This is a genomic window from Streptomyces sp. PKA51 (assembly GCF_057552455.1).
In genome coordinates this window covers 56001-112944 of record NZ_BAAJPZ010000006.1, presented here as the reverse complement: position 1 = coordinate 112944, position 56944 = coordinate 56001, and the positions used below count along the sequence as shown (strand labels likewise).

The following is a 56944-nucleotide window of genomic DNA, read 5'->3' as shown; positions in this document are numbered from 1 at the left end:
CGGGTCAGGTCGCGCAGCAGTTCCGGCAGCGCGGCGTGCACGCCCCGCAGTTCGCCGGCGTGGACGAGCAGGTCCAGGGATGCGGTGCCGCGGTGCAGGGGCCAGGCCCCGCCCGGGTGGCTGCCGGTGTCGATCTGCCGGGCGTAACCGGCCAGGGAGGCACCGACGGTGGCCAGCCACTGCTCGGCGACCTCCGTGTACGCGCTCGCCGTGACATTGCCCCCGGGACCGTCGGCGCCGAGCAGGGCCACCCCGTGCAGCCAGCCGGCCAGCGCGGCCCACGTCAGCGCCGGCAGGGCGCAGTCGTAGACGGAGGGCAGGGCGGGGTCCTCGCCGACGTGGCGGGGGCGGCCGACGGCGGACAGCGCCGCCTCGTGGGCGTCGAAGGCCTCCCGGGGCCCGGCGCACACCAGCAGGCCGGGGCCGGTGCCCGCCGGGTCCGGCAGGAGGACGCCGTCGAGGTAGCGGGCCCCGCACCCGTGCGCCCACCGGGCTGTCGCCGGCGCCTGCCGGGGCGATCCGGGGGTGAGGTTGAGCAGGGTACGGCCGGCGAGGTCGCCGGCCACCGGTTCGAGGACGGCGTGCACGGCCTCGTACCCGGACAGGCACACCACCGCCAGGTCGCCCGCCGTGACGGCCTCGCCGGCCGTCGCCGCCTGCGTCGCGCCGTCGCGGACGAGGGCGGCGGCCTTGGCGGGTGTGCGGTTCCAGACGCTCACGGGGTGGCCCGCGGCCAGCAGGCCGCGGGCCACGGCCGCACCGGTGCGGCCCAGGCCCAGAACGCTCGTGCGGGTGGTCATGGTCTCTCCCCCGTGCGGACGGCGGTCGGTCACCAGGTGGCGAGCAGGCGGGTCGGGGCGACGACGTTGATGCTCGGTTCGTACTCCCAGCTCTGGGCGGGGACCAGCCGCAGGCCCGGGCGGTGCCGCATCAGGGCCGCGAGGGCCTCGCGCGCCACCGTGCGCGCCAGGTTGGCGCCCAGGCAGCGGTGCAGGCCCTGGGAGAAGTGCAGACTGCTCGTCAGGTGGGCGCGGCCGGGGTCGTGGACGTCCGGATCGGCGAAGCGGCGCTCGTCGCGGTTGGCGGAGGCCGTCATCAGCCACAGGGACGCGCCGGCGGGGATGCGGACACCGCCCAGCTCGGTGTCCTCGGCCGTCGTGCGGAAGACGCCGAGGGCGGGTCCGGAGTGCCGCAGGATCTCGTGGAAGACGGCGTCGAAGGAGGCGAAGTCCTGCCGCAGCCCGTCCCAGCGCTCGGGCTCGGTCAGCAGCGCGTGCAGCAGTGCCACGAGGGCGAAGCTGGTCGGCCTGAAGCCGGCGGTGACCACGTCGAAGCTCAGGAGGCTGATCAGCTCCGCGTCGGAGTAGCGCGCGTGGCCCTCGGCGGTCTTGCGGGTGAGCAGGCTGATCAGGTCGTCCTCGGGGCGGGCGCGGCGCCGGGCGACGATGCCGGCGAGGTATTCCTCCCACGCCAGCACGTCGTGCGCGTAGGTCAGCTGGAGCTCGGCGGGCGGGCGGCCGAAGAAGAAGGCGTCGACCGCCCGGTGGTGGCGGACGACGAGGTCGTGGTCCTCGGCGGGCAGGCCGGCGAGCTCGGCGACGACGTGATCGGCGACGGGCCGGGCGAAGTCGCGGGCCAGGTCGGTGGGCGGCCGGTCCGGCAGGCCGGCGACGACGCGGCGCACGGTGCGCCGTATGCGCGGCTCGAGCCGCTGCGCCCCGCGGACGGAGAAGTACTGGGCGACGGGCCTGCGCAGCCGGTCGTGGTCCGGTGGCCCGTCGAAGCCCATGTTGGCCGCCGTGAACGTGGCGGTCCGCCGCAGCACGTCGCGCACGGCGGGCGGGTAACTGGCCATGATGACGGACCGTGTGGACGCCGGGAAGCGCCGGGCGTCCTTCAAGGCGGTGGACACGTCCGCGTACCGCGTGATGATCCACAGTCCCAGGTCCTCGCTGAAGAACACCGGCGCGCTGTCGCGCATGTCCTTCAGCACGGGATACAGCTGCGGCGACCCGTGTGCGAGGAAGGTCGCGGCGATGGATGCGGACGACAGCAGGGGGCACCCCTGCCCGTCCGTGCGTGGTTCGGTGGTGGCACCGGTCGGCTCGGACACCGTACGACTCGCTTTCCCCCGTCGGCGCCTTTGCGTGCCCCATGTCACCCATGACACCCACATCAGTGCAAAGGCGCCCGATTTCCCCACCGAGACTCTCATCGGGGCCTGCGCGGAAGAAAGCCGTCAGGCCGACAATCACACCACCGCACGACCCGCGGCCGCCGGGAACGACCGCGGGGCGTACGTCACGTGTGGGCAAAGCCCCACGCCGGACGGCCTACTCGGGGCGGCGGACCGGCGCGTCCTGCGCGGGGGCCGCGGGCTCCTCACCGGGGCCGAAGACGCCGTCGAGCATCGCCAGATCGGCGTCCGTCGTGGAGCGCGAGCGGGTCAGCAGGCGGGCGAGCCAGAGGGCGGCGGCCAGGACGAGGACGGCCCACACGCCCGCCGAGGCCGTCTCCGCCACCGTCGTGGGGCAGCTGCCGCCCGGAAAAGTGCGCGTGCCGCGGTAGTTGGGGTCCGCGCACTGCGCCGAGGCGGACGCCGGCGCGCCGAGGACGAGCAGGGCGGTGGCGACGGCCAGCGCGGACGGTCGTGCCCATCGGGAAGGTGTCATGACAGCGCCTCCTGCGCCGTGGGGAGGGCGGGGCCGGCGGGGGCCGCCGGGAGGTGCTTCAGCGCCAGCACGCGCTCGCGCAGGGGCCCCTCGTCGGGGATGCAGGAGTCCGCACCGGGGCCGGTGCGGTGCCAGCGCTGGGTGGCCAGGTCGAGTTGCGCCTGGTGCAGGCGCAGGAGGTGGCGCAGCCCGGCGGTGCCGTCGCGGCGCCAGACCCGCAGCTCCAGCAGGAGGCGGCGGCGTGGGGCGAGCAGCAACTCCGCCTCCGGCGCGGTGACCGCGCCGGCGCCCGATGCGGCTTCCGCCCGCAGGGCCTCGGCCAGACCGGCGGCCTGGGCCTTCAGGCCGCGCCGCAGGACGACCACGTACAGGGCGACGAACGGCCCGGAGGTGACGGCGGTGATGAGCGGCATGCCCAGGAGCAGGCCGAGCGTCTGGTCGTGGCCGAACAGCTCTTCCCGCACCTTGCCGAGCTGCGGCATCACCGAGTCCGTGGCGAAGTGCCCGCCGGCGGCGGCCAGCACGCCGCCGCCCACGACCAGCAGCCGGTCGCGCAGCCCGGGCAGCCGGCGCGCGGCGCCGAACCCGGCGCCGGCGACCGCGGAGAACGCCACGTGGGCCGCCATCAGCCCGACCACCTGCCGTATCCAGAACTGCGCGGACTGCTGGCCGTGCTCGATCGTGCTCATGAAGCCGACGGTCTCGGTGAGGTTGAAGCCGAGTCCCACGGCGGCGCCGAGGACGACACCGGAGACCACTCCGTCGATGTGCCGCCGGAAGAGGAGGAAGAGCACGGCGATGCCGGCGGCCTTGCCGAGTTCCGCGACGATCCCCGCGTTGAGGGCGAACAGGGTGTAGAGCGTGCGGATCGCGTCCCGCGGGTGCTGCCAGTCGAGCAGGTAGCCCGGCGCGTACCGGGTGAACCAGGTGATCATGACGGTGCCGAAGCCGGCGCCGACGACCATGCCCCAGGCGAAGCCGGCCAGCAGCAGCCGGACCGGCATCCGGCGGAAGAGCTGCATCCGGTGCACGCACAGCAGCGCGGCGCCCGTGGTGGGCAGGCACAGCAGCAGCGTGAGCGGGGCACGGCGCAGGACGTCCAGCGACATGACGGCGAACGGCAGCAGCAGGGCCGCCAGGATGCCGGCCTGCAGGGCACGGACGAGGCGGGCGGATGCCGTGCGGCGACCGGCCGTCAGCAGGACGCCGAGGAGGGCGGCGAGGAGGGCGGCGAGGGCCCAGCCGGCGTACAGGACCGCGCGCGTCAGCTTGAAGGCGTCCGGTTCCGGCAGCAGGAACACCCGCATCCACGGCAGCGGCGAGGTGATCTCGGGCGCTGTCCAAAAGAGGATCTGCCCGACGACGAAGGCCGCCGACAGCACGAGGGCCACACCGATCGCGGCGGGCAACGCCCGCCGCGGGGTTCGCGGCAGCGGGGGCGGTCCCGGGGGGAGGGGCGGGAGGGGACCGAACGGTTCGTGGGCGGTCGTCACAGCGTGCCTCCGGGCCGGGGCACCGGCGGCAGGGGTGGAAGCGACGGCAGCGGCCGGGGCGGGGGAAGCGTGGGCCAGGCCGTGGGGAAGCGCGTCGGGAAGCCGGTGGGGAAGCTCGTGGGGAGGTTCGTGGGCCAGCTGGTCGGGAGGTCCGTCGGAAAGGCGGTCGGGAGCTCGGTGGGCACGTCGGTGGGCATGTCCGTCGGCAGGCCCGTGGGATGGCCGCTGGGCATGCCCGGCAGCGACGGCATGGTCGGCATCGTCTTCGGCAGCGGGAAGGCCGGATCGGTAGTGAGGCCGACGACCGCGGCAATCAGCGCGGCGACCACGCCGAGCCCGCCGGTCGCGGTCATCAGCCGCACGTAGGGCCGGGGCCGCGGCGGGGCCGCCCCCGGTTCCGGGGGAAGCGGCGGGAACGGCGCGCCGCTGCCGGGCGGCTGTGCGGGGGAGGTCATGACGGGCTCCGGAAGTCGTGTCGGTTCTGGTGGTCCTGGTGGTGCTGGTGGTGGTGCTGCTTCTGGCGGTGCGGTGCGGCCGCGCGGCGCAAGGGGCTGGCGGTGGCCGAGGTGCTCAGGCGACGGCGGCGCCACCACAGCAGGGCGACGATCGGCACCAGCAGGGCGGGCAGCAGGCGCAGCGCCGTCCACCGGGCCGACGGTCCGCCGTCGGGCACGCCCCCGGACGCCTGCAGCGGGGTGGGCGCGCCGAGCCAGACGGCTTTGTCCCCCTCCCCGGTGGCGGGTGACGTCAGGGACTTGTCGATGTTCTGGGACAGGGCGGCGTGCTCCTTGCGGAAGCGGTCGCCCGAGACCTTCGTGAACGGGATCCGCGTGAGGTCGACGCCGCCGTAGGTGTAGGTGTGGACGTAGGTGGTGTCACCGCTGGTGGTGTTGTGGGTGACCTTGAACTCGCCCTTGGTGTACGACTCGACGAACTTGTCGAACGTGTCGGTGGGTTTCCAGTCCGCTTTGGTCCGCCAGTTGTCGATGTCCCCCTTGTCGATGAGGTCGCCGTAGGTGGTGTGCCGGGTGCGGCTGATATCCCGGTACCACTCGGCGGCGACCCGCGCGAGATACACGCGCCGCACGTCGGCGTACTCGGGCCCGGTGTTGATCGCCTCTTTCAGCTTGGGCAGGATCAGGCTGCGGAACAGCTCCTCGTTGTGCTTCTCGGCGGCCTTGTCCTGCTGCGCGCAGGATGCCGCGGCCGCCTGGCCCTTCTGGGCGAGGTACTGGGTCTCCATGCGGACGTCGAGGGGCGCGTCGATGATGTACAGCTTGTCCCCGTCCTGCCGCACGGTGGCGGGAGCGGGCAGGATCCACACGCGCTGGGACATGCAGCTGCCGGAGATGCGGTCCCAGAAGGTGCGGCCGAGTTCGGTGTCGGGGTGCAGGAGCTTCCCGACGCTCTTCTTCATCTGCAGATCGGCTTCGAGCATGATGCGGCCGGCATCGGTGCGTCCGAGCTTGGCGTCGACGATGCGGTGGGGCTCGTTGGGGTTGAGGTTCACCCAGAACGCGGACGGGTTGAGGGCGAGCCAGACGAAGAAGGCGTCGGAGGTCTGCAGCGCGGCGGTCTCGCCGGTACGGGGACTCTGGTCGCCGCCCGTGGTGTCCGGGGCCCGGAAGGAGTACTGCAGTCCGCTGCCGTCCCCGGGGTCGGAGAGGTACCTCAGCTGGAGCGAGGAGAAGTCGATGCCGCCGGGGTCCTCGGTCAGGGCCTGCGCCAGGCCGCCCGGGCGGGCGCCGTCGCCCTCCTGCTCACCGCAGGGCGCGGCCAGCAGCGCGGTCCGCCGCGCGGGGGCGGCACCGGCGATCGCCACGGGGCCTGCGGCGAGGGCCTGGTTCTTGCAGACCTCCGGCCCTCGACTCGCCGCTTTCTCCTTCTGCGTCTTCTTCGGGCTCTGGAACAGATTCATGCTCCGTTCCTTCTCCCGGGCCCTTTTCTCGGCCGCCTTCTTGCGGGCGGCCTCGGCCCTCTCCTGGCTGCGCTTGATGTCCTCGGGAGACCTCTTCGCGTCGCTTTCGGCGGCTGCGGCGGAGGTGAGAAGCTTCTCCAGCGCTCCCTTCGCCCGGCTGTTGTACTTCACCGCGTACAACACGTCGGTGCTGCGGGGAATCGTGAAGGCGCAGTAATTCGGCCCGTCCTCGCAGGGCGAGCGGTCCGAGTACATGACGAAGACCCTCGACTCGTCCGTGACCCCCATGTACGTCAACTCACTGGTCAGCACGACGATTTCGGAGTGGGCTCCGGTGGTCGTGCTCGACTGGCGGTTGGCGGCGGTGGCGACGACGAACTTCTTGATGTGCGGACGGTCCTTGAGGCCCAGCTCGTCGTAGAGCGCGGGGTTGCTCTTCTTGAGCTCGTCCGGCACGAGCACGGCTTGGTGCGGTTCGAGTTTCAGACCCGACAGCCCGGTGATGTCCACGAACCCCATGGCGAGGTTCCGGTTGGCGTCGCGCTCGACACCGAGTCGTTTCCGCTCCTGGTACGAGAGCCGGCCGACGGCGCTGTGGAGCCAGTCCTCGATCTTGTCCCCTCGCGGATCCCCGGCCCGCGCCGCCGGCCGGGACGCTCCGAGGCCGGCGGCCGTGCCGGGCTGTGCCGCGCCGAGCAGCACCCCCAGCACCAGGACGAGCGCCCCCAGGGCCCTTGCCCGGGCGCGCCCATGGGTCGACACCATCTCGCTCCTCCCCTGCCTGCGGCACCGGCGTGATCACCGGTGGTCGTGCGGCACAGATGGTGTCGGAGCCACTGCCCTGGCGTCGTTGGCGTCCAGCGCACACTTGTTGGCGTGGAGTGCACGGTTGCCCCCGGCCGGGCGGCCGGGGGCAACCGGGGGCGGGCCTCAGCCCAGGGGCGTGCGGCGGGCGCGGAACCACGTCACCACGGTCATGCCCGCGGTGAAGTACACCGTGCCCGCCAGGAAGGTCACTTGCTCGACGTACTGCTCGTAGCCCTGCGCCCGCAGCTTGAACGCCAGGAGGACCAGCGCGGTTCCGAGAACGGCGAGCGCGGTGGTCATGGCGACGAAGAAGAGCTTCTTCATGCGGTTTTCCTCCCGAGGGTGGGACGACATGGTCCTCACCGACCTTACGTGCACCCGCCAACCACCCGGCACGAGCCGGGCCGTGGGGACGCGTCCGCTTCGGCCGGGGGCGCGGCGCGCACCCCCGGCCGGCGCGGCGTCAGGAGGGCAGGACCGCCTCGATGGCGGCGGTGACCTCCGGGGCGTCGGGCTCGGTGCGGGGGCCGAAGCGGGCGGTGACCGTGCCGTCGGGGGCGATGAGGAACTTCTCGAAGTTCCAGCGGATGTCGCCGGTGTGGCCCTCGGCATCGGCGGTGCCGACGAGCCCGGCGTACAGGGGGTGCCGGTGCTCGCCGTTGACGTCGGTCTTCTCCGTCAGGGGGAAGGTGACGCCGTACGTCGCCGAGCAGAAGGCGGCGATCTCCTCGGCGGTGCCGGGTTCCTGGCCCATGAACTGGTTGCACGGCACGCCGAGGACGGTGAAGCCGCGCGGGGCGTAGTGCGCATGGAGTTTCTCCAGCGCCGCGTACTGGGGGGTCAGCCCGCAGCGGGAGGCCACGTTGACGACCAGGACGGCCTTGCCCCGGTACTGGGCCAGGTCGGCGGGGCCGCCGGTCAGGGCGCCGATCTCGACGTCGTGGAAGGACATCTTCGCTCCTTGTTGCTCCGAGGGTGCACGCAAATCATCTGCGCCCCAGTGTGCCCTCGGGCCCCCCGGCACAGGCCGCCGGGTCAGCCGGCGTCCGGCTTCGGGCGGTCCTCCTCCGGCCGGTCCTCGCCGACCGGGCCGGCGGCCAGCCGGGCGGTGATGCGCGCGAGGGTGCGCAGGTCCTCCGGGGGGAGGCCGAGCAGGGCGGGGGGCGGCGTGCCGAGGATCCGTTCGGCGCGCAGGGCCGCGTCGCGGCCGGCCGGGGTGACGGAGACGATCTTGGAGCGGCGGTCGGCGGGGTTCGGGGAGCGTTCGACGAGGCCGCGCCCGGCGAGGTCGTCGACGACGAGCGTGGTGTAGGGCCGGTCGGTCAGCAGTTCCTCGGCCAGCCGGCGCAGTGTGAGGGGGCCCTTGGCGATCCGGCGCAGCGCCTTGATGCGGAAGAAGCTCATGCCGAGCGCGTCGACGACCTCCTTGCGGCGTTCGTTGCCGCCCAGGACGATCGCGCGCAGGTTGCTCCATGCCTGCTGGGCCTCGGCCTCGTGCGCGTCGTGCGCCTCGTGGGCTGTGGCGGCCTCGTGGGCGTCGTGCGCCCCGTGCGCGTGGACGGTCGTCATGACGTGTTCACCGGGATCCTGTTCCGTTCGGACGTTGCGAGGCGGGCCGCGGAGCGCTCGGCCGTCCCGGCGGCCCAGCGGCCGGTGGTGATCGTACCGACGACGAGGACGGCGAGCCCGCACCCGGCGATGATCCACCAGCCGGTGCGCTGCGCACCCGTGGCGGCGGCCGCGCCGATGACGGCGACGCCGAGGGAGGCGCCGACCTGCCGGCTGGTCGAGGCGACGGCGGCGGCGACCCCGGCCCGGGCGCGCGGCATGCCGGAGACGGCGGTGTTGGTGATGGGCGCGTTGACGAGCCCGAAGCCGATGCCGAAGACGACGAAGGCGGGCAGCAGCAGGGCGTCGGTGGAGCCCGCGTCGAGGGCCGCGAACATCACGCCGCTCGCGGTCATCGCGATGCCGGCGAGGACCAGCGGAAGGCGCGGGCCGCGGGCTCCCACCAGGCGGCCGGACAGCGGGGCGAAGACCAGGCACATCACGGCCATGGGCAGCATGTACAGGCCGGCCTGGAAGGCGGGCAGGCCGCGCTGGTTCTGCAGGTAGAGGGTGTTGAGGAAGAGGAAGCCGCTGAGGGCGGCGAAGGCGCACACCGCGATGGCGACGGCGCCGCTGAAGGGCGCGCTGCGGAAGAGCTGCGGCTCGATCAGGGCGTCGGCGCGCCGGCGCTCGTACGGGACGAGCGCGGCGAGCGCGCCGGCCGCGACGGCGAAGCAGCCGAGGATGGGGGCGGAGGTCCAGCCGTCGGCGGGGCCTTCGATGATGCCGTAGGTGAGGCTGCCGAGCAGGGCGATGACCAGCAGCTGGCCGACGGGGTCGGGGCGGCGCGGCCGCGGGGCGCGGGACTCGGGCACGTAGCGGGCGGTCAGGGCGAGGGCCGCGAGGCCGACGGGGAGGTTGATCCAGAAGATGGCGCGCCAGCCGGTGGTCTCGACGAGCGTGCCGCCGATGACGGGTCCGGCGGCCATGCTGATGCCGACGACGCCGCCCCACACGCCTATGGCGCGGGCGCGCTCGCGGGGGTCGGTGAAGGTGTTGGTGATGATGGACATGGCGACCGGGTTGAGCATGGAGCCGCCGACGGCCTGCACCATGCGGAAGGCGACCAGCCAGGGCAGGCCGGGCGCGAGGCTGCACAGCACGGAGCCGGCGGTGAACAGGACGAGGCCGGTCTGGAAGACGCGCCGCCGGCCGAACCGGTCGGCTGTGGAGCCGGCGAGCATCAGCAGCGAGGCCAGCACGAGGGTGTAGGCGTCGATGGTCCACTGCAGGCCGGAGACGGAGGCGTGCAGTTCCCGCTGCATGGACGGCAGCGCGACGTTGAGGATGGTGTTGTCGAGGCTGACCATCAGCAGGCTGATGCAGCAGATGGCCAGCACCAGCAACCGGCGGCGGCGCGAAAGCTCGGGCACGAGGACCCCTCCGGGGGGAGCGGGGAGCGGGCGAGGTGTACGCCCCTGAGTAGTTGTACTTCTGTAACGATTTCAATCGTACAACCAAACGTTCGTCCCTGCAGGTGGTCTTGACCGCCGCACCGGGGCGTGTCGCCGCGGCGGGGGTATCGGTGCACCGGGCCCGGACGGTGGAGAGGTGGCGGACGCTGACAGCAGGAAGCGGTGGCGCGGGCGGTGAACCACGAGGCGGCGGGGCGTACGGCGACGCCGGGCCCGGGGGCGGGCCACGGGTGCCGCACGCGGAGCCCGGCATCCGCGTACGCCCCACCGCCTCGTGGTTCACCGCCGGCTTCGGCGTCGGTCTGGGCCTGACCCTCGCCTCCACCGCGCTGCAGACGGTCCTGCACATCAGCGATCTGCTCACCCTTCTCCTGCTCGCCCTGTTCGTGGCCATCAGCCTGGAGCCGGTGGTGGCGTGGCTGGCCGGCCGCCGGCTCGGCCGGGGCCGGGCGGTGGCCGTGGTCGTCCTCGGCCTGCTGATCGTGGTCGCGGGCTTCCTCGCCCTGGTCATCCCCCCGGTCTCCCGTGAGATCGCCGCCCTCGTCGACGCCGTGCCCAAGTGGCTGCAGGAGCTCCACGACCACCACTCCACCCTCGGCCGCCTGGAGGACCGCTACCACCTGATCGCCAGGGCACGCGAGCAGATCGGCGCCGGCGGCGGCGCGGCGGTCCTCGGCGGGCTGCTCGGCGCCGGCCACGTCGTGCTGAGCACGGTGACGGGGACGGTGCTGGTCGTCGTCCTGACCGTCTACTTCATGGCGGGCATGGCGCAGTTGAAGCGCTTCGCCTACCGCTTCGTGCCCCTGACCCGGCGCGCCACCGTGGTCGGCCTGACGGAGGAAATCCTGTGGCGGGTGGGGCGCTACATGCTCGGGAACGTCGTCACCTCCGCCATCGCGGGCCTGGCCACCTTCCTGTGGTGCATCGTGCTGGACGTGCCGTACGCGGCGGCACTGGGCGTCCTGGTCGCGCTGCTGGACATGGTGCCGGTGGTCGGCTCCACCGTCGGGGGCGTGGTGGTCAGCCTGGTGGCACTGTCGGTGTCCTTCCCCGTCGCGCTCGGCACGGCCGGCTTCTACATCGGTTTCCGGCTGGCCGAGGACTACCTGATCATGCCGAAGGCGATGAGCTACGCCCTGGCCCTGCCCCCGCTCGTCACGGTCGTCGCCGTCGTGATCGGCGGCGCCCTGCTGGGCGTGGTGGGCGCGCTCATCGCCCTGCCCGTGGCGGCCGGCATCGCCATCGTGCTGGAGGAGGCCGCGTTCCCCCGCATCGACGCACTGTGAGAAGGCCGTCGCGCGGACACCGGGCCTGCGTCATGCTGGGGCCGGGGTGCGGCCGGCGGGGCGCAGCACGGGGCGGGGGGCTCGATGGTTCCGGGAACGGTGGAGCAACTGGCCATCCTGCTGGTCCTGGTGCTGCCCGGCGTCGTCCACCAGGCCGTACGGGAACGGCTGCGCGGCGCCTCGGCCGCGGAGCAGGAGCCGCAGAACCGGCTGCTGCGCGCCCTCGCCGCCGGCGCCCTGCTCGACGCCCTGTACGCGGTGGCCGCGGGTCCGTGGCTGGTGGAGCTGCTGGCGGGCAGCGGCGAGGGGCCGCTGGCCGGGGCGCTGCGCCACCCGCGCCGGGCGGGGCTGGCCGCGTTGGTGCTGGTCGTCGTCGTGCCGTCCGCCGCCGCCTGGGCCTCGGCCGCCTGGCGGCGGCGCCGGGCGCGGGCGCGCTACGAGCCGACGCCGACCGCCTGGGACGCCCTCTTCCGCGACCGCGGCTCGTGCTTCGTGCGCGTGCGGCTCAAGAGCGGGCTGTGGGTGGGCGGCTGGCTCGGCTCGCGGTCGGCGGTCTCGGCCTACCCGCAGCAGGGCGACCTGTACCTGCAGGCGCAGTACCGGATGGGGCCGGACGGCCGGTTCCTGGAACGGGTGCCGGGGACGGCGGGAGTGTACGTACGGGCGGCCGACGTGGACGTGCTGGAACTGCTGCTGCCGCCGGACGAGCAAGCGACGGAAGGTGAGCGTGATGACACAGCGACATGACCGCGACGAGGACAGCGCCCTGGAGGACCTCCTCGCGGAGTTCTCCGACACCAGGACCTACCGGCCCACGGACGACGTGGCGGAACCCGGTGCCGTGCCGCAGGCGCCCTCGGGCACGGCCACGGCGCAGACCACGGCCTCCGGCGCGGGTGCCGGTCAGGACGGGGGCGACGGGGAGACGGACCGGCGCTGAGGGACGCGCGCCGGTGTCAGGCGCCGGTGTGGATGTGCGCGGCCCACAGGTGCGGCGCCTGCGGGTAGCGGTCCCGCAGGCGCCGCACGGGGTGGTGCAGGGCGAGGGCTGCGTCGATGGCGCGGCCCGCGGCGGCATCCTCGGCGAGGGCGGCGTAGAACTCGCCGGTCAGACGGGTCGACAGGGCGTCGGAGACGGGCCACAGGGTGCCGATCACATGCTGGTAGCCGGCCAGTTGGAAGGCGGAGGCCAGCTGCACCGCTTCGTCGGCCAGGTCGATGCCGCCCCGGGAGGTGGAGCACGCCGACAGCACGGCCAGCTCGGGGCTTTGCGGCCGCTGGGCGGCCGCGGCGGCCACGGTGAGCCGGCCGTCGTGCAGGATCAGGCCGCTCTCCGACGGGCTCAGCAGCTCGCTGACGCCGTGACAGCAGAAGTGGACCCACGGGTGGGCGGGCAGGGCCCGGCCCACCGCCTGCACCGTGGCGGCCGGGCCTTCCAGCAGGCGGGCCCCGGGGAACAGTGTGCGTACGCGCTGCGCCTCGCGGGAGGCACCCGGCAGCGGCGCCGCGCCGGGGGTCTCGGCGAGGGCGACGACCAGCGGCTCCGGGCGCGCCCCGGCCCCGCCGCCGGCGCGGCCGTGCGCCCGGGCCAGGGCGCGCAGTGTGGGCGTGTACGAGGAGACGGCGCGGTCCAGGACCCAGGTGCCGGAGCCGGGCGCGCCGTGCCCGGCCGCGTGCAGCGGCAGGAAGGACAGCCAGCCCGTGGGACACCACCACAGCCGGGGCCAGGGTTCGCCGTCGGCCGGTACGGTGCGCAGCCCGAGCCGGTGGAGCACCGGCGCGGCCACCGTGTCCCACAGCCGGCGCAGGATCCCCCTCATCATCTGCGTCGCGGCGACGGCGCGCTGCGGCCCCTCCTTGCCGTAGGCGTCCTCGACGGCACCGATGAACGCGCCGGCGAGCATCATGGCCGTCTGCGGGGTGAGCTCCGGCAGCGGGAGCACCTCGATGCCCGATCCGGCGGTGAGGAGAACGGCGTGCGAGCCGTACTGGCTGACGTTGACGACGACGACCGGGCCGCCGGTGGCGGCGGCGAGCAGCTGCGGCAGCGCCGGCGGGCGCAGGAAGTCCTCGAAGCCGGGCAGCTGCCGGATGCGGTCGAGGAGTTCGTCCCAGCGCCGGGCCAGGGCGTGTCGGGCCTCCGCGGCCAGGCCCGCGGCGTGCTGTGCGGCGTCCGGCAGCTCCGGGGCGCCGGCCGGGGTGATCAGCGCCGGGGGGCGCTCGGCCGGCGTGCTCAGCTGTTCGCGCAGGCGCTCGAACTCCGCCGCGAGGCCGGGGGCCGCGTCGCGCAGCCGTGAGGTGTCGGCGCGGTTGTCCAGGCCCTGGGCGAGCAGCACGCCCCTGCCCTGCTCCAGCAGGGCCAGGGCGCGGCCGGGATCGCCGGCCCGCAGGGCGAGCGCCGCGGCGTCGCCGGCCAGGCCGGTGCTGGCGCGCAGCCGCTCCTCCTGGTCGGCGCGGGTCAGGCTGCGCGGCGCGAGGCGGGGCAGCAGGCCGACGGCGTAGGCGTAGCCGTCGAGCGCGTCGGCGCTGCGCCCGGCGTTGGCGGCGGCCTCGCCCCAGGTGCGGGCGGCCTGCAGGCGGGTCAGCAGGGGCGAGGCCGCGTTGTGCGCGGACTGCCGTGCCAGGCGGGCCGCCTCGGCCAGGTCCACCCGTTCGCCGGCGGCGGCCCGGCGCACCTGGGCCGCGGCGAGGAGCCACTGGCAACGGGCCTGGTCGGGGTGGCCGTCGGGGACGAGGGCCAGGCACTCGCGGGCTGCGGTGACCGCGCGGTGCAGCATCTGCCGGGTGGCGGGGTCCCGGTGATCCTCGGCGAGCTGCCCGGAGATCAGGCACACGCCCGCGAAGTTGGCCAGTGCGAAGGAGCGCAGGGGGTGGTCCTCGCCCAGCGAGGCCACTGCGTCCTCCAGGACCCGCCGTGCCTCGCCGGTCGCGCGGACGGCGAGGGCGCCACCGCCGAGGGCCCGGCTGTGCAGCAGCACGCCGAGGTTGATCATGGCCAGGTCGCGGGCGCGCCGGTCGCCGCCACGGTGGTCCGCCGCCTCGCGCAGCAGCGCCTCGGCCTCCTCGGCGGCGGCCTCGTCGCCGGTGAACTCGTACCAACCGCGCAGCGCCTCGGCGAGGTTGCTCAGGAGCCCGGCCCGGTCGAATGCCTGGGGGGCGCTCTCCTGCAGGGCACGGCGCAGCACGGCGACCGCCTCCGCCTGCCAGGTGCGCTCACCGCTGGTCCCGGCGCGTTGCATCAGGGCGACGCCCAGGTTCGTCAGGACGTTGCCGCGGCCCAGGTGTCCCTGCGGCACCGTGGCGGTGGCCTCGCGGAGCTTGTCGACGGCCGCGTCCATGAGCGTCTCGTCGCCGGTGTCGGCGGCGCGGTCCCACTCGGCGTGCCCCCAGCCGGTGAGGACGACGAACCGCTCGCCGGACGAGGCGGAGGTGGCGGCCAGGGCGGCGCGGTAGTGCTCCAGGGCTTCGTCGCGCACCCGGGCGTCCCGCACCTCGCGGTAGTGGTCCATCAGTGCGTTGGCCAGGCCGAGCAGCGCGCTCGGCGGGGGCGGCCCGGGGTGCGCGGCGATCTCCTCGCGATGCCGCCGGAGGGCCTGTCGCAGGGGCTCGGGGTCGCCGGTGAAGCGGGTGAGGGAGCGCAGGGCCTTGCCGAGGCGGCCGAGGGCGGCGGCCCGGGCGGGCGTGCCCGGGCCGGCCGTGTTCGCCGCCTCGTGCAGCACGTCGACGGCCTCCTGGAGCAGGGCGGCATCCGAGCGGTTCTCGGCGAGGCTCTGCAGGGCGTCGCCCAGATTGCCCAGCCGGTGGACGCGGAAGCGGTCGTCCGGCGGGGTCAGGGCGACGGCCCTGCGGTGTTCGCCCACGGCCTCGGCCAGCAGGCCGGCGTCCCCGGCGTACCGGCCGGACGTGGCGAGGGCGGCGCCGAGGTTGGAGTGGCGTGCGGCCCGCTCGGAGGGGCTGGTGCGCGGCGCGGCGGCCAGTGCCTCGCGCATGCGCCGGACCGCCTCCCCGTACAGTTCGTGCCGGCCCGTGAGACCACCGCGCCGCACGTGGGCGCCGCCGAGGTCCGACAGGTACTCGGAGCGGCGGACGTCGTTCTCCGGGAGCAGGGACAGTGCCCGGCGCATCTGTTCCTCCCCCTCCCGCCAGGCGGCCTCGTCGCCCGGGCCGGCGCTCTCGGCGAGGGCCTGGCCGAGGGCGAACCGTGCCCGGGCCTCGAAGGCGCGGCCGGGGGACGGCAGGGCGAGGCACGCGCGGAAGCAGGCGATCGCCTCGTCGACGTCGGCACCGGCCGGGACGATCTCGCCGGCTGCCGCGACGGCGCCGGTGCTGCGACCGGAGGCCAGCAGGCAGCGGGCCAGCTGGAGCAGGACCTCGGCCCGCTGCTCGGAGCGCTCGGGCACCTCCCGGGCGAGGTCGCGCAGCAGGGCGATGGGCTCGGCGAGGTCGGCGGGGGCCTCGGTCATGTGCGCGCGCAGCCGGGCCAGGTCGGCGAACTGCGTGCCGCGCAGGACGCGCAGGCGCAGGTCGTCCGCCGGTGTGTCCGCCAGGGCTTGGCGGGCGAGGGCGACGGCCTCGTCCATGTCGGCGATGTCGCCGCCCGCCACGTTCCGGGAGCGCAGGACGCCGGCGAGGACGAAGCGCGCCTGGGCGAGCACCGGGTGTCCCGGGGGCGCGCCCTCGACGGCGTCGCGGCCGGCGGCGAGTGCGTCGTCCAGGAAGCGGGTGGCGTCGGCGCGCACGGCCCGGCCCTTGAGGGCGAGGGCGAGCTGGGTGAGGTAGCCGGTGCGCTCGACCGCGTTGGGTGCGCTCTCGGCGGCCCGGCGGCAGGTCGCGATGCCCTCGTCGTAGAGCTCCGCGCGGTCGCCGTCCTGCATGGCCTGCATGATCAGCGCGATGCCCAGGTCGGCCAGATGGGCCGCGCGCTGCGGCAGGGCCGGGTCCGCTTCGGCGACCGCTCGGCGCAGCAGGGCGACGGCTTCGGTCAGCAGTTCCGGGTCGTCGGACGCGGCGGCGGTGCGCCACAGCACCGCGCCGAGCGAGGCGAGGTGCACCGGACGGTGGGGGTCCTGCGGGGTGCTCAGCCGCACGGCCTGCCGCAGTTCGCCGGCGCTCTCGTGCAGGGCGCCGGCCTCGCCGGTCGCCTCGGCGGCGAGTTTGAGGGCGAAGCCGAGGTTGCCGTGTCTGCGGGCCTGTTCGTCGCGGTCGCCGGGGGCGGCCGCCAGGGCGGCGCGGGCGAGCTGCGTCCCTTCGGCGAGCGCCTGGGGCCCGGCACCGGCCGCGTGGCCGTAGAGGAACACCAGGGCGAGGTCGGACAGGCAGGTTCCGGCTTCCACGCTGCCGGGCGGGAAGCCGGCGCGTGCGTGCCGCAGCAGCCGCTCGGCGGCGGCCAGGGCGGCGGGGTGGCGGGCCTGCTGGTACAGCGCCAGGGCGCCGACGCCCGCCTCGTAGGCGTGGGCGGGCTCGGTGCCGGCCCCTTCGGGAAGGGCGGCGACCGTCGCGCAGAGCGTCTGCAGGACGGGGGGCAGGACGAGGCCGTGGCCCGTCAGGTCGGTGAAGGCGAGCACGGCCGCGCCGAGGGCCGCCCGGTCGGTGCCGCCACTGGCGAGGTAGCGGAACCACTCGGCGAAGGCGAGCGCGTGAAAGCCCTTCGCGTCGAAGCCGCCGTCGGGCAGCAGGACTTCGGCGCGGACGGCGGCGGCAGCGGCGGCGGCCTCCGGTCCGAGGAACCAGGGCAGGGCGCCGGGGTCGGCGTCGGCCCGCTGTGCCTGCTGCAGGATGAGCTCGGCCGCCTCGTCCGCGGTCACCGGATCGTCCCTTCGCCGTAGGACGTTCCGGTGGCGTCGGGGATGTCCTTGGCGAGCAGCAGGACGAGCTCCTCGCGGGTGGGCGTGGTCCGGCCGGCGAGGCGGGCGGCCTGGCGCTCGACCATGGCCTCCAGGAGGGTGCGCGCGTCCCGGGCGTTGGCGGCGTCGCCGCGCAGGCGCCGGCGCTCGAAGCGCTCGGTGAGCAGGGGGCCGACGTCGGGTGCCAGGCGGAAGGCGTGTTTGCCGGCCTGCCGACTGACGATCTCGGTCAGTTCGGCGGGCTCGTAGGCACCGAACTCCAGCACGCGCGAGAAGCGCGAGCGCAGGCCCGGGTTCGACTCCAGGAAGGTGTGCATCTCCTCGGTGTAGCCCGCCGCGATCACCACGACGTCGTCGCGGTGGTCCTCCATCAGCTTGGTCAGGACGTCGATGGCCTCCTGCCCCAGGTCCGTGCCGGCGCCGAACCGGCGGGCCAGGCTGTAGGCCTCGTCGATGAACAGCACGCCGCCGCGGGCCCGGGCGAAGACCCTCTGGGTCTTCTGCGCCGTGTGCCCGAGGTACTCCCCCACCAAATCGCCCCGCGCGACTTCGACGAGGTGCCCCTTCTTCAGCGCTCCCAGCGCGGCGAGGATCTGCCCGTAGAGCCGGGCGACGGTGGTCTTGCCGGTGCCGGGCGGGCCGGAGAAGACCAGGTGGTGGGACATGGGCGGGTCCGGCAGCCCTGCGTCGGCGCGCCAGCGGGCGAGCCGGATCAGATCGGTCTGCACGGCGACCTGCCGCTTGGCCGCCGCCAGGCCGATCATGCCCTGCAGTTCGGCGAGCGGACCGGCCTCCGGCTGCCGGGCGTCCTCGGCCGTGGCCCCGGTGCGCACGTCGTCCATCACCACCCGGTCGTTGCCCGCGACGGCCTCGCCCGCGCACCCGGTCACCTCGCAGTCCGCGAACCGCCCGAACACCGAGGGGTCCAGGCGGATGCCGTCGCCGGCGCCGTCGCGCAGCCGGGCGCGCGTGATCTCCAGTCGGCTGTTGTCGCGGGCCAGGACACTGCAGTCCCGCGAGCGGGTGACCGTCAGCAGGTCGGCGACGACGGTGGCGGACCCGACGGTCAGCACGCCGGCCTCACCGGCCTCGTCGACCGTGCACTCCCGGGCCGTCAGGTGGCTGTCGCCGCGGCAGTTGAAGCCGAACAGGGCCGTGCGCAGCAGTACGGCCCGCTCCACGGTCGCCCGCGCGCTGTCCTGCAGGGCGACGCCGGAGCTGGCCATGTCCGTGACGGTCGCGTCGGCGAGCTCGACGGTGACGCCCTCGCCCCGGGCGAACAGACCGCTCTCGCACGACTCCAGGCGCACGTCGCGCAGCCGCACGGACGCTTCGTCCCGCACGAGCACGGCATTGGCGGTCTGGTCGCGGACCTGCAGACCGGTGAAGGTGCCGCGGGCCTCGCGCACCACCACTCCATTGCGGCCGCCTGTGACCCGGCAGCCGTGGACCTGGGGAGCGCCACCGCTCAGGACGGCGATGCCGGTCTCCCCCGCGGTGCGCACGGTGCAGTCCTCAAGGCGTCCGAGCCCCTGTTCCTCCACGCTGATCCCGGTGCGCCGGCAGTCCTCGATGCGGCATCCCTGGACGACGGGGTCGGCTCCCCGGGCGATGAACACGCCGTCCTGGGCCCCGTGGACGGTGGTGTCGCGCAGGGTGCCGCGCGCGTGGTCGTAGTAGGAGACGCCCGTACGGTGCGCCGCGTGTACCCGGCAGCCGACGATGTCGGCCCGGGCGTGGTCGCCCACGGCAAGGGACGCCCGGCCGGTGCCGCGCAGCTCGCAGTCCTCGATGCGGGCCGTCGCACCGGAGATCTGGATGCCGTGGCCGCGGGCGTCCTCGACGGTGCAGCCGGTGATGCGGGCGTCGGCGCCGCCGGTGACGAGGACCGCTTCGCTCCTGGCGGCGAGGAAGCGGCTGCCGCGCAGGGTGCCTTGTGCCCCGGCCAGCTCCGTGCGGCCCGTCCGCACCTCGCACTCCTGCAGCGTCACTTCCGCGCCGCGCAGCGCCTGGACGGCGTACTCGCCCGTCCCCTCGATCGTGCAGTGCCGCGCCTCCAGGCGGCCCTGTCCCGCGATGCGTACGGCGGCCGGGCCGCGGCCGGTGATCCGCAGCGCGTCGAGCGTGACGTGGCCGGTGCAGTCGGCGACCGCGTCCGCCGCCGCCTCGACGACGACCGTGCCCTGCCCCCGGGCCGCGCGCAGTTCGACCGTCCCGGACAGCTCCAGGGCCTCCTCGTAGTGGCCGGGCTCGATGAGCACCTGTAACGGCCGTCCGGCCGGCGCCGCCCGCAGGGCCGAGGCGATGGTGGGGTGGGCGGAGCCGGGTCCGGCGGCCACGCGCAGCGTCACCGGCTCCCCCGCCGCGGGCGGCCCGGCCGGCACCGGCTGCGCGGGCGGCTCGGCGTATCCGAGGTCGGCCAGCGCGCGGGAGAGCTGCCCGGGGAAGGCGGCCAGACCATGCCGGTGCCCGTGGCGCCTCGAGAGCAGCGGAAACAGCTCGGCCGTCCGCCGGGCCTCGTGGTGGGGGAAGCGGTGGCGGGGCAGCGCGGCGGGCGGCCGGGCACCGGGCGCGAGGCGGACGACGACGGTGCTGCCGGCCGGTGCCGTGGTGACCTCGGCGGTGTGCACGGCGGCGCGCGGCAGGAGCCGTTCGGCGCCGGCGACGCTCGCACGCAGGCCCTGGGCGTCGATGTGCAGGCGGCATTCGCGGGCCAGCCGCCCGGCGAGCCGGGAGCCGCTGCGCCAGCAGACCACCGCCCAGGCCGCCATGGTGGCGGCCACCGGCCAGAAGCCGAGCCCGTGGCCGGGCGAGGCGGCCCCCAGGGCCAGGACGCCGGCCGCGGCGAACGGCGCCCGCAGGAGCAGCACGGCGCGGGCGTGCACCGGCAGCAGCTCCCCCGGCACGTCCACCGCGCCCGTACGGTCGCTGGGCAGCGCGGCGGCGCCGTGCCAGCGCTCCTGCAGGCGGGGGGCGAGGACCTGGTCCAGGCGGGTGCGCTGTGCGTCCAGGGGCCGCAGGTCGAACACGACGCCCTGCCAGGCCGCCGACCACCGCAGCCGGCCCCGGTCCGTGACCCCCGGCGGGCAGCCGTCGCGCGGACGGACCACGAGCAGCCCTTGGAAGGCCGCTGCCGCCGCGTTCGGCACGATACGCGGCAGGGGCGCCAGGAACACGCTGTCGATGGCCTCCCAGGGCAGGTGCACGCGCCGCAGGCCGCCCCGCAGCGCGAGGCCGTCGGCGGCCGCCGTCAGGTCCGCGGGGGCGCACACCTCCCACAGCAGCCACGCGAGGACCACCGCCCACACGGCCACGGCCGCCGTGGCGTACGCCCGCCACAGGGCGGGGCCGTGGTCGACGGTGACGGCGAGGAGCCGGCAACTCGCCGCCAGGGCAACGGCCGACGGCACCGCGAACAGCGCCGGCCCGGCGCGATGCGCCCGCGCGCGCCCGATCCGTATCTCGCCGCCCGTGGCCCCCACCGTCCGCGCCATGACACTCCACCCCCGTGCCATGTTCCCGCACCGCGCCGCGTCGCGCTGCTCGATTGTGCGGTTGCCTGCGGGGAAACGCCAGGGGCTCAAGTGGGCTCAGGGCGAGGGCGCGCCGGCCGCGCCGCCGGTCACGATGCGGCCTGCGCCTGCTGGTAGAGCGACTGGGCGTAGATGCCGAAGTAGGGGGAGAGGACGGCGGCTTCGTTCTCGTGCTGGGGTACCGGGCCGCTGATGACGCCGTTGACGGTGCCCTGTTGCGTGCTGGCGTTGTAGTCGGCGTACCAGGGTCCGCCGCTGGTGGTGGGCTCGAACTTACAGTTGATCTTCACCCGGCTGTCGAAGGGGAAGAGGTACGCCTCCGTCTGCCCGAAGCACTCGGCAGTCCTGTCGTTGAGCAGGTAGGCCCATACCGTCCGGGAGGCGATGACGGGCTGCCCGAAGGCGATGGGGTTCTCGCCGGCCAGTTCCCCGGCCTGCTTCCCCTCCTTGTCGGCCTTCAGGACGAGGAACCCGTAGTCGTGCTCGCCGTCCCCGCCCTCCTTGGCCGCGTAGGCATTGTTGACCAGGGGTCTCTCACCGTCGAACACCCCGAGCGGGGCCGGCTTGCCCTTCTGGTACCCGGGGATGAACTGGAAGCCCGTGTAGTACGCACCGCCGCGTCCCGAGTGCAGGCAGTGGGCCGCCGTGACGACCACGTTGTGCCGCGGACTTGCCACCAGGGTGGCCGTACAGGCCTCCAGGCCCCTGGGCGTGTGCATGTAGAGCCGTCCCATGCGCAGGCTGGGGCCGGCGGTGACCGCCGTGGCGTCGGCCGCGGCAGCGGCAGCGGGAGCCGCCTGCAGCGCCCCGGCCAGGAGGGCTGCTGCGGCGCACACTCTCACGAGTCTTCTCATGCCCGGATTCTGGCGCCGGGGGTGCGGGCCTGAGAACGCCGAGGTCCTGGTTGGCCGGAAATCCCGGCTCCCCGGGGCGGGCGCTGCGGCCGGCCCCGGTGGTCAGGGAAGCGGCTCGCCGGGGGTGGCGGGGGTCAGGGCGGACAGGTCCACGGGCTCGCCGGCCCGCAGTCCGGCCAGGGCGATGTCCTTGTCGACCGCTGCGGCGGCAACCTCGAACTCGGGGGCGCCGAGCTCGAAGGTGGGGCTCGCGAAGATGCCGAGCCGCGCCAGGGCCGGGTCGGGGTGGGGGTTGTGGTGGAGCTGTCCGGCCCGGTCGCGCAGCTCCAGCATGAGGGGCACGGCCAGGGCCATGGCGCGGGGTCTGCCGTTGAACGCCCGGTCCAGGCAGGTGAGCAGGGCGGCGTACCGGCAGTTGAACTCCACGGCCCGCGCGTGGACCTCGCTGGTCGCGGCGAAGCGCTCGTAGCCGGCGATCGTCGAGTCGCCGTGGATGGGGTGGGCGTCCTGCCAGCCGACGTCGACGAGCGGTCCGCTGGGCGGGTCCTTGGGCCGGTCGTGCGGGCCGTAGCTGCGGCCGGAGAAGATCTCGTGGAAGCGGAAGTAGTGGGCGAGCGTCCGCTCCTCCCGGAAGATCAGGTCGTTGCTGTCCCAGATGGTGTCGCCCACGCCCTCGCCCTGCTCGCTGACGACGCGCAGGGCCAGCAGGGCGGAGGCGGTGTCGTGGACGGCGAAGACCTCGCCGCCGGAGTTGTAGAAGTCCTCCGGGCCGACCTGGAGGTGCTCGCGGCCGCGGGGGAAGACCGCGGCTTCGCCTTCCCGCTCCACGATCCGCAGCAGGCCCCGGCGCAGCGCGTCGTAGAACTGGCCGATGGACGTCCAGCCGGCGCCCTCCTGCGGCGGGGGCGTCAGCGAGCGGGGCTGTTCGATGCGCAGGAACGTTCGCAGTGCCCCGGGCGAGAAGTGCTGCAAGGACACCGGGGGCACGTCGTCGTCGCTGAAGGGGAGCCGGGCCGGGTACCGGCCGACGAACTCCGGCCGGCCCACCCGGGGCCGGCCGCCGACCGCGTTGAGGAGGTTGGCGGCCAGCGTCATGTGCAGCATCTCCTCCACCAGGACGCTGCGGATGGCAAAGTACGCGGTGCGGTTGGTGCCGGGGCGGATGGTGTACAGCCCGGTCATGTAGACCGGGATGGTCAGATGTTCGACTTCCATGGCGGCCTGGAGGAAGGTGCGCAGTTCGCCGAGGTCCCGCGGGATGTGGAAGCCCTCGTCGTGCAGTGCCGTCGCGGTGATCACGTCGTCGCCTCCCCCGCCGTGCCGGTGGAGCGCACGACGACCGGGCGCCGGCCGGCGGCCAGGCGGTCGTGGATCCGCTCGGCACTGCGCAGCGCCAGGGCCATCATGGTGAGCGTGGGGTTGCTGGTGCCGATGGAGGGCATGCTGCCGCAGCCGACGGCGTAGAGGTTGTCGAGCTCGTGGGTCTTCTGGTCGGCGTCGACCACGGAGGTCGCGGGGTCGTCGCCCATGATGTGGGTGCCGGCGCCGTGGCCGGCCCCGCTGTAGGCCAGGTGCACGCCTTCGTGGACGAAGTGGCCGAGCGGCGGGACGCCGTTGCGCGGCGCGTGGTCGGTGTGGTCGTCGGCTCCCATGCGGCGGAAGATCTCCCGGGCCACCGCCCGGGCGGCCAGTGCGCCGTCACGTACGTGCCGGTCGAGGTCGTAGGTGAGGACGGGACGCGGGTTTCCCATGGCGTCGCGGTGGCGGGCGTCGATGGTGACCCGGTTGCCGGGGTCGGCGGACTGTTCCACGGCGAACTGCAGTTGCAGTTGGCGGCCGATGGAGCAGCCCAGCAGCCGGCGCAGCTCCGGGCCGAAGACGCCGCCCGGGCGCACCTCGCCGCGCTCGTCGCCGCCGAGCCCCACGGCGGTGGCGACGTTGCTCATCGGCGCTCCCGTGGCCCAGCCCCAGCCCCAGTTGCCGATCTCGATGCGGAAGGGAGCCCGGCGGCGGCGTCCGGCACCGAAGCGGAACGCCTCCCAGCCGGAGGTGTGCCCGGGCCCGCGGAACGGCCCGACCGGCCCCCTGCTCCGCGCCCCGAGGGCCCAGGCGAGCACGGTGGGGTGGTCCATCAGGTTGCGGCCCACCTGGTCGCTTCCGTTGGCCAGCTCCGAGCAGAGCAGCAGCCGGGCGTTCTCGACGGCATGGGCGGCGAGCACCACCACGTCGGCGTCGACGACGCAGGACCGGCCGGCCGGCGAGGCCGGATCGGTGTACGTGCGGTACTCCACCCCCCGCACGCCGCGCTCGCCCGCCCTGTGCACGCGGGTGACCACGCAGCGGTTCGCCACGGTGACGGAGGGCGGGAAGGCCGCCTGCAGGCGCAGGGGCAGGGACTTGGCCTGGACGGGGCAGATCGGCACGCAGCTGGCGTTGCCGACGCAGCGCTCGCCGAAGTTCGGCAGGCCGACCGCGCCCTGGACGCGGAAGGCGGGATCGTGGCGGTAGCGGGGGTTGGGCGTGGAGTTGCGGGCCTGCGGCAGGCCGTAGAGGGTCAGCTTGTAGTCCTGCCCGGCCACCGGGTCGGTGATGGTCTCGCCCTCCACCGCCCCCTTGCAGTAGTGGTCGATGTAGCTGCGCGGGATCTCCTGCATCGGGTACTCGTGGCCGGGATCGTGCACGACCCCGAGGTCGTACTGCTCCGGCCCGTTCCCGGCGACGCCCAGGAGCCGTTCGGCCTCGGCGTACCAGGGCTGGAGCTCCGCGGCGCCGAGGGGCCAGTTCCGTCCGTACCCGTAGCGCGTGCGGGTCTCGAAGTCCTCGTCGCGCATGCGGGGGACGGCGCCCAGCCAGTGCATGGCGGTGCCGCCGAGGGCGCGCAGGTAGTCGGTGCCGTAGGGCAGCGGGCCGTTCTGGACGAAGTAGCCGCCGGCGGTGAACTCCGGCTGCCCGGGGCGCGGGTTGTGCACCGGTGCCAGGTCCAGGACGTCGGGGGAGGGCGCGGCGGTGTTGGGCCGGTAGGCGGAGTTGGAGACCTTCGCGACGGCGGAGTGGAAGGTGGCGAGCGTGTCCAGGAAGCCGGGCCAGGTGTCCGTGCCGCCGTTGCCGGCCTCCAGGACGAGGACGTCCCAGCCCTTCCCGCCGAGCCGCTGGGCGAGCGCGCTGCCGGCCCAGCCGGCGCCGACGATGACGACGTCGTAGCGGCGGCGGACCGCGGCGGGGGCGGTGACGTACCGCGTCATGCCCGCGCCTGCCCGCCGGTGCCGGGGGCGGTGGCCACGGGGACCTCGGACGGCGCGACGTGCCGCCCGGCGCGGAAGCCGGGCAGCAGGTGGGCGGGGAGGTCCTCGGTTGCCGCCTCGGCGTCCGGACCGGTGGGCAGGCCGAGTGCGGCGCGCAGCTCCGGCAGCCCGGGCGGTGCGGGCGGGCGGATCGACCAGGTGCCGAAGCCGGGCGGTTTGGCGCCCGCGGGGTGGCCGTGGAACGTCCGCCACACCAGCCCCTCCGCGTAGGCCTCGGGGGCCACGACGAACTCCGTGTTCGCCACCTCGCGCCGCAGGGCGGCATGGGCCGCGGGGGCCAGCCGGGGCCAGGCACCGGTGTACCAGAGGTAGACCAGCGCGCGGGCCACCTCCCGGTGCGTGGGCGTCAGGTCGCCCGGCCCGCGGCCCTCGGCTGCCGCCTGTTTCCACGCGATCCGGAACTCCTCGAAGTGCTCCGGGCCCACCTGCCGGCGCGCGGTGTCCAAATACGCCCCCGCCATGTCGGTCGCGTACAGGTCGAAGGCGGTGAAGCCGGTGAGCGGCACGCACAACTCCACGAAGTCCTGCACGTCCGCCGGCACCGCGGGATCGCTCATGGCCCTGCCCCCCCTCGCCGGACCCCGCCACCCGGGCCCCGTCCGACCCTGCCCACGCAGGAGGCCGCCCGACCCCGGCCACCACCAACGAGTGAATGCCGGGGGCACGTTTTCGGCCAGGCCCCTACCGGGCGACCGACCTGACCTTCAGGGCCTACCGGGCGACCGGCCTGGCCTTGGCCTCAATGGGCATGGCCGCGAACTAGCCGACCGGGCTCGCGGCCTTCCTGACATGGCTGCGCAACCGGACGGCGTGGAACACCTCGAACACGCCCATCACCACCAGGAAGATCCCCGTCACCACCGTCAGGACGGCGATGGAGTGGAAGGGCAGGTCGATCATCAGGATGCCGGCGGCGATGTTGAGGAAGCCGACGAACAACTGCCAACCCCGGGCCGGCAACTCCTTGACCGACAGGGCGACTCCGGCCAGCATCACCCCGCGCAGCAGCCAGCCGAAGCCGATCCACAGGGCCAGCAGGAGGATCGACTGCGCAGGCCCGCGGAAGCACACCAGCCCCAGCAGGACGCACAGCCCACCGCTGACGAACCCCAGGACGCGCAGGGCGCCGGGGATGTGTGCGGCGAAGGCGCCCGCCAGCTGCAGGGCACCGATCACCAGCAGGTACAGGCCGAAGAGGACCCCCACGACCAGCAGCGATGCCTGGGGCCAGGCCAGGACGACGGCCCCCAGGGCCGTCGAGGCGATGCCCGCACCCAGCAGCGCCTGCCAGCCGGCGTGCGCCAGGCCCCCGAGGCCTCCGTAGGGGTCCCCCTGCCCGTGGAGCCCCGGGCCGTGGAGGTCGTGGAAGGAAGACGTCATGGCACTGCTCCCTGCACTTGCCTGCGCCGGCACCCGGCCGGCACTCGCCTGCGCTGCTCCCCCGCCGATCTTCCTCCTTTCAGGCTGGCACACATGCCGCGGGCCGACAACACGAGGACCGAACAGGCGGCTTTCCGCTTAAGTCGACGTAAGTCCGACCCGTCCCGACGCACCGTCAATTCCCGTACCATGCAGGCGTGCTCGCCTACGCTCCCGCCGCCTTCTTCCTGTTGCTCTTCGGCATCGGTGTCCTGCGCGACCGGCGTCGTTTCAGCAACGCCGTCCACCTCGGGCTCGCCTGTACCTGCCTGCTGCTCGGCCTGGTGTGGGTGGCCGGTCGCAGCGGCGGCCACGGCCATCACGCCCTGGAGTGGCTCGCCGCGGCCGCCTTGCTGATCCCCGTCCTCGGTGCCCTGATCCTGCCGGTGTTCCTGCTGGCCAACGGCGTCAAGATGATCCGCAAGGAGGGGCGGAGCCCGGCGAACCTGCTGTCCTTCCTCACCGGTCTCGTCATCGTCGGCCTGATGGGCCTCACGATCGCCTCCGCCGTCAGCCGCTCCCGCCAGCTGACGATCGTCACCGGCACCCTGCTGCTGATAACCGGCTACATCGCGTTCCTCTTCTTCTGCTTCATCACCTATGCCTTCGTCTACGGCTGGCTGCGCCCGCGCCGCAGTGTCGACTTCGTGGTGGTACTGGGCTCCGGCCTGGTCGGCGGCAACCGGGTGCCGCCGCTGCTGGCGAGCCGGCTGGAGCGCGGGCGGCAGCTGTACGCGGCGCAGGCCGCCCGCGGCAGACCGCCCGTGATCGTCACCTCCGGCGGCCGGGGCCCGGACGAGGACCTGCCCGAGGCGCACGCCATGGCCGACCACCTCGTCGAGCGCGGCGTGCCCGCGGAGCACATCCTGCGGGAGGACGCCTCGCGCACCACCGAGGAGAACCTCACCTACAGCGCGGCGATCATGTCGGCGGCCCGGCCCGGCTACTCGTGCGTGATCGTCACCAACAACTTCCACGCCTTCCGCGCGGCCCTGACCGCGCGCAAGGCGGGCGTCAACGGGCAGGTCGTGGGCTCGCCGACGGCCGCGTACTTCTGGCCGAGCGCGACGATCCGCGAGTTCGTGGCCGTCTTCCTCGACCACAAAACGGTCAACTTCCCGATCTGCGGCCTGCTCGCCCTCCCCGGCGTGCTGGCCTGGTGCTTCCTGTGACCGTCCGGCAGTCGTCGCCACCCGGGCCCGGCGGGCGGCCGGGGACCGTGGATGTGCTCCCGGCCTCCGCCATGACATAGATTCAGCCCTCGACATGTCCTGATCAACGGGGGTGGGATCCATCACTGGGCACGACGACGGCGGCGCGCTGCGCCCGCTGCGGGCGGACGAACTGCACGAGATCGCCGGTTACCGGCTGCTGGCCCGCATCGGCGAGGGCGGCATGGGCTCGGTCTACCTCTCCCGCACCCGGGGGAACCAGCCCGTCGCCCTGAAGGTGATCCGCCGGGAGTACGCGGGCGACGCGGAGTTCCGGCGCCGGTTCCAGCAGGAGGTGCGCGCCGCGAAGCAGGTGCGCGGCTACCACCTCGTCCCGGTGGTCGACCACGACGCCGAGGGCGAGCAGCCCTGGCTGGCCACCGCGTACGTGCCCGGGCTGCCGCTGGACGAGGTGCTCGCCGCGCACGGCCCGCTGCCGCTGCCGGCCGCCCTGCAGCTGACCGGCTGCGTGGCCCGGGCCCTGGACGCCGTGCACGCCGCCGCGGTGGTGCACCGGGACCTCAAGCCGGGCAACATCCTGCTGGGCGCCGACGGCCCCTGGGTCATCGACTTCGGCATCGCGCGCGCCGCCGAGGCGACCCGGCTCACGCGCACGGGCGGCTTCGTCGGCACCCCGCAGTTCATGTCGCCCGAGCAGGGCACGGGCACCGAACCGACCACCGCCTCCGACGTGTTCTCGCTCGGTCTGATCGCGGCCGTCGCGGCCACCGGCCGCCACCCGTACGGCGACGGGGCCGCGCTGACCGTGGCCACGCAGATCGCCAACACCGCGCAGCGGCCGCCGGACCTGTCCGGCTACCCGGAGGGCCTGCGCCCCCTGCTGGAGCGCTGCCTCGCCGCGGACCCGGCCGCCCGTCCCACCGCGGCCGAGGTGGCCGGGCTGTGCGAGCAGGTCTCGGGCCGCGCACCGCGGGACTTCGACGACTGGCTCCCCGCTCCGGTGGCGACCGCGATCGCCGGGCGCGCCGACCACGTACGGCAGCTGACCGCGGGAGCGCCGCAGGCCGCGCAGCCGGCGGCGGCCGCCGCGAGGCCGGCGCACCCCGCGACGTACGTGCCCACCCAGGCGTCCGGCGGGTTCGCGCACGCCGCGCCGACGCAGGCCGCGACCGCCCCGCCGGCGGCCCCCCTCGCCCCGGCGGGCACCACCCCGCCGTGGCGCCGCCGCGCGCCGCTGGCCGCGGGGGTCGCCGTCGCACTGGCCGTGGTGGCCGGCACGGCGTGGGCGCTGTCCGGCGGTGACGGCGGCTCGGGCGCCAAGGCCGTCGACACCTCGGCCAGTGCGACGCCGGCCCACTCCGACAGCAAGCAGGCGTCCCAGGGCGCGGGTGGGCCGAGCGGCGGCGCGGCCAAGGCGCCCGCGCGCACGTACGAGGCGGTCTTCACCGACCGTCCGCTGGCCATCGCGCCGCCGGGCACCGGCACGCTGATCACCGTGGACCTCGACGCCCCCAAGGTCTCCCCGCAGGGCGACGTCTCGGACCACGACGCCGAACTGACGTACATGTCGCAGTGGATGCACTTCAAGAAGGCGACCGCCAAGAGCGGCGGGAGCACGCCCGAGGAGTGCCGCAGGGCCGTCGACGCGGCCCCGCTGCCGGCCGAACTCGGCGATGCCGCCCTGATCGACCAGGGCGTCCTGGCCAAGGACGACGTGCTGTGCACGGTCACCTCGAAGGGCAATCTGGCCATGTTCAAGATCACGGAGGTGACGCCGACGGGGCAGCCGTACAGCCCTCCGGGCTACTCCGGTCTGCTCACGGTGTGGAAGCAGCCCTCCTAGGCGCTGTCGATGTACGGCTGCCGCCGCGTGGGCGCGATTCGGCCCCCCGCCTGCGGGCGCGTGGTGGCTCGTCGCGCAGTTCCCCGCGCCCCTGGGGGGCGCCGTGGACTGATGCAGTGCCCCGTAAGGGGCGCGGGGAACTGCGCGATCGGCCACCGACGGCCCGCAGCCGAACGCGCCACCCCGGGCCCGGGCGGAGCACGGCACTCTGTCTGCGGGCGCGTCGTGGCTTGTCGCGCCCACGCGGCGGCAGCCGCAGATCGGCACAGCCCCGCGCCCCTAGGGGGCGCCGTGGGGCCCCGCGACGCACATCCGCCGGCAGACCCTAGGGCAGCTTCTCCAGGAGCGTGCGGGCCGCGTCCAGCATCAGTGCGGACACCCGGTCGGCGTCGGCACCGGCCAGCGGTTCCTGGCGTACGACGACGCGGGTGAGCCCTATGCCCAGCAGCCAGGCCAGGACCAGGGCCGCGCGCAGTTCGGCGTCGGGGGCATCGCTGAGCGCGGCCAGGGCGTCGGTGTACTCCTGGCTGAGCCGCCGGTTCGTGCGGGCCGCCTCGTCGTCGCTGCCGACCGAGCGCAGGAACACTTCCAGGGACCGGTCGCCGGGCGCGGTCCCGGCGGGGGCCAGCAGGTCGCGCAGGGCCCCCGCCAGCAGTTGCTCGGGCGGGCTCTCGCGCAGCCTGCGGCGGCCGTCCCTGGCGACGACCTCGCCGAAGAGCGCCGTTTTCGAGCCGAAGTAGCGGAAGAGCAGTGCCTGGTTGACGCCGGCGCGGTCGGCGATGGCGCGCACGGTGGTGCGGTCGTAGCCGCGTTCGGCGAACAGCTCGGCCGCCGCCTCGACGAGGCAGCGCCGCGTGGCCTCCGCGTCGCGCCGGCGCACCTGCTTGTCCTGGCTCATCCCGTTCCTCCTCAAGCGCCGGTGCCCGCGGGCCCGTTGACGCCCCCGGTGCACCGGCCTACCGTTTTTGTAAGCAGGTGCTTACATCACGTTCCTGCACCGGCGCGAGACCTTACTGCCTACACGAAGGAACAAGGGTTTCGGATGTCCACCACCCACGGCGAGCCCATGACCTACCCCTTCAACGAAGCCGTCGGCCTGGCCCTGTCCGAGCGGTACGAGGAAGTGCGCGACGCGCCGGGGCTGCGGCGGGTGCGGCTGCCCTACGGCGAGCCGGCCTGGCTCGTCACGCGCTACGCGGACGCCCGCCTCGTCCTGGGCGACCGCAGGTTCAGCCGCGCCGAGGCCACCGTGCACGACGAGCCGCGGCAGTCCCCCGGCCAGGTCACCAGCGGCATCCTGGCCATGGACCCGCCGGACCACACCCGCCTGCGCCGGCTGGTGACCAAGGCGTTCACCGTGCAGCGGGTGGAGCGGCTGCGCCCGGACATCCGGGCCCTGGCCGGCAGCCTGCTGGACGAGATGGTGGCCGCCGGCCCGCCCGTCGACCTCGTCGACGCCTTCGCGCTGCCGCTGCCGGTCTCCGTGATCTGCCGCCTGCTCGGCGTGCCCGAGGAGGACCGTCCGCTGTTCCGCAAGTGGAGCGACGACGCGCTGTCGACCAGCTCGCTGACGGCCGAGGAGGCGGAGACCAGCCGCCAGGAGCTGCGCGCGTACATGGCGGGGCTGATCGCCGCGCGCCGGGCCCGGCCTGCGGACGACCTGATGACGGCCCTGATCGAGGCCCGCGACAAGGAGGACCGGCTCTCCGAGCCGGAGCTGATCGACCTGTGCGTGGCCGTCCTGGTCGCGGGCCACGAGACGACGGCCACCCAGATCCCCAACTTCGTGTGCACGCTGCTGGAGCACCCCGGCGAGCTGGCCCGGCTGCGCGAGGACCCCTCGCTGATCCCTGCGGCCGTCGAGGAGCTGCTGCGCTTCGTCCCCCTCGGCATGGCCGCCGCCTCGCCGCGCTACGCCACCGAGGACGTCGAGGTGGGGGGCACGCTGGTGCGCAAGGGCGAGGCCGTGCTGGTGTCGGTGGGCGCCGCCAACCGCGACGAGGAGCGTTTTGCTGGCGCGGACAGGCTCGATGTGGGCCGGGAGGGCAACCAGCACCTGGGCTTCGGCCACGGCGTGCACCACTGCCTGGGCGCGCCGCTGGCCCGCGTCGAGCTCCAGGAGGCCCTGCGGGCCCTGGTGCTGCGCCTGCCGGGGCTGCACGTGGCCGGGGACGTCGTCTGGAAGACGCAGATGCTGGTGCGCGGCCCGCGTGCGCTGCCGGTGGGGTGGTGAGCATGGCCTGGGAGGTGAGCGTGGACCGCGCCCGCTGCCTGGGCTCGGGCATCTGCACGGCCCTGGCCGCGGGCCACTTCGCCATGACCGACGAGCACTCCCGGCCGCGCGCCGGCCGGATCGCCCCCGACGAGGCGGTCCTCGACGCCGCCGACTCCTGCCCGGCGGGCGCCATCACGGTGACGGACGAGGGCGAGGTGATCGGCCCGCGCGACTAGGGCCCGTCCGGCGGATCTTCGTCACGCGCACCACGGCGCCCCGTCAGGGGCGCGGGGCGCCGCCGGCCCGTGCCGAGGTGCGGTACTCGCTGGGGGACATGCCCGTGGCCGTACGGAAGGCGCGTGAGAAGCCGTCCGGCTGGGGGTAGCCCCAGCGGGCGGCGATGGTGTGGATGGTGAGGTGGTCCAGGGCGGGGTCGGCCAGGTCCCTGCGGCAGCGGTCCAGCCGCTGCTGCCGGATGAACGCCCGGGGCGTGGTGCCGTTCTGCTGGAAGAGGCGGTGCAGGTAGCGCAGGGAGATGCCGTGGGCGCAGGCGATCGCTTCGGGGCCCAGGTCCGCCTCCCGCAGGTGCTCGACGACGAAGGCGCAGATCCGCAGGAACAGCGCGTGCTGTCCGGGCTTCCCCGGTGCGGTGCCCGTGGCCCGGTCGGCGTGGTGGGCCAGCACGGTCGTCAGCAGGTCGACGGCGGTGCCGCCCAGGCGGGTGGCGTCCTGCGGTGTGCAGTGGGGGTATTCCTCGGCCAGGGAGATCAGGAACCGGGCGAACACCCGGGCGACGCCGTCCGTCCAGGGCAGGGACAGCCCGCACAGACGGGTGAAGTGCTCGTGCGGCAGGCGCAGCAGCTGCTTGGGGAACTGGAAGAGGACCGTCCGGCCGGGGGTGTCGCCGGCGAAGGTGTCGAACGAGCGGGAACTGTCGAAGAATCCCATGGTGCCCCGCTTGAGCAGCGAGGACTGCCGGTTCTGCTCGATGCCGATCTCCCCGGCCGTGGCCACCGCCACGTGGTACATCTCCGGGTCGGACTGCCGCACCAGCTTGGGCGTCCGCTGGGCGACGAGCGAGGCGTAGGACAGGACGGAGACCTGCCCCACGCCCAGCGGCATCACCTCGATGCGCGCGCCGAACCGTGCCGTGTCGAGGAACTTCACGCGCTGGGTGACCTGGGCCAGCGCCATGGTCTCCGCCCATGCCTCCCGTCGGTCGTTCAGCGGGAATTCCACGGTGTCCACGACGATGGGGTGCATGACTGCTCCTGACGGGCGGCGAGGGGGCGGGCGGTGGGGTGACGTGCGGCAAGGTGGCGGGCGGCAGTCAGCCAAGTGCACCGGTGCCGATCACCGACAGTGCCTTCCGCGCCAACAACGCCTCACCCCCGGGCCCGTACGACGCGGCGCTCGTCCCAGACCGGCTCGCCGCTCTCCACGACACGTCCGTCCTCGCGGAAGACGAGGTAGCGCGTGAAGGCCCGGGCGAACCAGCGGTCGTGGGTGACGGCCACGACCGTGCCGGTGAAGGCGGCAAGAGCCGCCTCCAGGGCCTCGGCGGAGATCAGGTCGAGGTTGTCGGTGGGCTCGTCCAGCAGCAGCAGGGTGGCGCCGGCCAGTTCCAGCAGCAGGATCTGGAAGCGGGCCTGCTGGCCGCCGGAGAGCGTCTCGAAGGGCTGCCTGCCGGCGCCGGCCAGGCCGTACCGGCTGAGGGCGGACATGGCGTCCTGCAGGCCCAGCCCCGGCCGGTCGCCCTCGCCGCGGCCGAGGATGTCGGCCGGGGTGCGGCCCGTCCATTCCGGGTGCCGGTGGGTCTGGGCGAACAGCCCGGGCCGCACGCGGGCCCCGAGGCGGCAGGTGCCGGAGTGCTCGACGGTGAAGGGCCCCTCGCCGCCGGACTCGTCGAGCAGGCGCAGGAAGTGGCTCTTGCCCGAGCCGTTGGAGCCCAGGACGCAGACGCGGTCGCCGAAGAACACCTCCAGGTCGAAGGGGCGCATCAAGCCGGTCAGTTCGAGGCCGCGGCAGGTGATCGCCCGCAGGCCGGTACGGCCGCCGCGCAGGGCGGGGGCGACGCGCTGGGTGCGTGGCGGGGCCGGCGGCGGGCCGGCCTCCTCGAACTTCGCGAGGCGGGTCTGGGCGGCGTGGTAGCGGGAGGCCATGTCCTCGCTGATGGACGCCTGCTGGCGCAGGGTGCGCACCAGCTCCTTGAGCTGGTCGTGCTTCTCGCTCCAGCGCCGCCGCAGCTCGGCGATGCGCTCCCAGCGGGCCTCGCGGGCGGCGTGCCAGGTGGCGAAGCCGCCTCCGTGCGTCCAGGTCGAGCCTCCTTCGAGGGTGACGACCTGGGTGGCGGTGCGGCTGAGCACCTCGCGGTCGTGGGTGATGAGCAGGACGCCCTTGCGGGTGGCGAGAAGCTGCTCCTCCAGCCAGCGCTTGCCGGGGACGTCGAGGTAGTTGTCGGGCTCGTCGAGCAGGAGCAGGTCGGCCGGGCCGCGCAGCAGGGCCTCCAGGACCAGGCGTTTTTGCTCCCCGCCGGAGAGGGTGGAGACGTCGCGGTACTGGGCGGTGGAGAACGGCAGGGCGAGGGCCGCGACGGTGACGGTGTCCCAGAGCACCTCGTACTCGTAGCCGCCGGCCTCGCCCCAGGCGGTCAGGGCGGCGGCGTAGCGCAGCTGGGCGGCCTCCTCGTCGTTCTCCATGAGGGCGAGCTCGGCCGCGTCGACGGCGGCCGCGGCCCGGCGCACGGGCTCGGGGGCGACCGTCAGCAGCAGGTCGCGCACGGTGCGGTCGTCGCGGACGCTGCCGATGAACTGGGGCATCACCGCGATGCTGCCCTGGCGGCGCACGCTGCCCTCCTGGACGGGCAGCGTGCCGGCGAGCATGCGCAGCAGGGTGGACTTGCCGGCGCCGTTGTCGCCGATGAGGGCGACGGTCTGACCGCCGGACAGCCGGAAGGACACGTCGCGGAACAGCTCGCGCCCGTCGGCCAGGGTGTGGGCCAGGGCGCCGGCTTCGAGATAACCCATGCCGCGAGCCTAGCGACGATGCGTGCGGATTCGGACTGATTAAATCTGGGCCGGTGGAGTGCCCGTTGTGCGCGCCGGGCCGCTGCGCCCCGTGCGCGCCGGGCCGCCGGGTGCTCCACAGGTCTCCGTGGGCCGCCGGCGCCCCAGGGTTTTCCGGCCGTTCCCCCAAGCACTCCCAAAGCTTGACTTAGCGTATTTATCTGATATCGAACGAGACGTCCTCGCGTGGCTGGAATCCTCCGATACCGCCCTTGTGCCGGGGCGACCGCATCCCTGACCGTTGTCCGGCGCACCTGTCCGCCCTGCGGCCGAGAAGGACACCGATGCCGATGCGCCGCGTCTGCGCCCCCTTGCGGGAGCCGGTCACCGTCGCCCTCGCCGGGGTGGAGTTCGGCTGGGGCAGTTCGGGCAAGCTCGGCGCCGTCCTGTCCGCCCTGGGGCACGGCCCGCACGACGCACTGGAGTTCGTCGGTCTGGGCTCCGGACTCGGCCGGCCGCTGCTCGCGGAGCACGCCGTGGACGCCTGGTACGACCTGCCGGCCTCCGCCGAGGGCCTGCGCGCCGCCGTCGCGGAGATCGTGCGGGTGCGGCGGGTGCGGGCCGCGCTCGTCGTGCTGGACGGGGGGCTGGCCAAGGCGCTGGAGGCGGCCGGCGTCCCCACCGTCTTCGTCGACAGCCTGCCCTTCCTGTGGACCGAGGGCGACCGCCCGTCCCTGCCCCTGGACGCGCACTGCTACTGCGCCCAACAGTGCATCGAACTGCCGCCCGAGTGCACCGGGATCCTCGCCTCGGTCCGTTCGCTGCGCTGGGTCGAGGCGGTGGTCGCCACCGCGCCGGACACCCGCCCGGGCCGGTACGGCACCCGGCCGTGGCACAGGGCACTGATCAGCCTCGGCGGCCTGCGGGCCCCGGGGCTCGCCGACTGGACGGCCTACCCCCGGCTGGTGGTGCCCGCGGCCCTGCGGGCGCTCGCCGCCCACGGCGTGCGCGAGGCCCACCTGGCCGGCAACCTTCCCGACGACCTCCTCGGGCGGCTCCTCTCGGGCGCCCCCGCGTCCCTGCAGGTGACGGCCGGGCCGCTGCCGCACGGGACCTTCCTCGCCGAACTGGCCGCCGCGGACGTTCTGCTGGCCTCGCCGGGCCTGACGACCCTGCTGGAGGCCGGCACGCTCGGGGTGCCGGCGGTGTGCCTGCCGCCGCAGAACCTCAGCCAGATCTTCAACGCCCGCTTCCACTGCCGGGCGGTCGGCGTGGACGTCCGCACACCGTGGCCCGCGGAGGTCGTCCGGGAGGACGAGGCGCTGGCGCTGCGCACGAAGGGCGAGGAGCACGCCCTGGAGCTGGTCTACGGCGGGATCGCCGACGCGGCGGCCCGGGCGGGCGCGCAGCTGCGGGCGGATCTCACCGGCGCCGTCGGGGCGGCACTGGAGCGGGCGGGCGAGGTCGTGGACTGGAGTGCCCTGGCCACCGCCGTCGGCACCGGCGGCGCGGCCCAGGTCGCCGGTGCGCTGCTGGAGATACTGCGGCGCGGGCCCGCGCGCTGAACCAGCCCTGCCGTCGGATCAGTTGAACCATGCGAAAGGTCGCGCCTCGATGCGTGAGCGTCACCGCTATCTCTTCATCCGGATCCTCGAAGCCTGCAACGCCGACTGTTTCATGTGCGAGTTCGCGCTCTCCCGCGACACCTACCGTTTCTCCGTCGAGGACTTCGAGGAACTGCTGCCGAAGGCCGCTGCGGCCGGGGTGCGGTACGTGCGCTTCACCGGCGGCGAGCCGCTGATGCACCGGAACGTGGTGGAGCTGGTGCGCACGGGCGCGGCGGCGGGCATGAGGATGTCCCTCATCACCAACGGGATGCTGCTGCCGCGCCTGGTGCGGCGGCTCGCCGGGGCGGGCCTGGCCCAGGTGATCGTCAGCCTGGACGGTGCCTCGGCGGCGACCCACGACGTCTACCGTCGCTCCCCCGGCATGTTCGACAACGGCCTGCAGGGGCTGCGCGCGGCCGCCGAGCTGGGCGTCCTGCCGAGGGTCAACACGGTGGTGGGCCCGCACAACTACGCCGAGGTGCCCCGCCTGCAGCAGGTCCTGACCGATGCGGGGGCGCAGCAGTGGGAGCTGTCCGCGCTGAAGCTGGACCGGTCCATCACCTACCCCGACCCCGGCCACGTGCGGCAGGTGTGCGACCCGGTCTACGACGCCGACCCGCGCTCGCTGCTCGTCCCGCTGGGCAAGCGGTTCTACGGGGACACCCCGCAGGAGCAGGAGCGGTACTTCACCCGGTCCGTGACGCCGCGCGCCTCCCGGCCGCTGTGCCACGTGGTGGACGACGTCCTCTACGTCGACGGCCGCTTCGGGCGCGTGTACGCCTGCAGTTGCCTGCCCCACCGCGACGGCGGCGAGGGCCCGGCCGCCGGGGCGCCGCTGCGGGAGAACGGCACGGTCGCGCTGGACACGCCCGCCTTCCGGGCACACGCCGACTTCTTCCGCGAGCGGGGTCCGCAGCTGTGCGCGGGCTGCTCGACGACGGCCGCGGGCTACAGCGACGACGTCGCCCGGCTGGGGACGGTGCCGCCATGGCGCTACTGAACCGGACGGGCGCGCCGCCGCGCCTGCGCGTGCACCTGGTCTCCCGCGACGAGGAGCTCGACTCCCTGCTCGCGCGCCGCCGCATCGCCGCGCACCTGGGCGGGCTCGCCGCGACCGGCGGCGCGTGCACCGCCGGGCCGCCGCCCGACGCCGCCCTGGTCTGCGACGACGAGGCGGCGACGCAGCGCCTGGTGGCCGCGGGCGTGCCGGTGGTGCACCTGTACTCCGGGCACCGCACTGCTGGCGGCGCGCCCGGTGCGGCGGCCGGGGCACTGCTGCGGCAGCACCGGCCGGCGTGGTTGCCCGGTCCGGGGCCGCGACCGCCGGGGATCCGTACGACGGGTCTGCTCGCCCCGGCCCGTACGGCACGGGACCGGGTCCGCGCCGGGACGCTCGTCCTGCTGTCCCTGTACGGCGTGGCGGAGGCGACGGCACGGGCGTTCGCCGAGGGGGTCCTGCCGGCCCTGGTGCGGGCGGCGGTCGAGCGCACCGGCCGGTGCGAGGTGGTGTGCGACACCGGCCTCGCCCTGGTGCGCGGCGCACTGGCGGGGCGGTGCGGGCCCGTCCAGGTGCTGCGCGCCGCCACCGTGGACGTCGACGACCTGCACGCCGGCCGGGCGGTCCTGCTGGCCTCGCCCACGCTGGGCGCGCTGGGGCTCGCGCAGGCGCGCCGGGCGCCGTTGGCCTTCCTGCCGCCGCTGGGCGGGGCCCAGGAGGACCTGGCCGCGCGCGTACGGCGCGTGGTGCCCGTCCCGGTGGCCGGCGGCCGCAGCGAGGCGCAGGTGTGGCAGCCGCCGCAGGAGGACCTGTGGCGGGCCCCGGGCCCGGCGACGGAGGACCTCAGAGGGGCGCAGCGCGTCGCCCGCAGCGTCCGCCAGCTGGCCCTGGCACCCCCGTGACCGGGCCGTCCTCGTCCGGCGGCCGCCCGGCGCCGTCCCGTCCGTCAGCCTGTCCGTCACCCCGTCCGTCGTCCTGCTCGCCTGTCGACCCTGGAGCCGCCATGTCCGGCACAGCCGGCGCACCCGACGCGACCGCAGAGCCCGCCGGTTTCCGGCCCCGCATTCCCGCGGCGCAGTGGAACGACTGGCGCTGGCACCTGCGCAAACGCATCAACACCCCCGACAAGGCCCGGCGCTGGATCCGTCTGACGCCCGAGGAGGAGAAGGCCATCGCGGGCTCGGCGGGCAAGTACCGCTGGAGCGTCACCCCTTACTACGCCTCGCTGATGGATCCCGACGACCCGTCGTGCCCGGTCCGGCTGCAGGCGGTGCCGGCGCCGGCGGAGCTGACGGAGTTCCCCGGCTCGGACGTCGACCCGGTCGGGGACATGTACTACCGCCGCACCAACCGTGTGGTGCACAAGTACCCGGACCGGGTGATCCTGCTGGTCACCGAGGCATGCCCGGTCTACTGCCGGCACTGCACCCGCAAGTTCCACACCACCGACCTGTCCGGCACCTACTTCCGCGACGACGAGGGCGGCTCCTTCGACGAGGACCTGCGCTACATCGCCGAGCACCCCGAGATCCGCGACGTGCTGCTGACGGGCGGCGACCCGCTGTCGTACCACGACGGCAAGCTGGAGGAGCTGATCCGCGGGCTGCGGGCGATTCCCAGCGTGGAGATCATCCGCATCGGCAGCCGGTTTCCCGTGCTGCTGCCGCAGCGCATCACCGACGACCTGTGCGCGATGCTCCGGCGCTACCACCCCGTGTGGCTGAACACGCACTTCAACCACCCCAAGGAGATCACGGCGGAGTCCGCGGCGGCCGTGGACCGCCTGCTGCGCCACGGCATCCCGGTCGGCAACCAGACCGTGCTGCTGCGCGGGGTCAACGACGACGTCACCACGATGCGCACGCTGATGACGGAGCTGCTGCGCATCCGGGTGCGCCCCTACTACCTGTACCACTGCGACAACGTCACCGGCGTCTCGCACTTCATGACCTCCTTGGAGAAGGGCTGGGAGATCATGGAGGGTCTGCAGGGCCACATCACCGGGTTCGCGGTGCCGCAGTACGTCCTGACCACCCTGATCGGCAAGATCCCGCTCGCCCGGCCGTACGTCACGCCCACCGACGAGGGCCTGCTGCTGCGCAACTACCGCGGCGAGGAGCTGGTCGTCGACGCGGCCGCGTACCCCCTGACGGACCCGGCCCCGGAGGCTGACGCGCCATGAGCCTGGACAAGCGCCTCGGACAGCGCTTCCTGCCCTACGGGGCCAACTACCTCGACTGGGCGGACATGCACGAGCTGCGCCAGGCGATCGAGCACGGCGTGCTGTTCCGCTACCAGAGCGAGGGCGAGTCCGTCGCCTCCCGGCTGGAGCGCACGGTGGCCCACCGCCTGGGCGCCCGGCACGTCCTGGCCGTGCACAACGGCACCGAGGCGCTGCGGCTGGCGCTGATCTCCACGCGGCCGCGCACCGGCGCGGTGGTCCACATCCCGGCGGTCACCTTCGTGGCGGTGGCCGGCGCGGTGCTGGCCTCCGGGCTGGTGCCGGTGCTCGTCGACGTCGACGAGTCCCTCTCGCTGGATCCGGGCCTGTTGCCGTCCGGTGCCGAGCGGGTGATCGTCGCCCACATGGACGGCGCGGTGGCCCGGCTGCCGCAGGGGGTGCCGTATCTCATCGAGGACTGCGCCCAGTCCCTGGGCGCGGTGCTGCCCGACGGGCGGCACGCGGGGACGGCCGGGTACGCCGGGACGTTCAGCTTCCACCACAACAAGGTGCTCTCCTCGGGCGAGGGCGGACTCGTCGTCACCCAGGACGCGGACGCGTGGGCGACCATGCGCTGCTACCACGACCACGGCTCCGCCCGGGTGCCGGGCTGCTACCCGACGTGGAACGCGGACGCCCATTACGGGGAGAACTTCGTCACCAGCGAGGGCGTCGCGGCCGTCCAGTGCCAGCAGGTGCGTCACCTCGACGAGGTACTGGCCGGCCTGGAGCGGCACTACGCCCTCGCCCTGGACAACCCGCCGGCCCGCACCGACCTGCGCGTCCTGCCGCGTGCCGCCGGCGACGTGAAGACCAGTGTGCGCCTGCGCTGGGAGAGCCGCGAGCTGCGGGACGCCGCCGTCGCCGCGCTGACCGCGCGCGGCATCCCCAACTGGACCCTCGACAAGTACGTGTTGCCGCAGCACCCGGTGCTCACCGGCCGACGCTCGCTGTACGCCGACGGGTTCCCCTGGAACCTGGCGCCCGAGGGCCCGCTGATGCTCAGCCGCGACGGCTTCGCCCGCACCCGCGACCTGCTGGAGCGCACCTTGTGCGTACCGCTGTCGCCGGAGCCGGGCGAGCAGGAGCAGGTCCTGGCGGTCAAGGCCCTGCGGCAGATCCTGGAGACGGTGTGAGCGCAGGCGGTGTGAGCGAGGGCGGTGTGCGCGAAGGCGGTGCGAACGGGGGCGGTGCGAACGGCGGCGGGCCGGTGCTGCTGCTGGCGGACGACCGGCCGACGTCCTTCACGCGGTACGCGGTGCGAGCCCTGCCCGGACGGCTGGCGCTGCTGCGCTTCGCGGCGGTCCGCCGGGAGATGTGCGACAAGTACTTGCGCGAGACTGCGCACCTGCCGGCGTTCTGGGTGCGCGAGGGCGTGCCGCTGGAGGTGGAGGTCCGGCGCTACCAGGAGTGGGTGGCGACCGCGCTGCCTGCGCCCCCCGACCGCTTCTGCAACCCCTCCGAGCCGCGGCAGGCCGTGGCCCAGCGCTTCGCCGGACTCGCCGGGCTGCCGCACCTGACGCGGCAGCAGGTGACATGGGTGCGGGACAAGCACGCCATGAAGGAGAAGTTCCGTGAGCTGGGGCTGCGCACCGCGCGCCACGCGCGCATCGCCTGCGCGGCCGACGTCGAGCGGTTCGCGGCGCGGTGCGGCTGGCCGCTGGTGCTCAAGCCCGTGGACTCCTCCGCCTGTGTGGACACCTTCCGCCTGACCGGGCCGCCCTGCCCGCAGCAGGTCCGCTTCGGCGCGCGGGAGTGGATGGTGGAGGAGCACCTGGGCGGCACCGAGTGGGAGGTGTGCGGCATCGTGCACGACGGGCAGGTGCTGGACGCCTGGCCCAGTGCCATGCCGTGCCGTCCGCTGGACATCGTCGACGGGGCCATGAACGCCAACATCTCCGTCGCCACCGCCGAGGGCCCGCCGGTGGACCTGCGGGCCCTGCTGCAGCGGATCGTCACCGGCATGGGCATCGACCACGGCTATCTGCACATGGAGTTCTTCCTGATCGACGGGGAGGTGTTCGCGGGCGAGATCGGCGTGCGCCTGGCGGGTTGCGAGATCACCGCCAACCACGGGCACGCCTACGGCTTCGACGTCTTCGGCGCCACGCTGGACGTCTACCTCGGCCGCCGGCCCGCCCTGCGCTACGGCCGGCGCCGCTGCGCGGGGGACCTGCTGCTGCCGCTGCCGGGCTCGGGGGTGGTGCGCTTCGTCACCCCCCGGGAGGAGCTGTTGCGCATCCCCGGGGTCGTCGACGCCGTTCTCAGGGTGGGCCCCGGCGATCCGGTGGCCGCCCGGCGCGCCTCGCACAACGCGTCGGGGTACGTCCATGTCACGGGCGCGACGATCGGCGAGGTGGAGCGGCGCATGCGCGAGGTCCTGGACGTCTTCGTCATCGACGTGGCGCCCACGGCGCACTCCCCCGGCACCGTCGCCGCGGGCCGGGGAACGGAGACGCGACAGACGTGAGGAACGGGTCGGCCCGGCGTTTCCGGGATCTGCTGACGCGGCATCACGTGGCCGGGGCGGCCGGGTGGAGTGTCGTGGCCAGGATGCCGGTGTACCTGATGTCGCTGGCCATGGTGCTGGTGGTCCGCGAACAGGGCGGCAGTTACGCGCGGGCCGGCACGGTGGCCGCCCTGTACACCGCCGGCATGGCGGTGGGCGGCCCGCTCGTCGCGCGCACGGTGGACCGCCGCGGCCGGCGGCCGGTGCTGCTGGCCACCGGGCTCGTCCATCCGGCGGCACTGGCCCTGCTGGTGTGGGCGACGCGGCCGGGCGGCTGGGCGCAGCCGGTCACGGCGGTGGTCGCCGGCATCGCCCTGCCGCCGGCCAATGCCTGTATGCGTTCGCTGTGGGCGCGGCTGCCGCTGGAGGAGGACGAGCGCGAGGTCGCCTACCTGTGGGAGGCGCTGCTGACCGAGGTCCTGGTGATCGGCGCGCCGCTGCTGCTGGCCGCGCTGATGCTGCCGGGCTCCGCGGGGCTCGCGCTGACGACGGTGGCTGCCGCCGGCGGCGCGGGGGCGCTGGGGCTGGCGCTGGCGCGGATTCCCGCGGCGGCGGGCACGGGGGGCGTGCCGCAGGAGGGGCCGCGGCATCTGCTGGGGCCGCTGAAGGAGCCCGCGATGCTGATGCTCACGGGGATCATGGCGGTGTGCGCGGCGCCCATCGGGCTGATGACGCTGGCCATCCCGGCGTTCGTCGCCCGGCACGGCTCGCCGGGCGGCACCGGGGTGGTGTACGCCTGCTGGGGGGTGGGCAGCGCGATCGGGGCGCTGTGGCTGGGGCGGGCGCAGTCGCAGGTCGCGGTGCACCGGCGCTTCCCCCGGCTGGTGGCGGCCTACGCGGCCGGGACGGCCCTGCCGCTGCTGGCGGTCTCCGAACCGACGCTCGGGGTGGCGCTGGCGGTGGGCAGTGTGCCCATCGCCCTGGTGGCGGCCAGTGAGATGACGCTGGTCAGCAAGGTGGCCGACGGCCGGTTCCTGGCGGAGGCGTTCACCTGGGCGTCGCTGGCGACGGTGGTGGGCGACGCGGTGGGCCAGCAGGCGGGCGGGCTGCTGATGGATCCGGTGGGGCCGCACGGGGTGTTCGCGGTGGCGGCGGGGGTGGCCGCGGCGGGGGCGGGGCTGGCGTTCGCGGGCCGGGGGCTGCTGGGCCGCCGCCCGTCCGTCGCCGCGGAGCCGGCACAGGCGCCGGAGCGCACGCCGTGACGCGTCCTGCCGCTGCCCGGCCCCCGCCCCTTCTCCTGCTCTTCCTCCCTTCTCTCCCTGCCCACCCCACCGAGGTGCCCTTCCATGAACCCTGCCGTCGGCGACCGGTGCCACGACCGGCCCACTTCCGCGCCGGAGCACGACGTCTTCGCTCCCGTCGCGCTCGGCGCCTACCCGGGTGCCGTCGCGCGGTTCCTGGCCCGCGAGGTGCACTCGCCCGTTCCCGTTCCCGTACCGGTGTCCGGCCGCGCCGATCTCGTGGAGAGCGTGAGCGCCGCGAACGCCCTGTACGCGGACGTCCGCGCCCCCGCGCCGCTGGACGTGGGCGTGGTCCTGGGAGCCGGTGAGCTGCCGCCCGCCGTCGTGGAGCTGGCCCGGCCGCTGGCGCGCCGGTGGATCGACGAGAAGCAGCTGCGGGAGACGGCCGGCCCGCACGACCGGCCCCCGGACACGCTCCTGGTCGTCGGCCGCTACGACCGGCTCACCCTCTCCCCCCTGCGGGATCTCCTGCTGGCCGCCCCCCGGGGCGCGCAGCGCGCGCTGACCCTGCTGAGCGGGCGCGACGACGCCTCGGTCGCCTGGACGGTGGCCAAGCAGTACGCGGTGCCGGCGGCGGACGTGAGCGCGCTGGGCCTGTTCACCGACACCGACCGGCCGCCGCCCGCACCGGGGGTGCGCGTCTTCGACGACCGCGACTTCGAGCGCGCCGACATCCGGGGCGAGATCCTGGGCACCCGGTGGCGCAGGGTGGTCTTCCAGGGCCACGGCAAGGACGACAGCGTCAACCTCGGCGCGTTCACCATCTGTGGCCGGAATACGGCCGTGCCCGCCGTGCCGGGCCTGCTGGGCCCGCGCTGCGCCTACGGACTGCCGTGCTACAAGCCCGAGGACAAGCTGGTGCCCCTGCACCGGGTGGGCGCCGTGGAGGTGGTGCTCAGCGCCTGCAACAGCGGGCCGCTGGCGGACCTCGCCCTGTACGACCCGAAGTACCAGCTGCTGCTGAGCGCCCTGGACGGCCCGGCCCGGACGGTGGTCGCCGCGGTCTCCGTGCACGACTCCGACCGGCCCGAGAACGTGGCGTGGATGCACGCCGCCCGCACGGGTGCGGACTCCGTGGACACCCTCAACGCCAGCCTCGCCGGTTCCCACCCGTACCCGGCGTTCCTGCGCTTCGGCCTGCCCGGCGCGCCCGAGCGGACGCCGCCGGCGCCCGCGCCGGCCGACCACCGGCCGGATCCGCTGCTGCTGACCGTGGGCCACCGGCTCACCGCCCTGCTGGCCTCCGGGCTGCTCGCGCCGCAGCACGGCCTGCGCCCCCGGCTGACCCGGCTCGCCCGCAAGGTGGACCAGTGGGTGGCCAGGCCCACCCATCTCGCCGACGCCTCGCCGGAGGAGATCCGCTCCTGCCTCGCCGGCGACCTGCAGTCGCTCGACCACGCGCTCGCCGAGCGGATCGCGCAGAACCCCGAGGACGAGGTGATGAACTACCCGGCGCACTTCGGCGACCGCAGCCGCCTGGATCCGCAGGTGCGCGAGGTGCCCTGCCACTGCGGGCGCCCCGCCCAGGAGTTCACCCGGCGCGGCCTGCTCCCCCACGTCCTGGACACGACCTGCGCCGTGTGCATGCGCTGCGGCGACGTCACCTTCCGGGTGCCCGGCTCCCCCGCGCTGTGGGCGTACGCCGCGGACGGGGTCGAGCAGGGCGGGGTCCTCACGGTGCGCGCCGAGCTGACCGCGGCGCGGCCCGGGCCCGTGCGGCTCGGGCTGTTCGTCCCGACGTACCTGCGCGAGGACACCGCCGTCGAGCCGCGCACCGTCAAGGTGCGCGCCGGCGACACCCGGCCGCGCGACGTCGTCTTCCGGGTGCGCTGCGCGCCCGGGACCGCACCGCAGGCGTACTACTTCACGGTCTTCGCCGTGCAGGACCTCGCCGTCTCCACCGCCCGGCGGCACTTCGGGGTGATGCCACGCCGCCGGTGACCACCGGGCCGCACCATCCGGCCGCACCATCCGGCCGCACCATCCGATCGGACGCGACGTAAGGACGGATGCCATGCACGACCAGCCCCCACCCGGGATCGAGCTCGTCGAACACGACGGGGAGGTGACGCTGAGCATCGGCGGCGAACAGGCCATGCAGGCCTGGGAGCGCGACCTGATGTGGGCGAGTGCCGACATGCTGTGCGAGTACGGCCACGACTTCTACGAGGTGGGGCTGGGCCTGGGCCTGTCCGCCCTGCGCATCGCGGGCAACCCGGCCACCCGCAGCCACACCGTCCTCGAACTCTTCGGCGAGGTCGAGGACCTCTTCCGGGCCCGCCACCCCGAGCTGCCGGACACCCTGGCCATCGAGCGCGGCGACTTCTTCCGGCGGGTCTTCGAGCTGCCCTCGGAGAGCATCGACGGCATGTTCTTCGATCCGGCCCTGGACATGGGGGTGTGGACGGACAAGGAGCTGTGGGCGCGGACCATGCCGGAGGTGGTGCGCGTGCTGCGCCCGGGCGGGGTGTTCATCCCGTTCTTCAGCACCAGGCCGGAGCTGCGCTGGCAGTACACCCCGCACTTCCGCCGCATCCGCGTCGAGCGCCACCCGTACGTGGCGTACGAGAGCACCGCGTACACCTACGGCACGAGCGGCGACGCCTACATCCAGTGCTTCCTCAAGGACTGAAGGGGACGGGACACCTCGATGACCACCGTGCCGGACCTCCGGTCGGTCTTCCTGGCCGGCCCGTTCCTGCAGCTGCTGGACCCGGCCACCGGGGAGATGCCCGGTGACGCCCGGGCGCCCTTCGACATCCTCATCAAGCACTTCGAGGCGCAGGGCCTGTCCGTCCACAACGCGCACCGCCGGGAGGCCTGGGGCGCGCAGCTGATGCGCCCGGAGGTGTGCACGCCGCTCGACCAGGAGGAGATCCGCAAGGCGGACGCCTTCGTGGCCCTGCCCGGCTTCCCGGCCTCCCCGGGGACGCATGTCGAGCTGGGCTGGGCCAGTGCCTTCGGCAAGCCGATCGTCCTGCTGCTGGAGAGGGGACGGCAGTACACCTTCCTCGTGCAGGGGCTGCACACCGTGGCCACGGTGGAGTACGTCGAGCACACCGACGTCGCCGCCGCCCTGCCCGCGCTCGACCGGGCGCTGCGGCGGGCGATGGACCGGCACCGCGACGTCATCCGCCCCGGGCCCGCCGGAAGCGGGTGAGCCCGTCGGCGAGGCCGACGAGGGGGGCGGGGTAGCCGGGGGCCGCGCGGCCGGTGCCGTGGAGCTGCCACGGTGCGTGGACCGCGCGGCCCGCGATGCCCTCCAGCTCGGGCACCCAGCGCCGCACATAGGCGCCGTCCGGGTCGTACCGTGCGGCTTGGGCGAGGGGGTTCAGGACGCGGTTGGGGCGGGTGTCGGTGCCGGTGCCGGCCGTCCACTGCCAGTTCAACTGATTGTTGGCGACGTCGCCGTCGACGAGCAGGGACAGGAAGTGGCGGGCGCCGACGCGCCAGTCGACGTAGCAGGTCTTGGTCAGGAAGCTCGCGACCAGCAGCCGGCCGCGGTTGTGCATCCAGCCCTCGTGCAGCAGCTGGCGCATCGCGGCGTCGACGACCGGATAGCCGGTGCGGCCCTGCTGCCACGCCTCGATCTCCTCGCCGGCCTGCTCCTCGGTGCGCCAGCGGTCACCCCGGGGACGGTAGTCGGCGCGGGAGGCGGCGGGCCGGGCGGCGAGGACCTGGTGGTGGAAGTCCCGCCAGGCGAGCTGCCGGACGAACGCCTCGGCGCCCGGGCCGCCGTGCCTGCGGGCCCGCGCGACGAGTTCGACGGGCGAGAGCGTGCCGAAGTGCAGGTGGGCGGACAGCCGCGAGGTGGCGTCGGCGGCGAGGTCGTCGTGGCGCTCTGCGTAGGCGTCCAGGCCGCTGCGCGTCCAGGCGGCCAGGCGTGCGCGGCCCGCGCTCTCCCCGCCCCGGCCGACGCCCGGGGCGGCGCCCCTCACGTCCTCGCGGGCGGGCACCGGCTCGGACCGTACGGCGGCGGGGACGCGGACGCGGCGGGGCGCGGCCAGGACCTCGCGCGGCGGGGCCGTGGCCCAGCGGCGGAAGTAGGGGGTGAACACCGCCATGTGGTCCTTGCCCGCGGGCGTGATGTCGCCGGGGGCGACGACGGTGACGGACCGGTCGTGCACGTGCAGGCGCTGCCGGCCGGCCGCCAGGGCCCGGCGCAGGCGGTCCTCGCGGGCCTGGGCGTAGGCGCTGACGTCGGCGGCCAGGTGCACGTCGGTGGCGCCCGCCTCGTGGAGCACGGCGCCGACCTGCTCGACGACGTCGCCGCTGCGCACGACGAGGCGTCCGCCGCGGTCGCGCAGCTGCCGGTCGAGGTCGGTGAGACAGTCCGCGAGGAAGGCCCACCGGTTGGGCACGGCGTACCTGGTGGCGGCGATGGCGTCGTCCCGTACGAAGAGGGGGACGACGGCGTCGGCGGAGGCGAGGGCGGCGCGCAGCGTGGGGTTGTCGTGCAGGCGCAGGTCGCGGGTGAACAGCACGACGGCGACGGTCATGGTGCGCCACTCCCGCGCGCAGCCGCGGGGCCGGGAGCGGGGTCGGGGTCGGGCTGCCGGGCGGCGGCCCGGGCGATGTTGCGGGCCATGCCGCCGAAGACCGCGGCGTGGAAGGGGCTGACGGCCCACCAGTAGAGATGCCCGAGCAGCCCGTGGGGGTGGTACAGGGCGCGCTGGCGGTAGCAGGAGCGGGCCTGTGGGGCGTCCTCCCGGGCGTCTTCCGGGGCGTCCTCGGCGTACATTTCCAGCCAGCCGAGGCCGGGCATCCGCATCTCGGCGCGCAGGCGCAGCAGGCGGCCGCGTTCGAGGGCTTCGACGCGCCAGAAGTCGAGGGAGTCGCCGACCCTCAGGTAGCGGTCGTCGCGGCGGCCCCGGCCGAGCCCGACGCCGCCGGCGAAGCGGTCCAGCCAGCCGCGCGCGGCCCAGGCCAGCGGCATGGAGTACCAGCCGTTGACGCCGCCGATGCCCTCGACGACCTGCCACAGCGCCGCGCGCGAGGCGGGTACGGCGATCCGCCGCTCGTCCGTGTAGAGGCTGCCGCCCGCCCACCCCGGGTCGGTGGGCAGCGGGTCGCTGGGGGCGCCGGGCACGGCGGCGGACGACCAGCGGGTGGCGACCTGTGCCTCCTGGACCCGGCGCAGGGCCAGGGCGATGGCCTGGGCCAGCCCGTAGGGATGGCCGGGCGGATCGGGGACGTACCGGGCGATGTCGTGGTCGCGGCAGACCACTTCGTGGCGCAGGGACTCCGTCAGCGGCCGGGCGATGCCGGCGGGGACGGGGGTGACCAGGCCGACCCAGTAGCTGGAGAGCCGCGGGGTGAGCACGGGCAGCGAGAGGATCAGGCGCCTGGGCAGCCGGGCCACCTGCGCGTAGCAGCGCATCATGTCGCGGTAGGTGACGACGTCGGGGCCGCCGATGTCGAAGGCGCGGTCGACGCCGGGCGGCAGGCCGGCCGCTCCGACGAGGTAGCGCAGCACGTCGCGGACGGCGATCGGCTGGATGCGGGTGCGGATCCAGCTGGGGGTGACCATGACCGGCAGGCGTTCGGTCAGGTAGCGCAGCATCTCGAAGGAGGCCGAGCCGGAGCCGATGACGACCGCGGCGCGCAGGACGGCGGTGGGCACGCGGGAGGCCAGCAGGATGCGGCCGACCTCGGCGCGCGAGCGCAGGTGGGGCGAGAGGTCGCGCGCGGGTACGCCGGCCGGCAGCAGGCCGCCGAGGTAGACCAGGCGGCGCACCCCGGCGGCCTCGGCGCTCTCGGCGAAGACCCGGGCGGCGCGCCGGTCGGTGGCCTCGAAGTCGCGGCCGGTGCCGAGGGCGTGGACGAGGTAGTAGGCGACGTCGACCCCCTCCATGGCGGCGGCGACCGATGCGGGGTCGGTGACGTCGCCCCGCACCACCTCCGCCTCGCCGGCCCACGGGTGGTCGCGGAGCTTGTCGGGGGTGCGGGCCAGGCAGCGCACGCGGTGGCCGGCAGCGAGGAGTTCGGGGACGAGGCGGCCGCCGATGTACCCGGTCGCGCCGGTGACCAGGCACAGCAGGCCGGTGCGGGGGGCCGTGCCCGGGTCGCCGGGGCCGTGGGTCATGGGGTGCACGCCTTCCGTCCGCCCGGGCCGGCCGCCCGGGGCTCCAGCATCGCGCACGGCGGGGGCGCGCACGGCGCAGGTGCGCACCGTGTCGCGGCGGGGGCCGGCCGGGTCAGTTCTCCACGGTCTGCACCTGCGGGGGGTGGCCGTTCCAGGTGACGAACACCGACGTCGTCGCCGTGCCCGCGACGAAGTCGACGCGGATCCAGGCGTCCTGCGTCCACACCCGCATCCGCCGGCCCTCGTCGGGCGTCGCCGAGACGAGGGTGGCCGAATCCTTGCCCAGGTCGAAGACGACCCGGCCGCCCTTGACGGGGAAGCTGCGGACCCCGGCGGCCGCGGTCGGCTCCCGGGACGCGGGCCGTGCGGAGGGGGTGCCGGGTGGGGCGGGCGGCACGGGAGGGCCGGATTCCGGCGCCTGGACGGCGGGAACGAGCGGGGGCGGTGCGGCCGGTGACGGGGTGTCGGTACGGGTCAGGGGCAGGGCGCGCGGCGGCTCGTAGGCCGTTCCCGCCAGGACCGTGCGCACCCCGTACCAGGACACCGCCGTGGCGGCGCAGGTCGCCGCGGCCCAGGCCAGGGACTGCATCACACCTCGTCTCATCCGGCTCATGGTGCCTCATCCGTATGGCGTACGGTGCCGCCCATGGCAAAACTGCTCGTCGTCGAGGACGATCCGTTCGTCCGCTCCGCCCTGATACGGCAGCTGTCCGAGGCCACCCACGTCGTGCGCAGCGTCGGTACCGCGCTGGAGGCGCTGCGCGAAGTGGCCCAGACCGGCTTCGACGCGGTGATCCTGGACCTGGGCCTGCCGGACCTGGACGGCGCACAGGCGCTGAAGATGCTGCGCGGCATCACGGACGTGCCCGTGATCGTGGCCACCGCGCGGGACGACGAGGCGGAGATCGTACGGCTGCTCACCGACGGCGCCGACGACTACCTCGTCAAGCCCTTCTCCGCGGCCCATCTGACGGCCCGTATCACGGCGGTGCTGCGCCGCGCCGGCACCGCCGTCCCGGTCGGCGAGCCGGCGCAGGAGCGGGTGCTGCGGGTGGGCGGGCTGTCGGTGGACCCGCTGCGCCGGCAGGCCGAACTCGACGGCGCGCCCCTGGACCTGACCCGGCGCGAATTCGACCTTCTGGCCTACCTGGCCGCCCGGCCGGGCATCGTGGTGCCGCGCAAGGAGCTCTTGGCGGAGGTCTGGCAGCAGGCGTACGGCGACGACCAGACCATCGACGTGCACCTGTCGTGGCTGCGCCGCAAGCTGGGCGAAAGTGCCGCCCGGCCGCGCTACCTGCGCACCCTGCGCGGCGTCGGCGTCACCCTCGAGGCACCGCGGGCGCCGGAGCAGGCGTGAGGTGGGCCCTGGTCAAGGTGTGCCTGGCCGTCACCGTGATGGTCGTGCTGGCCTTCGCCGTGCCGCTCGCCCTGGTCGTCCGGGAGCTCGCCCGCGACCGCGCCTTCGCCGACGCCGAGCGGCAGGCCGCCCAGATCCGCCCGGCGCTGGCCATCACCACCGACCGCGACCGGCTGGAGCGGGCGGTCGCCAGCTCGCAGGCCGGCGAGGTCGGCCGGCTGGCGGTGCACGTGCCGCGCACCGACGGCCCCCGGGAGGGGGCCGGCTCCCGCACGGCGTACGTCATCGGGCGCGCCCGCACCGGGCCGCGCGCGGTGGAGACCGCCCGCCGCGGCCGGTCCTTGATCACCGCCGTGCCCGGGGGCTACGCGCTGCTCCAGCCGACCGCTCTGGGCGCCGGCGAGTTCGCGGTGGTCGAGGTGTACGTGCCGCACCGTGCGGTCGGCAACGGCGTCACCACCTCCTGGCTGATCCTTGCCGGCGTGGGCCTCGCCCTGGTCGCCGGGTCGGTCGCGACCGCCGACCGGCTCGGACAGCGCCTGGTGCGCCCGGCCGAGCGGCTCGCCAGGGCGGCCGCCGAGCTGGGCGAGGGCAGGCTGGGCGTGCGCGTGCGCGAGGACGGCCCGGCCGAACTGCGGGCCGCGGCCGTCGCGTTCAATTCGATGGCCGACGACATCGTCCGCCTCCTGGCCGGCGAGCGCGAGCTGGCCGCCGACCTCTCGCACCGGCTGCGCACGCCGCTGACCGTGCTGCGCCTGAACGCCGCCTCGCTCGGCGACGGGCCGGCCGCCGAGCAGACCCGCGCGGCCGTCGCCCAGCTGGAGCGCGAGGTGGACCAGCTGATCCGCACCGCGCGCGAGGACGGCCGCCACAAGGACCGGCCCGTGCTCGGCTGCGACGCCTGCGAGGTGGTCCGGGAGCGGATGGCCTTCTGGTCCGCGCTCGCCGAGGACGAGGGCCGCACGGTACGGCTCGCGGGCGTCGAGGCCACCGTGCGCGTCCCCGTCGCCCGCACCGAACTCGCCGCCGCCCTGGACGCGTTGCTCGGCAACGTCTTCCGGCACACCCCCGAGGGCACCGCGTTCGCGGTGGACGTGCACCGCAGCGAGGACGCCCTGATCGTGCTCGTCTCCGACGCGGGGCCCGGCATCGCCGACCCGGGCGGCGCGCTGCGCCGCGGCCACGGGGCGGGCGGCACCGGCTCCACCGGCCTGGGCCTGGACATCGTGCGGCGCGTCGCGGAGTCGACCGGCGGCGACGTGCGCATCGGGCGCTCGGTGCTGGGCGGTGCGGAGGTGCGCGTGTGGCTGTCGCTGGCCGGCGGCGGAACCCGGCGCAGCGACCGCCGCCGGCGCATGCGGCGCCGGGTGCGGCGCCTGGCCGGGCGGGGCCGGGTGCGGCATTAACGGCCGCCGATGGGTTCCTTAACGCCACCATAAGAAGCCGGCCCCGGAGGCCGATCGACCGTTTCGTCCGGTTCGCGGCCGCTAGCGTGCCGCAGGTACCGAGGTCCCCGGACCATTTCCCCAACCCCCCACCGCCCCGCACGCACGGCACCCCACCCCCCACATCACCGCCGTGCGTGCGGGGCACCCCCACAGAGGGACGACCAGGAGAGACCCCATGCGCATCCGTCCTCGTACCGCCTTAGTGACGACCGCTGTGACGACGACTGCTGTGACGACGACCGCAGTCGGCGTGCTGACGCTCTCGCTCACGGTGCTGTCCACCGCTCCCGCCGCCGCCCACGGCTCCCTGACCGACCCGGTCAGCCGGGTGTCCGCGTGTTTCGCGGAGGGCCCGGAGCACCCCCGCTCGGCCGCCTGCAAGGCCATGGTCGCGGCCGGCGGCACCCAACCGCTGTACGACTGGAACGAGGTCAACATCGGGGACGCCGCCGGGCGTCACCGCCGCATCATCCCCGACGGCAAGCTGTGCAGCGCCGGCCGCGCGAAGTACAAGGGCCTGGACCTGCCGCGCGCCGACTGGCCGGGCACCCGGCTCGCCCCCGGGGCCCACACCTTCCGCTACCGCGCGACCGCCCCGCACCGCGGCACCTTCGAGCTGTACCTCACCAAGGACGGGTACGACCCGAAGAAGCCGCTGAAGTGGTCCGACCTCGAAGCGAAGCCGTTCGCCAAGGTCACCGACCCGCCGCTGCGGGGCGGCAGCTACGTCTTCGACGCCGCGGTGCCGAAGCGGTCCGGACGCCACCTCGTCTACAGCATCTGGCAGCGCTCGGACAGCCCGGAGGCGTTCTACACCTGCTCCGACGTCGACTTCGGCCGGGCGTCCGGCGCCGCTGCCGCGCAGGCCGCCCCGGCGGCGTCGGCGCCCAGCGAGCAGCAACTGGCCGAGGCGGCCGGCAAGTCGACGGTGGCCCACGGCGGGCACGGCGGCGACGACCACGGCGGCAACGACCACGGCGGACACGGTGGCGAGGCGCCCGGGGCGCAGGCGGTGGCGGCGAAGGCCGGCAACGCGCCCGCACCCCAGGGCGGCGCGCTCGCCGAGACCGGGGGCGACGGCACCACCGCCGTCCTGGTGGCGGGCGGCGCGGGGGCGCTGGCGCTCGGCGGCGGCGCGCTGCTGTTCACCGCGCGGCGACGCGCCGCCCGCCGGGGAGCCTGATCCGCCTCACGCGCACCGGGAATCGGCGCACAGCTGCCAGGGCTCCCAGGACTCCAGGTGTGCGCGTTCGGTGACCTGCCAGAACCGGTCGCGGTTCCATTCCCGGACGATCAGGTGCAGGCGGCCGTCGGGCCGTTGGGTGACCGAGGAGGGCTGGCTCAGGCCGGCAAAGGGATCGGGCAGCGCGCCCAGGCCCACGACCGGTCCCCAGCGCCCGGTGGCCGGGTCCTGGGTGCGCGTCTGCAGTGCGTCGGTGCCGCCCGCCGACGCGAAGGCGTCCAGCCGGCCGTCGGCCTCCCGGAACAGGACGACGCCGCCGTGGTAGGGGGACGGGGCGAGGCCGAAGCCCTCCGTGGGGCCCCAGCCGTCCGTCCCCGCGTCCTCGGCCGTGTGGCAGAAGACGCCCAGCGAGGGGAAGAAGACCTCCACCCGGCCGAGGGCGTTCTCGACCGCGGTCACCTGGTAGAGCTTCGGGCCGACGGGCGTGGCGCTGACGCGCTCCCACTCCCCGTACGCGCCGCCGGGTTCCTCCTGCGCCCGGTGCCAGACGAACGGCAGGTAGGAGCCGGGGCCCGGGTCGTCGTAGAAGAGCTGGAACTGCTCCACGCGCCCGTCGGCGCGCCGGACGGGCACCGGGTCCCCCGAGGGCAGGCCGCGGTGGCCCGGGGCTGCGGCGTCGGCCGCGCAGGCGCTCGCCGCCCGGGCCGCGTCCCCGCCGCCGGCCACCACTCCCCCGCCGGCGAGGGCGACGGCCGCCAGCAGGCCGGACAACAGAGTGCGTAACGGTCTGTGGATCACGATCGACGAACCTCCCGGGCCGTCCCGCGCGGAGGCGGGCAAAGATCCGAACTGACGCCCGTCATCCTCACGTACGACCGCGCCCGCGGCCAGAGGGCCGTCTCAGGGGGCGACGGCGGCGGCCCAGTCGGCGACGGAGAGGACGTCGGCCTGGCGCGGGAAGAGCTTCTCGACGAGGAAGCGGTGCACCTCGGGGTCGAGGTCGAGGCAGCCGTCCGCCAGGACGGTCAGGCCCAGGTCCAGGTCGGTGGCCTGGCAGACGGTGGACAGCACGACGCCGCTCGTGGCGATACCGGCGAGGACGAGGCCGTCGATGTCGCGGGCCCGCAGCACGAGGTCGAGGTCGCTGCCCGAGAACGCGCTGCCCCGCCGCTTGGTGACCACGACGTCGCCCGGCTGCGGCGCGACCTCGGGCGGGATCTCGACGGCCGGGGTGCCCTCGGTGAAGATCCCGGTCCGCGCGACGGCGGAGACCAGCCTGTTGCGGGGACTGACCTCCCGATCGTCCGGGCGCAGGCCCATGACCACGTACACCACGGGGATGCCGGCCGCCCGGGCGGCGTCGATCGCCCGGCGCAGCCGCGACAGGTATCCGGAACCGTCGTCGGCGAGTTCGACGACGGACCGCTGGATGTCCATCACGAGGAGAGCGCTGTTCGCCACGCCTGCCGTCCCTTCGGGCTCAGTTGTCCGTGCGCTGATAGACCGATCGCTGCACATGATCCTTGGTGGGCCCCGTGGTGCGCCACAGGACGTGCCACTCGTCGGGCGAGACGACGGTGAAGGTGCCGTCGTAGCGGTCGCGGGAGCAGGGGTGGCGCACCGTCCAGTGCCCGGTGCGCAGGTCCAGATCGTGGAAGGGGCGGCCGTCGGCGAAGGTCACCTCGGCGGTGCCGTCCGGGCGCGGCAGCAGGCGCAGGGTGCGGCCTGCGCGGTTGGCCGTACCGGCCCAGGTCAGCTCGCCGTCCTCGGTGTGCAGCACGCAGCTGCCGTCGGCGGAGGCGTGGAACCGGGCCGTGCCGTGGAACGCGCCGGCCTGCCCCGTCGTCAGGTCCTCCAGGGTGCGGGTGACGCTCCACCGTCCGCCGAGGTAGGCGACGACGTCGGGGACCGGATGCCGTCCTGTTCCCGTCACCGCCGTCACCTTCCGTCTTGCCCTGGATCCGGCCACGCTACCGCAGCCGGTGGCAGGGGGGGGTCAGGAGAGGCGGCCGCCGTAGTCGGGCAGCTTGAAGCCCTTCTCGTAGAAGCCGCCCTCGAAGTCGGTGGAGCGGTTGCCGATGTTGGCGGTGATCCGGTAGCCGTCCTCGGTGAGGTCCTCGCGGCAGCGGGCCTTGCCGTCGCCCTTGTCCTCGCCGTGCTCGCGCGTGCACAGGGCGTCCACCGGGTAGCCGGCGTCGCGCAGCTGCTGCCGGGCGGACGAGGAGGAGGTGCGGGCCGTGACGAACAGCACGGCGATGTGGTGCGCGTGCGCCCACTGCGCCACGTCGAGCACCGGCTTGTTGGCGCGGCCCTCGTGGTAGTACGTCTCCAGCGCGGTGTTGTCGATGTCGAGCACGATGGCCGGCTTCCCCTTGCCGGACGAGCCCGACGAGCCGGACGAGCCGGCCGTGGCGGACGCGGCCGACGTGGCGGCGGCATGGTCGCGCAGCCACGGTATGGCGGGGGCCACGGCCCGCTGCACGTCGGCCTGCCATGTCCCGTAGCCGGGCACCCCGGCGGCCTGCGCCGTGCCGGCGCCGCCCAGCGAGACGGCCGGCAGCGCGAGGGCCGCCAGCGCGGCGAGCGGAGCGAGGCGCAGGTGCTTTCTGCGGAAACGTCCGTCGGACATCAACCCGGTTCCTTCCGTTGACCACTTGACCGCTTGACCGCTTGACCACGTGTCGGTCAGCAAGATCAGCAGGGCGGGAGGACGGAGGAGCGACGGAAGGATGTCGTCCGGATGAAGAGTTCGGTGGTCAGCCTCGGCGGCGGGTACGCGGTGGGCCGGTGCGCGAGTCCCCGGTACGCGGTTCCCCGGTGCGGGCGAGGAAGAGGCCCAGCAGGACCACGAGCAGGCCGGCGCCCGCTTTGACGGCCAGGCCCCACAGCGTCCGGCTCAGGTGGGGGTCGTGCCGGTTGGCGTAGACGTACCAGGCGGCGGCGCCGGCCACCAGCAGGGTGACGACGGCCAGCCGGACGCCGAGCCGCCGTACGTCCGGGGTGAGCAGCGCGGCGGCCGACCAGCCGGCGAGCAGCACGAGCACGCCGGCGAGCGTGAAGCCGACCGGCAGGCCCGGCACGAAGAGCGAGACGGCCAGCAGGACGGCTCCGGTGGCCACCACGAGCTGCACGGCCCTGGTGCCGAAGCGCCCGGGGCGGGTGAGGAAGTGGACCATGGCCCACACGGCGAGGGTGTAGCCGCGCAGGGCGCCGAGGACCGCGTCGACCGGCTTGACGCGCGGTGCGCCGACGGCGCTCGCCGTGACGGCGGCGGTGCGGGCCGCGGTCTCGGCGAAGAGGTCGCCGCCGGCTTCCTGCGCGATGTGCTGGCCGCCGATGGCACCGGCCGCCGCCCACAGTCGCCACAGCGTCGGCGCGGGGACGACCCGTCCGGCGGCGGCCGCCGTGGCCGCGTCGTACCGGGCGAGCCAGCGGGTGCTGCCCTCGGGCCGGTCGTCGCCCTCCCCCCGGACCGCGTCCGCGAGGAGGTGCAGTTCTTCTCTGAGGATGCCGGTCTGCACGGCGTGGGTGATCGCCTGCGCGCACAGGCCCCACCGGGGGTCGTCCTGCGGGCCGCGGCCGTCCGCGGTCGGCGCGGGGTCGAGGGGGACGATCCGTTCGGCCAGGAAGGCGCGACAGGCGGTGGCGTACTGCTCCTGCCAGATCTGCTCCAGCCACGCCCGGTCGTCCGCATCGCGGGCGTCGACGGCGCACCGCTGCAGTGCCGCGGCGAGCCGGTCGGCGGCGGGTGCGGGGTCGGCGCCCGCCCACACCTGCCGCAACCGCTCGACGGACAGCAGGGTGCGCGTCAGGTGGGCGGCGGCGTCCATGCGTCCGTGGATCCAGTCGTTGACGCGCCAGGACGCCCGGTAGAAGGCTCCGAAGTGGTGCAGTTGCCTGCCGGTGAGCAG

At 74.7% G+C, this 56944-nt stretch carries 48 protein-coding genes (2 of these 48 only partly in view); 20 read left to right on the top strand and 28 right to left on the bottom strand.

The features are described 5' to 3' along the window. The 10 genes from AC27L3_RS11930 to AC27L3_RS11885 all read right to left on the bottom strand — a co-directional run. Positions 1-800 carry the 5' portion of an NAD(P)-dependent oxidoreductase gene (locus AC27L3_RS11930; RefSeq protein WP_487233981.1) on the bottom strand. The gene continues 100 nt to the left of window position 1, outside the view, so 800 of the gene's 900 nt are visible here — the first part of the coding sequence; the start codon lies at positions 798-800; its stop codon lies off the left edge, out of view. A gap of 29 nt (positions 801-829) precedes the next feature. Next, the gene (locus AC27L3_RS11925; protein WP_487233980.1) at positions 830-2113 is read right to left on the bottom strand and encodes a cytochrome P450; all 1284 of its coding nucleotides are present in this window, start codon (positions 2111-2113) and stop codon (positions 830-832) included. A gap of 220 nt (positions 2114-2333) precedes the next feature. After that, a complete protein-coding gene (locus AC27L3_RS11920) occupies positions 2334-2672 on the bottom strand; it encodes a hypothetical protein (protein WP_487233979.1) in 339 nt (112 codons plus the stop codon). After that, complete coding sequence (locus AC27L3_RS11915; RefSeq protein WP_487233978.1) at positions 2669-4063, bottom strand: PrsW family glutamic-type intramembrane protease; 1395 nt, start codon at positions 4061-4063, stop codon at positions 2669-2671. The genes AC27L3_RS11920 and AC27L3_RS11915 overlap by 4 nt, the downstream gene beginning before the upstream one ends. 98 nt (positions 4064-4161) lie before the next feature. Beyond that, positions 4162-4620, bottom strand: a complete 459-nt coding sequence (locus AC27L3_RS11910) for a hypothetical protein (protein ID WP_487233977.1) — start codon at positions 4618-4620, stop codon at positions 4162-4164. Further along, on the bottom strand, positions 4617-6848 hold the full coding sequence (locus tag AC27L3_RS11905; RefSeq protein WP_487233976.1) for a hypothetical protein: 2232 nt from the start codon (positions 6846-6848) through the stop codon (positions 4617-4619). Before AC27L3_RS11905 ends, AC27L3_RS11910 begins: the two co-directional genes overlap by 4 nt. 165 nt (positions 6849-7013) lie before the next feature. Continuing rightward, positions 7014-7214, bottom strand: a complete 201-nt coding sequence (locus tag AC27L3_RS11900) for an SCO3870 family protein (protein ID WP_487233975.1) — start codon at positions 7212-7214, stop codon at positions 7014-7016. Positions 7215-7353: 139 nt separating this feature from the next. Beyond that, positions 7354-7842: a glutathione peroxidase gene (locus AC27L3_RS11895; RefSeq protein WP_487233974.1), complete on the bottom strand. Its 489-nt coding sequence runs from the start codon at positions 7840-7842 to the stop codon at positions 7354-7356. Between the two features lie 83 nt (positions 7843-7925). Further along, complete coding sequence (locus AC27L3_RS11890) at positions 7926-8459, bottom strand: MarR family winged helix-turn-helix transcriptional regulator (RefSeq protein ID WP_487233973.1); 534 nt, start codon at positions 8457-8459, stop codon at positions 7926-7928. Beyond that, positions 8456-9871 (bottom strand): MFS transporter, encoded by a 1416-nt coding sequence (locus AC27L3_RS11885; protein ID WP_487233972.1) that lies wholly within the window; start codon positions 9869-9871, stop codon positions 8456-8458. The genes AC27L3_RS11890 and AC27L3_RS11885 overlap by 4 nt, the downstream gene beginning before the upstream one ends. A 272-nt stretch (positions 9872-10143) precedes the next feature. Between AC27L3_RS11885 and AC27L3_RS11880 the strand changes: the two genes are divergently transcribed. The 3 genes from AC27L3_RS11880 (at position 10144) to AC27L3_RS11870 (ending at position 12139) form a co-directional block, all read left to right on the top strand. Continuing rightward, positions 10144-11199 carry an AI-2E family transporter gene (locus tag AC27L3_RS11880; RefSeq protein ID WP_487233971.1) on the top strand — a complete coding sequence of 352 codons (1056 nt, stop codon included), beginning with the start codon at positions 10144-10146 and terminating at the stop codon, positions 11197-11199. 84 nt (positions 11200-11283) lie between these two features. Beyond that, on the top strand, positions 11284-11946 hold the full coding sequence (locus AC27L3_RS11875; protein WP_487233970.1) for a DUF6338 family protein: 663 nt from the start codon (positions 11284-11286) through the stop codon (positions 11944-11946). Further along, positions 11930-12139, top strand: a complete 210-nt coding sequence (locus tag AC27L3_RS11870) for a hypothetical protein (RefSeq protein ID WP_487233969.1) — start codon at positions 11930-11932, stop codon at positions 12137-12139. The genes AC27L3_RS11875 and AC27L3_RS11870 overlap by 17 nt, the downstream gene beginning before the upstream one ends. 16 nt (positions 12140-12155) lie before the next feature. Here AC27L3_RS11870 and AC27L3_RS11865 read toward each other — a convergent pair whose 3' ends face one another. The 7 genes from AC27L3_RS11865 to AC27L3_RS11835 form a co-directional block, all read right to left on the bottom strand. Then, positions 12156-17003, bottom strand: coding sequence for a CHAT domain-containing protein (locus AC27L3_RS11865; protein ID WP_487233968.1), 4848 nt, complete (start codon positions 17001-17003; stop codon positions 12156-12158). After that, a complete protein-coding gene (locus tag AC27L3_RS11860; protein WP_487233967.1) occupies positions 17000-20536 on the bottom strand; it encodes a right-handed parallel beta-helix repeat-containing protein in 3537 nt (1178 codons plus the stop codon). The genes AC27L3_RS11865 and AC27L3_RS11860 overlap by 4 nt, the downstream gene beginning before the upstream one ends. A 128-nt stretch (positions 20537-20664) precedes the next feature. Further along, on the bottom strand, positions 20665-21429 hold the full coding sequence (locus AC27L3_RS11855; RefSeq protein ID WP_487233966.1) for a trypsin-like serine peptidase: 765 nt from the start codon (positions 21427-21429) through the stop codon (positions 20665-20667). 102 nt (positions 21430-21531) lie between these two features. Next, positions 21532-22728, bottom strand: a complete 1197-nt coding sequence (locus tag AC27L3_RS11850) for a ferritin-like domain-containing protein (RefSeq protein WP_487233965.1) — start codon at positions 22726-22728, stop codon at positions 21532-21534. Next, the gene (locus AC27L3_RS11845; RefSeq protein WP_487233964.1) at positions 22725-24671 is read right to left on the bottom strand and encodes a GMC oxidoreductase; all 1947 of its coding nucleotides are present in this window, start codon (positions 24669-24671) and stop codon (positions 22725-22727) included. Before AC27L3_RS11845 ends, AC27L3_RS11850 begins: the two co-directional genes overlap by 4 nt. After that, on the bottom strand, positions 24668-25288 hold the full coding sequence (locus AC27L3_RS11840; RefSeq protein ID WP_487233963.1) for a hypothetical protein: 621 nt from the start codon (positions 25286-25288) through the stop codon (positions 24668-24670). The genes AC27L3_RS11845 and AC27L3_RS11840 overlap by 4 nt, the downstream gene beginning before the upstream one ends. 202 nt (positions 25289-25490) lie before the next feature. Continuing rightward, positions 25491-26111, bottom strand: a complete 621-nt coding sequence (locus AC27L3_RS11835; RefSeq protein WP_487233962.1) for an HdeD family acid-resistance protein — start codon at positions 26109-26111, stop codon at positions 25491-25493. A gap of 197 nt (positions 26112-26308) precedes the next feature. On the opposite strand from AC27L3_RS11835, the gene AC27L3_RS11830 reads away from it, so the two are divergent. Both AC27L3_RS11830 and AC27L3_RS11825 read left to right on the top strand, forming a co-directional pair. Beyond that, entirely contained in the window at positions 26309-27322 is a 1014-nt protein-coding gene (locus AC27L3_RS11830) for a YdcF family protein (protein ID WP_487233961.1), read from the top strand. Between the two features lie 112 nt (positions 27323-27434). Beyond that, entirely contained in the window at positions 27435-29165 is a 1731-nt protein-coding gene (locus AC27L3_RS11825) for a serine/threonine-protein kinase (RefSeq protein WP_487233960.1), read from the top strand. 325 nt (positions 29166-29490) lie between these two features. On the opposite strand, the gene AC27L3_RS11820 is transcribed toward AC27L3_RS11825, so the two are convergent. Then, the gene (locus tag AC27L3_RS11820) at positions 29491-30063 is read right to left on the bottom strand and encodes a TetR/AcrR family transcriptional regulator (RefSeq protein WP_487233959.1); all 573 of its coding nucleotides are present in this window, start codon (positions 30061-30063) and stop codon (positions 29491-29493) included. 144 nt (positions 30064-30207) lie between these two features. On the opposite strand from AC27L3_RS11820, the gene AC27L3_RS11815 reads away from it, so the two are divergent. Both AC27L3_RS11815 and AC27L3_RS11810 read left to right on the top strand, forming a co-directional pair. Continuing rightward, entirely contained in the window at positions 30208-31398 is a 1191-nt protein-coding gene (locus tag AC27L3_RS11815; protein ID WP_487233958.1) for a cytochrome P450, read from the top strand. Positions 31399-31400: 2 nt separating this feature from the next. Next, on the top strand, positions 31401-31616 hold the full coding sequence (locus AC27L3_RS11810; protein WP_487233957.1) for a ferredoxin: 216 nt from the start codon (positions 31401-31403) through the stop codon (positions 31614-31616). Positions 31617-31659: 43 nt separating this feature from the next. On the opposite strand, the gene AC27L3_RS11805 is transcribed toward AC27L3_RS11810, so the two are convergent. Then, positions 31660-32643: a helix-turn-helix domain-containing protein gene (locus tag AC27L3_RS11805; protein WP_487233956.1), complete on the bottom strand. Its 984-nt coding sequence runs from the start codon at positions 32641-32643 to the stop codon at positions 31660-31662. Between the two features lie 122 nt (positions 32644-32765). Continuing rightward, on the bottom strand, positions 32766-34406 hold the full coding sequence (locus tag AC27L3_RS11800; RefSeq protein ID WP_487233955.1) for an ATP-binding cassette domain-containing protein: 1641 nt from the start codon (positions 34404-34406) through the stop codon (positions 32766-32768). Between the two features lie 323 nt (positions 34407-34729). On the opposite strand from AC27L3_RS11800, the gene AC27L3_RS11795 reads away from it, so the two are divergent. From AC27L3_RS11795 to AC27L3_RS11750, 10 genes are all read left to right on the top strand, one after another. Continuing rightward, positions 34730-35950, top strand: coding sequence for a hydroxymethylcytosylglucuronate/cytosylglucuronate synthase (locus tag AC27L3_RS11795; protein ID WP_487233954.1), 1221 nt, complete (start codon positions 34730-34732; stop codon positions 35948-35950). A 49-nt stretch (positions 35951-35999) separates the two neighbouring features. Beyond that, the gene (gene blsE, locus AC27L3_RS11790; protein ID WP_487233953.1) at positions 36000-36992 is read left to right on the top strand and encodes a cytosylglucuronate decarboxylase; all 993 of its coding nucleotides are present in this window, start codon (positions 36000-36002) and stop codon (positions 36990-36992) included. Further along, positions 36980-37891: a CGA synthase-related protein gene (gene blsF, locus AC27L3_RS11785; protein ID WP_487233952.1), complete on the top strand. Its 912-nt coding sequence runs from the start codon at positions 36980-36982 to the stop codon at positions 37889-37891. Before blsE ends, blsF begins: the two co-directional genes overlap by 13 nt. 101 nt (positions 37892-37992) lie before the next feature. Continuing rightward, positions 37993-39171, top strand: a complete 1179-nt coding sequence (gene blsG, locus AC27L3_RS11780; protein WP_487233951.1) for an arginine 2,3-aminomutase — start codon at positions 37993-37995, stop codon at positions 39169-39171. Then, complete coding sequence (locus tag AC27L3_RS11775) at positions 39168-40346, top strand: DegT/DnrJ/EryC1/StrS family aminotransferase (protein WP_487233950.1); 1179 nt, start codon at positions 39168-39170, stop codon at positions 40344-40346. The genes blsG and AC27L3_RS11775 overlap by 4 nt, the downstream gene beginning before the upstream one ends. Next, positions 40343-41680 (top strand): ATP-grasp domain-containing protein, encoded by a 1338-nt coding sequence (locus tag AC27L3_RS11770; protein ID WP_487233949.1) that lies wholly within the window; start codon positions 40343-40345, stop codon positions 41678-41680. Before AC27L3_RS11775 ends, AC27L3_RS11770 begins: the two co-directional genes overlap by 4 nt. Before the next feature lie 83 nt (positions 41681-41763). After that, positions 41764-42921 (top strand): MFS transporter, encoded by a 1158-nt coding sequence (locus AC27L3_RS11765; RefSeq protein ID WP_487233948.1) that lies wholly within the window; start codon positions 41764-41766, stop codon positions 42919-42921. A gap of 84 nt (positions 42922-43005) precedes the next feature. Next, positions 43006-44901 carry a hypothetical protein gene (locus AC27L3_RS11760; RefSeq protein ID WP_487233947.1) on the top strand — a complete coding sequence of 632 codons (1896 nt, stop codon included), beginning with the start codon at positions 43006-43008 and terminating at the stop codon, positions 44899-44901. A gap of 73 nt (positions 44902-44974) precedes the next feature. Continuing rightward, positions 44975-45592 (top strand): class I SAM-dependent methyltransferase, encoded by a 618-nt coding sequence (locus tag AC27L3_RS11755; RefSeq protein WP_487233946.1) that lies wholly within the window; start codon positions 44975-44977, stop codon positions 45590-45592. 18 nt (positions 45593-45610) lie between these two features. Further along, positions 45611-46120, top strand: a complete 510-nt coding sequence (locus AC27L3_RS11750; RefSeq protein WP_487233945.1) for a nucleoside 2-deoxyribosyltransferase — start codon at positions 45611-45613, stop codon at positions 46118-46120. On the opposite strand, the gene AC27L3_RS11745 is transcribed toward AC27L3_RS11750, so the two are convergent. The 3 genes from AC27L3_RS11745 to AC27L3_RS11735 form a co-directional block, all read right to left on the bottom strand. Continuing rightward, positions 46089-47459: a cryptochrome/photolyase family protein gene (locus AC27L3_RS11745; RefSeq protein ID WP_487233944.1), complete on the bottom strand. Its 1371-nt coding sequence runs from the start codon at positions 47457-47459 to the stop codon at positions 46089-46091. The two genes, AC27L3_RS11750 and AC27L3_RS11745, sit on opposite strands and share 32 nt — an antisense overlap. Then, positions 47456-49045, bottom strand: coding sequence for an SDR family oxidoreductase (locus AC27L3_RS11740; protein ID WP_487233943.1), 1590 nt, complete (start codon positions 49043-49045; stop codon positions 47456-47458). The genes AC27L3_RS11745 and AC27L3_RS11740 overlap by 4 nt, the downstream gene beginning before the upstream one ends. Positions 49046-49157: 112 nt before the next feature. Further along, positions 49158-49649: a hypothetical protein gene (locus AC27L3_RS11735; RefSeq protein WP_487233942.1), complete on the bottom strand. Its 492-nt coding sequence runs from the start codon at positions 49647-49649 to the stop codon at positions 49158-49160. Positions 49650-49691: 42 nt separating this feature from the next. On the opposite strand from AC27L3_RS11735, the gene AC27L3_RS11730 reads away from it, so the two are divergent. The 3 genes from AC27L3_RS11730 (at position 49692) to AC27L3_RS11720 (ending at position 53033) form a co-directional block, all read left to right on the top strand. Further along, complete coding sequence (locus AC27L3_RS11730; RefSeq protein ID WP_487233941.1) at positions 49692-50402, top strand: response regulator transcription factor; 711 nt, start codon at positions 49692-49694, stop codon at positions 50400-50402. Then, entirely contained in the window at positions 50399-51808 is a 1410-nt protein-coding gene (locus AC27L3_RS11725; protein ID WP_487233940.1) for a sensor histidine kinase, read from the top strand. Before AC27L3_RS11730 ends, AC27L3_RS11725 begins: the two co-directional genes overlap by 4 nt. Positions 51809-52025: 217 nt before the next feature. Further along, positions 52026-53033 carry a lytic polysaccharide monooxygenase auxiliary activity family 9 protein gene (locus AC27L3_RS11720; RefSeq protein ID WP_487233939.1) on the top strand — a complete coding sequence of 336 codons (1008 nt, stop codon included), beginning with the start codon at positions 52026-52028 and terminating at the stop codon, positions 53031-53033. Positions 53034-53039: 6 nt separating this feature from the next. Here the strand turns inward: AC27L3_RS11720 and AC27L3_RS11715 are convergent, their stop codons facing one another. The 5 genes from AC27L3_RS11715 to AC27L3_RS11695 all read right to left on the bottom strand — a co-directional run. Continuing rightward, the gene (locus tag AC27L3_RS11715) at positions 53040-53831 is read right to left on the bottom strand and encodes a PLL family lectin (RefSeq protein ID WP_487233938.1); all 792 of its coding nucleotides are present in this window, start codon (positions 53829-53831) and stop codon (positions 53040-53042) included. A 102-nt stretch (positions 53832-53933) separates the two neighbouring features. Continuing rightward, a complete protein-coding gene (locus AC27L3_RS11710) occupies positions 53934-54494 on the bottom strand; it encodes a cysteine hydrolase family protein (RefSeq protein ID WP_487233937.1) in 561 nt (186 codons plus the stop codon). 19 nt (positions 54495-54513) lie between these two features. Further along, positions 54514-54966: a DUF6314 family protein gene (locus AC27L3_RS11705; protein ID WP_487233936.1), complete on the bottom strand. Its 453-nt coding sequence runs from the start codon at positions 54964-54966 to the stop codon at positions 54514-54516. Between the two features lie 63 nt (positions 54967-55029). Beyond that, positions 55030-55662, bottom strand: coding sequence for an HAD family acid phosphatase (locus tag AC27L3_RS11700; RefSeq protein ID WP_487233935.1), 633 nt, complete (start codon positions 55660-55662; stop codon positions 55030-55032). Positions 55663-55789: 127 nt separating this feature from the next. Then, on the bottom strand, positions 55790-56944 hold the 3' portion of the coding sequence (locus AC27L3_RS11695) for a DUF3376 domain-containing protein (protein ID WP_487233934.1). Its footprint extends 327 nt past the window's final position; the window shows 1155 of its 1482 coding nt (coding positions 328-1482); its start codon lies off the right edge, out of view; its stop codon occupies positions 55790-55792.

Excerpts from the sequence above, each read along its gene's own strand:
- AC27L3_RS11920 (WP_487233979.1), bottom strand. The coding sequence starts at position 2,672 with ATGACACCTTCCCGATGGGCACGACCGTCCGCGCTGGCCGTCGCCACC.
- AC27L3_RS11910 (WP_487233977.1), bottom strand. The coding sequence starts at position 4,620 with ATGACCTCCCCCGCACAGCCGCCCGGCAGCGGCGCGCCGTTCCCGCCG.
- AC27L3_RS11905 (WP_487233976.1), bottom strand. The coding sequence starts at position 6,848 with ATGGTGTCGACCCATGGGCGCGCCCGGGCAAGGGCCCTGGGGGCGCTC.
- AC27L3_RS11900 (WP_487233975.1), bottom strand. The coding sequence starts at position 7,214 with ATGAAGAAGCTCTTCTTCGTCGCCATGACCACCGCGCTCGCCGTTCTC.
- AC27L3_RS11895 (WP_487233974.1), bottom strand. The coding sequence starts at position 7,842 with ATGTCCTTCCACGACGTCGAGATCGGCGCCCTGACCGGCGGCCCCGCC.
- AC27L3_RS11890 (WP_487233973.1), bottom strand. The coding sequence starts at position 8,459 with ATGACGACCGTCCACGCGCACGGGGCGCACGACGCCCACGAGGCCGCC.
- AC27L3_RS11875 (WP_487233970.1), top strand. The coding sequence starts at position 11,284 with ATGGTTCCGGGAACGGTGGAGCAACTGGCCATCCTGCTGGTCCTGGTG.
- AC27L3_RS11870 (WP_487233969.1), top strand. The coding sequence starts at position 11,930 with ATGACACAGCGACATGACCGCGACGAGGACAGCGCCCTGGAGGACCTC.
- AC27L3_RS11860 (WP_487233967.1), bottom strand. The coding sequence starts at position 20,536 with ATGGCGCGGACGGTGGGGGCCACGGGCGGCGAGATACGGATCGGGCGC.
- AC27L3_RS11855 (WP_487233966.1), bottom strand. The coding sequence starts at position 21,429 with ATGAGAAGACTCGTGAGAGTGTGCGCCGCAGCAGCCCTCCTGGCCGGG.
- AC27L3_RS11845 (WP_487233964.1), bottom strand. The coding sequence starts at position 24,671 with ATGACGCGGTACGTCACCGCCCCCGCCGCGGTCCGCCGCCGCTACGAC.
- AC27L3_RS11840 (WP_487233963.1), bottom strand. The coding sequence starts at position 25,288 with ATGAGCGATCCCGCGGTGCCGGCGGACGTGCAGGACTTCGTGGAGTTG.
- AC27L3_RS11835 (WP_487233962.1), bottom strand. The coding sequence starts at position 26,111 with ATGACGTCTTCCTTCCACGACCTCCACGGCCCGGGGCTCCACGGGCAG.
- AC27L3_RS11820 (WP_487233959.1), bottom strand. The coding sequence starts at position 30,063 with ATGAGCCAGGACAAGCAGGTGCGCCGGCGCGACGCGGAGGCCACGCGG.
- AC27L3_RS11815 (WP_487233958.1), top strand. The coding sequence starts at position 30,208 with ATGTCCACCACCCACGGCGAGCCCATGACCTACCCCTTCAACGAAGCC.
- AC27L3_RS11810 (WP_487233957.1), top strand. The coding sequence starts at position 31,401 with ATGGCCTGGGAGGTGAGCGTGGACCGCGCCCGCTGCCTGGGCTCGGGC.
- AC27L3_RS11805 (WP_487233956.1), bottom strand. The coding sequence starts at position 32,643 with ATGCACCCCATCGTCGTGGACACCGTGGAATTCCCGCTGAACGACCGA.
- AC27L3_RS11800 (WP_487233955.1), bottom strand. The coding sequence starts at position 34,406 with ATGGGTTATCTCGAAGCCGGCGCCCTGGCCCACACCCTGGCCGACGGG.
- AC27L3_RS11795 (WP_487233954.1), top strand. The coding sequence starts at position 34,730 with ATGCCGATGCGCCGCGTCTGCGCCCCCTTGCGGGAGCCGGTCACCGTC.
- blsE (WP_487233953.1), top strand. The coding sequence starts at position 36,000 with ATGCGTGAGCGTCACCGCTATCTCTTCATCCGGATCCTCGAAGCCTGC.
- blsF (WP_487233952.1), top strand. The coding sequence starts at position 36,980 with ATGGCGCTACTGAACCGGACGGGCGCGCCGCCGCGCCTGCGCGTGCAC.
- blsG (WP_487233951.1), top strand. The coding sequence starts at position 37,993 with ATGTCCGGCACAGCCGGCGCACCCGACGCGACCGCAGAGCCCGCCGGT.
- AC27L3_RS11775 (WP_487233950.1), top strand. The coding sequence starts at position 39,168 with ATGAGCCTGGACAAGCGCCTCGGACAGCGCTTCCTGCCCTACGGGGCC.
- AC27L3_RS11765 (WP_487233948.1), top strand. The coding sequence starts at position 41,764 with ATGCCGGTGTACCTGATGTCGCTGGCCATGGTGCTGGTGGTCCGCGAA.
- AC27L3_RS11760 (WP_487233947.1), top strand. The coding sequence starts at position 43,006 with ATGAACCCTGCCGTCGGCGACCGGTGCCACGACCGGCCCACTTCCGCG.
- AC27L3_RS11755 (WP_487233946.1), top strand. The coding sequence starts at position 44,975 with ATGCACGACCAGCCCCCACCCGGGATCGAGCTCGTCGAACACGACGGG.
- AC27L3_RS11750 (WP_487233945.1), top strand. The coding sequence starts at position 45,611 with ATGACCACCGTGCCGGACCTCCGGTCGGTCTTCCTGGCCGGCCCGTTC.
- AC27L3_RS11745 (WP_487233944.1), bottom strand. The coding sequence starts at position 47,459 with ATGACCGTCGCCGTCGTGCTGTTCACCCGCGACCTGCGCCTGCACGAC.
- AC27L3_RS11740 (WP_487233943.1), bottom strand. The coding sequence starts at position 49,045 with ATGACCCACGGCCCCGGCGACCCGGGCACGGCCCCCCGCACCGGCCTG.
- AC27L3_RS11735 (WP_487233942.1), bottom strand. The coding sequence starts at position 49,649 with ATGAGACGAGGTGTGATGCAGTCCCTGGCCTGGGCCGCGGCGACCTGC.
- AC27L3_RS11730 (WP_487233941.1), top strand. The coding sequence starts at position 49,692 with ATGGCAAAACTGCTCGTCGTCGAGGACGATCCGTTCGTCCGCTCCGCC.
- AC27L3_RS11720 (WP_487233939.1), top strand. The coding sequence starts at position 52,026 with ATGCGCATCCGTCCTCGTACCGCCTTAGTGACGACCGCTGTGACGACG.
- AC27L3_RS11700 (WP_487233935.1), bottom strand. The coding sequence starts at position 55,662 with ATGTCCGACGGACGTTTCCGCAGAAAGCACCTGCGCCTCGCTCCGCTC.